This window comes from Chromobacterium sp. ATCC 53434, assembly GCF_002848345.1.
In the GTDB taxonomy this organism is placed as follows: domain Bacteria; phylum Pseudomonadota; class Gammaproteobacteria; order Burkholderiales; family Chromobacteriaceae; genus Chromobacterium.
Genome location: NZ_CP025429.1, coordinates 4,240,608 through 4,295,419 on the forward strand (window position 1 = coordinate 4,240,608; position 54,812 = coordinate 4,295,419).

Consider the following 54,812-nt stretch of genomic DNA (forward strand, 5'->3'; position numbering starts at 1 on the left):
CCGAATTAGATACGACGTTTTTTGGGCGGACGGCAACCGTTGTGCGGTACCGGCGTCACGTCGGAGATGCTGGTGATCTTGAAACCCAGCGAGTTGAGTGCGCGAACAGCGGATTCACGACCCGGGCCCGGGCCTTTAATACGAACTTCGAGGTTCTTCACACCGTATTCTTGGGCAACTTTACCAGCGTGCTCTGCGGCTACTTGAGCGGCAAAGGGTGTACTCTTGCGCGAGCCCTTAAAACCAGCGCCGCCAGAGGTAGCCCAAGACAGTGCATTGCCTTGACGGTCGGTGATAGTGATGATGGTGTTGTTGAACGAAGCGTGCACGTGCACGATGCCTTCGCTAACAGACTTGCGCACTTTTTTACGTACACGGACAGCTGTGTTTGCTTTAGCCATTATCTGTGTTCCTTAGTTTACTTCTTGCCGGCGATCGCCTTGCGCGGACCCTTACGGGTACGAGCATTGGTGCGAGTGCGCTGACCGCGGCACGGCAGGCCACGACGATGGCGGAAGCCGCGGTAGCAGCCCATGTCCATCAAACGCTTGATGCTCATGGTGATTTCACGACGCAGGTCACCTTCAACGGTGAACTTGGCGACTTGATCACGCAGAGTCTCCATTTCAGCTTCAGTCAGATCCTTCACCTTGGTGGAAGGATTCACGCCAGCTGCAGCACAAATCTGCTGAGCGCGAGTCTGACCGACGCCGAAAATTGCCTGCAGGCCGATAACGGCATGCGCATGATTGGGGATATTTACCCCTGCAATACGGGCCATACTCTTTCCTTAAGCCTTAAGACCTTGAAAAGTTTGCGATTGTATCACGCAAATCCTGGTCTAACAAATGTTAGCCTTGTTTTTGCTTGTGACGCGGTTCCGTGCAAATGACACGCAACACGCCTTTGCGACGAATAAGTTTGCAATTACGGCAAATCTTCTTTACAGAAGGCTGTACTCGCATGGTTTAGATCCTTTCAAATCCAAAAAGAGCAAATGCGTTACTTCGCTCGGAACACAATGCGGCTCCGGAACAGATCGCATGGGGTCAACTCCACGCTCACCTTGTCGCCGGGCGGGATGCGGATGCCGTGCATCCGCATCATCCCGGAGATATGCCCCAGTACCACACGTCCACTTTCAGGCCGGGCCCGGGGAACTCGCGCGAGTCGAATTCACCAGGATCCCGTCCCGCACCTGGATAGTGTCTTCCTAGCCATATAACCCAGTGTCAACTCGTGTGTCAGCGGGTAAGGGCGTTGCCTTTGAAGTTGGCCTTCTTCAGCAAGCTCTCGTACTGATGCGACAACACGTAGGACTGCACCTGAGCCATGAAGTCCATGGTCACCACCACGATGATCAGCAGCGATGTACCACCAAAGTAGAACGGCACATTCCACTTCAGGATCAGGAACTCCGGCAGCAGGCAGACCAGCGTGATGTAGATCGCACCGATCAGCGTCAGCCGCAGAATGATTTTCTCGATGTAACGAGAAGTCTGCTCGCCAGGACGGATGCCCGGGATGAACGCCCCGCTCTTCTTCAGGTTGTCAGCCGTTTCCTTCGGGTTGAAAACCAACGCCGTGTAGAAATAGCAGAAGAAGATGATCGCCGCCGCGTACAGCAGCACATAGATCGGCTGGCCCGGGTGCAGCTTGTCAGCCACACCCTTCAACCACGACATGTGCTCGCCCTGGCCGAACCAACCGAGAACGGTGGCCGGGAACAGGATGATGCTGGAGGCGAAGATCGGAGGAATCACCCCCGCCATGTTGAGCTTGAGCGGCAAATGCGTGCTCTGGCCCTGCATGACGCGATTGCCTACCTGACGCTTGGCGTAGTTCACCAGGACCTTGCGTTGGCCACGCTCTGCGTAGACCACCACGAAAGTCACCAGGATCACCCCGACGAACAACAGGATGGCAAACAAGATGGGCAAGGAGCCCTGACTGGTCAGCGTCAAGGTCTTACCGATCGCAGCCGGAACACCCGCGGCGATACCCGCGCAGATGATCAGCGAAATACCGTTGCCGATACCACGCTCGGTGATCTGTTCGCCCAACCACATCAGGAACATGGTTCCAGTGACCAGAGACACCACGGTTGTCAGGTAAAACTCCCACTGAGCAGTCATCACCAGGTTAGGCTGCTTGTACAACATCACCGCAATGCCGAAACTTTGAAAAGTCGCGAGCCCCACGGTGGCATAACGCGTGTACTGGGTTATCTTGCGACGTCCCGCATCGCCTTCCTTCTTCAGCTGCTTCAGGCTGGGCAGAACCTCGGCCGCAAGCTGCAGAATGATGGAAGCCGAGATGTACGGCATGATGCCCAGGGCAAATACCGTAAACCTCGAGAGGGCGCCGCCCGAGAACATGTTGAACATGTCGAGCAGGCCCGTCTGCGATGTGTGGAACAACTTCGCTAGTTCGGCAGGGTTGATACCCGGGACCGGAATATGGGCGCCGATACGATAAACGATCAGCGCGCCGATCAGGAACCAGATTCTACGCTTCAGATCACCAAACTTATTGGCATTGGCCACTAGAGAAGTATTCGCCACAAATTTATGCCTTATTCAATGCTGCCGCCGGCAGCCTCGATGGCAGCGCGGGCGCCAGCGGTAACGCTGATACCACGCAGTTTCACTGCGCGCTCAACCTTACCGGACAGGACTACCTTGGCAACTTGTGCCTGAGCAGCCACCAGACCGGCTTGCTTGAGAGCCAGCAGATCGATTTCATCGACCGGCAGCAGGTTCAGTTCGGACAGGCGAACTTCGCAAACGAAGCGAGCCGTCAGAGACTTGAAGCCACGCTTCGGCAGGCGACGTTGCAGCGGCATTTGACCGCCTTCGAAGCCTACCTTGTGGAAACCACCAGCGCGGCTCTTCTGACCCTTGTGGCCGCGGCCGCAAGTCTTGCCCAGGCCGGAACCGATGCCACGGCCGACACGGCGCTTGGCATGCTTGGCGCCGACGCCCGGTTGTACGGTGTTCAGCAGCATCTCTTAGCCCTCGAATTTGAGCAGGTAGCTGATCTTGTTGATCATGCCACGGTTTTCAGGGGTATCGAGCACTTCAACGGTCTGGCGGATCTTGCGCAGACCCAGACCACGGGCGCAGGCCTTGTGAGACTCCAGGCGACCGATCAGGCTCTTTACCAGAGTGACCTTGACAGTCTTGGCGTTACTCATGACCCACCCCCAGGATGTCCTCGACGCTCAGGCCACGCTTGGCGGCGATCTGCGACGGGGTGTTGATGTTGCTCAGGCCATTCAGGGTCGCACGCACCACGTTGTACGGGTTCGTAGAGCCATGAATCTTGGCCGAAACATTGTGAACACCCATTGCATCAAAGATCGCGCGCATCGGGCCGCCGGCCTTCACGCCGGTACCTTCTTTGGCCGGCTGGATGAAGACGGTGGTCGCGCCGTGCTTACCGACAACGGTATGCTGCAGCGTGCCGCCCTTCAGCGGGATCTTAACCAGGTTGTGACGGGCTTGTTCCATCGCCTTTTGAACAGCGACCGGAACTTCCTTGGAACGGCCCTTACCCATGCCGATACCGCCGTTGCCATCGCCAACCACGGTCAGAGCGGAGAAAGCCATGATACGGCCGCCCTTGACCACTTTGGTGACGCGGTTGACGCTGATCATTTTCTCGACCAGACCGTCGCCGCGATCTTCCATTTCGTGCTTAGCCATTCTTTACTCCGATTAGAATACGAGGCCGTGTTCGCGAGCGGCGTCAGCCAGTGCCTTCATGCGACCGTGGTATTTGAAACCGGAGCGGTCGAAAGCAACTTTCTCGATGCCTGCGGCTTTTGCCTTCTCGGCAATGCGCTTGCCGATCACGGCAGCAGCTGCCACGTTGCCACCATTGGCCATTTCAGCGCGGACGTCGGCTTCCAGCGAAGAAGCGCTGGCCAGTACCTTGTTGCCGGTCTCGTCGATGATCTGAGCGTAAATGTGGCTATTGGTGCGGTACACAGTGAGACGCACCATCTTGAGCTCCGCGATCCGGGCACGGGTTTTACGTGCGCGGCGGAGTCGAGCTTGTTTCTTGTCCATGTCAGTGCCTCAGTTACTTCTTCTTGGTTTCTTTCAGAACCACAACCTCGTCGGCGTAGCGAACACCCTTGCCCTTATAGGGCTCCGGCGAACGGTAAGCGCGAATCTCGGCTGCGACCTGGCCCACGAGCTGCTTGTCAGCGCCCTTGACCAGGATCTCGGTCTGAGTCGGGGTCTCAATCTTGATGCCAGCCGGCATCTTGTGAGCCACCGGGTGCGAGAAACCCAGAGACAGGTTCAGGGTATCGCCTTGAGCCTGGGCACGATAGCCCACGCCTACCAGCTGCAGCTTCTTCTCGAAGCCCTTCGATACGCCGTTCACCATATTGTTCAGCAGCGCGCGCAGGGTGCCGGACATGGCACGTGCGAACTTGCTGTCGTTCTTGGCGGCGAAAGTCAGCTGACCATTGTCCAGCTTCACTTCCACGTCGTTGCACAGAGCGGTGTTCAGGGAGCCCAGGGCGCCTTTCACAGTCACGTCTGCAGCGCCGAACTTCACTTCGACGCCGGCCGGAATGATTACCGGATTCTTAGCTACGCGAGACATTTGACCCCCTTAAGCCACGACGCAGAGCAGCTCGCCACCGATACCGGTGGTGCGTGCCTTGCGGTCAGTCATGATGCCTTGGGAAGTGGACAGAATCGCCACGCCCAGACCGTTCATGACCTTCGGGATTTCGGTGGAGCCCTTGTACACGCGCAGGCCAGGACGGGATACGCGCTCGATGCGCTCGATCACCGGACGGCCAGCGTAGTACTTGAGCTGGATATCGAGAACAGGCTTCTTGGCCTCGCCGGCAACGGCGAAGTCTTCGATGTAGCCTTCCTCTTTCAGCACCTGCGCCAGCGCAACTTTCAGCTTGGAAGACGGCATGGAAACTGCCACCTTGGAAGCGCGTTGGCCATTGCGGATGCGGGTCAACATATCGGAAATAGGATCGTGCATGCTCATTTATGTGTCTCCTATTACCAGCTGGCCTTCACAACACCCGGAATCTCACCCTTCATGGCGATCTCACGCAGCTTGTTGCGACCCAAACCGAATTTGCTGAATACACCACGCGGACGACCGGTGATGGCGCAGCGGTTACGCTGACGCACCGGGGAGCAGTTACGCGGCAGTTGCTGCAGTTGCAGACGGGCGGCGAAACGCTCTTCTTCCGAGAGGTTCTGGTTTTTGATGGTGGCGAACAGCGCTTCACGCTTGGCGGCGTACTTTTCAGCCAGCTTGACGCGCTTTTCTTCACGGTTAATCAGTGCAAGTCGTGCCATGTGCTTAACCCTTGAACGGGAACTTGAACGCGGCCAGCAGTGCGCGGGCCTCTTCGTCAGTCTTCGCCGTAGTGGTGACAGTGATGTTCATACCACGCAGAGCATCGATCTTGTCGTACTCGATTTCCGGGAAGATGATCTGTTCTTTGACGCCCATGTTGTAGTTGCCGCGGCCATCGAAGGACTTGGCGGACACACCACGGAAATCGCGAACGCGCGGCAGCGCGATGGTCACCAGGCGGTCCAGGAACTCGTACATGCGTTCGCGACGCAGAGTTACCTTGCAACCTACCGGGTAGTTGTCGCGGATCTTGAAGCCTGCGATGGACTTGCGAGCGGTGGTGACAACCGGCTTCTGGCCGGCGATCTTTTCCAGGTCGCCCACGGCAAATTCCATTACCTTTTTATCGGCAACGGCTTCGCCCACACCCATGTTCACGGTGATCTTCTCGATACGCGGAACTTGCATGATCGACTTGTAGCCGAACTGTTTCATCAGTTCCGGCACTACGCTGTCTTTGTAGAAATCGTAGAGACGTGCCATGTTTGCTCCTTAGGCGCCGATAACTTCGCCGCTGGACTTGAACACGCGTACCTTGCGGCCGTCTTCAAGAACCTTGAAGCCCACGCGGTCAGCCTTTTGGCTTGCCGGATTGAAAATCGCGACGTTCGATGCGTCCACAGGCATGGTTTTTTCAACGATGCCGCCGGCCACGCCACGTACCGGATTCGGTTTCTGGTGCTTCTTGGCGACGTTAACGCCTTCAACGACCAGCTTCTCATCCAGAACACGCAGGACAGTGCCGCGCTTACCCTTGTCTTTACCGGTGATTACTACGACTTCATCACCTTTGCGAATCTTGCGCATGTGACCTCCTTACAGAACTTCAGGAGCCAGCGAAACGATCTTCATGAAGCGTTCGGTACGCAGTTCACGCGTAACGGGCCCGAAGATACGAGTGCCGATCGGCTCAAGCTTGTTGTTGAGCAGAACGGCAGCGTTGCTGTCAAACTTGATCAAAGAGCCATCCGGACGGCGCACGCCTTTGGCAGTGCGTACCACGACCGCATTGTAGACGTCGCCTTTTTTGACGCGACCACGCGGAGCGGCATCCTTGATGCTCACCTTGATGATGTCACCTACGCTAGCATAGCGACGCTTGGAGCCACCCAGCACTTTGATGCACATAACGTGACGCGCACCAGTGTTGTCAGCGACCTCAAGCATGGTCTGCATTTGGATCATTTGATGATTACCTTTCTAATCCAACTTTATCCGTCACTTTCACCTGCCGGTTTCTCGCATAAGAGCAAGACCAAACAGACGAAACGCCACAGACGACCTGTGGCGTGTCAAACGGCCAGTTTTGGACCCCGTAAGGGCGGAACTCCTGCATGGAAGATGCAGGAGATGGCCATTATACAGAGGACCGAAGTCCTCTGCAAGCTTTACACCTGGCGAGATTTCTCAACCAGGCCAGTTACCACCCACGACTTGGTCTTCGAGAGCGGGCGGGACTCGCTGATGATCACCAGATCGCCTGCCTTGAACTCGTTGTTTTCGTCGTGCGCGTGGAACTTCTTCGAGCGACGGATAATCTTGCCGTAGATCGGGTGCTTCACTTTGCGCTCGACCAGAACGGTTACAGTCTTATCCATCTTGTCGCTGACCACAACGCCGGTCAGCGTACGTACTACCTTGGTTTCGCTCATCTTAAACTGCCTTTTCTTTCAGAACGGTGCGCACACGAGCGATATCGCGACGCACTTTCTTCAGTTCAGAGGTCTTGGCGAGTTGCTGAGTAGCGTGCTGCATGCGCAGCGCAAACTGGGCCTTCAGCAGGCTCAGCAGTTCCACCTTCAGCTCATCAACAGTTTTGGCTTTCAGTTCGGACGCTTTCATTACTGACCTACCTGTTTGGTTACGAACACAGTGGCGATCGGCAACTTAGCTGCGGCCAGACGGAAAGCTTCGCGAGCGAGTTCCTCGGATACGCCATCCATTTCATACAGCATCTTGCCAGGCTGAATTTCAGCCACGTAGTACTCCGGAGAGCCCTTGCCCCCGCCCATACGGACTTCGGCAGGCTTGGAGGTGATCGGCTTGTCCGGGAAGATACGGATCCAGATGCGACCGCCACGCTTGATGTGACGGGTCATCGCGCGACGCGCAGCTTCGATCTGGCGCGCCGTCAGGCGACCGCGACCCATAGCCTTCAGACCGAAATCGCCAAAGCTCACCTTGTTGCCACGAGTGGCGATACCGGTGTTACGGCCTTTGTGCTGTTTGCGGTACTTGAGTCTAGTTGGCTGCAGCATTGCGGGCACCCTTTCTCATTTTCTTCTCCGGAGCAGCCGGAGTCGCCAGAACCTGACCCGGCTTCAGCTCACCCTTGTACACCCACACCTTGATGCCGATGATACCGTAGGTGGTCTTGGCCTCAGAGGTGGCGTAGTCCACGTCGGCGCGCAGGGTATGCAGCGGCACGCGGCCTTCGCGGTACCATTCGCTACGAGCGATGTCGATACCGTTCAGACGGCCGGACGACATGATCTTGATGCCTTCGGCACCCAGACGCATGGCGTTCTGCATCGCGCGCTTCATGGCGCGACGGAACATCACGCGCTTCTCCAGCTGGGAAGCGATGCCGTCGGCGATGATTTGCGCGTCCAGTTCCGGCTTGCGAACTTCTTCGATGTTCACGTGAACCGGCACACCCAGACGCTTCTGCAGTTCCTGCTTCAGGATCTCGATGTCTTCGCCCTTCTTGCCAATCACGACACCCGGACGGGCGCTGTGAATGGTGATGCGGGCGGACTTGGCCGGACGCTCGATGGTTACGCGGCCAACCGAAGCATGACCCAGGCGCTTCTTCAGGAATTCGCGAACTTCGATATCCTGCTTCAGCATCTCCGGGAAGTTCTGCGAAGACGCGAACCACTTGGAAGACCAGTTTTTGGTGACGGCAAGACGGAATCCCGTCGGATGAATCTTCTGACCCATTTCTTACCCCTTAATTGCCAACGGTCAAGGAAATGTGGCAGGTCTGCTTTTCGATGCGGTTGCCACGACCCTTAGCACGGGCAGTGAAACGCTTCAGACTAGCGCCCTTGTCAACGAAGATGCTGGTGACACGCAGGGTGTCGATGTCAGCGCCTTCGTTGTGCTCGGCGTTAGCAATTGCAGATTCCAGCACTTTCTTGATGATTACCGCGCCCTTCTTCGGGGAGAAGGCCAGGATATTCAGCGCCTGGGCCACGGATTGACCACGGACCAGATCGGCTACCAGACGGCACTTTTGGGCCGACAGGCGAACACTTTTCAGATTTGCAGATACTCTCATCGCTTCACCTTACTTCTTCTTCGCCTTCTTGTCGGCAGCATGGCCTTTGAAGGTGCGAGTCAGCGAGAATTCACCCAGTTTGTGACCGACCATGTTTTCAGAAACATAGACGGGAACGTGGGTGCGACCGTTGTGTACAGCGATGGTCAGACCAATGAAGTCCGGCAGGATGGTCGAACGACGCGACCAGGTCTTGATCGGACGCTTGTCGCTGGTTGCCCGTACCGCATCGACCTTCTTCAGGAGATGCAGGTCGACGAACGGGCCTTTTTTCTGCGAACGTGCCATTGTCAATTACCCTTTGTTGGAATAGCGACGGCGTACGATCATGTTGTCGGTACGCTTGTTGCGACGGGTACGGAAGCCCTTGGCCGGGGTGCCCCACGGGCTAACCGGTACGCGACCTTCGCCAGTACGGCCTTCACCACCACCGTGCGGGTGATCGATCGGGTTCATCGCCGTACCGCGAACGGTCGGACGAATACCGCGCCAACGACTTGCGCCAGCCTTGCCCAGCTTGCGCAGGGAGTGCTCTTCGTTACCCACTTCACCAACGGTCGCACGGCAATCGACGTGCACCAGGCGGATCTCGCCGGAGCGCAGACGCAGTTGAGCGTATACGCCTTCACGAGCCAGCAGCATTGCAGAAGCGCCAGCGGAACGGACCATCTGAGCGCCCTTGCCGGGTTGCATTTCCACGCAGTGGATAGTGGTACCCACCGGGATGTTGCGGATCGGCAGAGCGTTACCGGCCTTGATCGGAGCTTCGGAACCGGACAGCAGCACGGCGCCAACCTTCACGCCACGCGGGGCGATGATGTAGCGACGTTCGCCATCGGCATAGCACAACAGGGCGATATGGGCGGTGCGGTTCGGATCGTATTCGATGCGTTCCACTTTCGCCGGGATGCCATCCTTGTTGCGACGGAAGTCGATCAGACGGTAGTGCTTCTTGTGACCACCACCGCGATGACGCGTGGTGATGTGGCCATTGTTGTTACGGCCGCCGGTCGAGTTTTTCTTCTCAACCAGAGCAGCATGCGGAGCGCCTTTGTGCAGATCAGGGCTTACCACCTTGACTACGGCACGACGACCCGCGGAAGTCGGTTTTACCTTAACGATAGGCATGCTCTATCTCCTCACTCCGCCGCGGCCGGGGTAGCGGTCAGGTCGATTTCTTGACCCTCGACCAAGCTAACGTAGGCCTTCTTCCAGTCACTGCGACGACCGATGCTACGGCCGAAACGCTTAACCTTGCCCTTGACGTTCACAGTGGACACGCCATCAACTTTGACGTTGAACAGCAGTTCCACAGCCGCCTTGATTTCCGGCTTGGTCGCATCTTTCGCAACGCGGAACGCCATTTGCTGGTTCTTCTCAGCAATCATGGTGCTCTTTTCGGAAACAATAGGAGCAAGGATTACTTGCAACAGACGTTCTTGATTCATGCCCACTGCTCCTCCAGTTGCTTCACGGCGTCGCGGGTGATCACGGTCTTCTTGAAACGCAGCAGGCTGTACGGGTCAGCTTGTTGAGCTTCGATAACCAGCACGTTCGGCAGGTTACGCGAAGAGAGATAGAGGTTCTCGCTCAGCTCACCAGTGATGAACAGAGCTTGTTCCAGACCCATCGGCTGAACAGCGCCAACGAATTCCTTGGTCTTCGGGCTGTTGATCGACAGCTCGTCAACCACGATCAGACGCTCGTCACGCACCAGTTGGGACAAGATGGCGGCCATGCCGGCGCGGAACATCTTGCGGTTAACCTTCTGGCTGAAGTTCTCGTCCGGCTTGTTCGGGAAGGCACGGCCACCACCACGACGGTTCGGGGTGGAAGTCATACCGGCACGAGCGTTACCAGTGCCCTTCTGACGGAACGGCTTCTTGGTCGAGTGCTTCACTTCGGCACGAGTCAGCTGGGCGCGGTTGCCGCTACGAGCGTTCGCCAGGAACGCGGTAACAACCTGGTGCACCAGAGCTTCGTTGTAGTCGCGGCCGAACAGGGAGTCGGACACTTGCAGGCTACCAACAGCCTTGCCTTGGGTATTGATTACATTCAATTCCATCACGCACCCGCTTTCACGCTAGGACGCACGACTACGTCGCCGTTCTTGGCGCCCGGGACTGCGCCCTTGACCAGAATCAGCTGACGCTCGGCGTCGATACGAACGATCTCGAGGCACTGAACAGTGCTCTTGACGTTACCGTACTGACCAGCCATGCGCTTACCCGGGAAAACGCGACCCGGATCCTGCGCCTGACCGATGGAACCCGGCGTATTGTGCGAACGCGAGTTACCATGCGAAGCACGGTTGGAAGAGAAGTTGTGACGCTTGATCACACCGGAGAAGCCCTTACCCTTGGAGGTACCGGTGATATCCACCAGCTGACCAACGGAGAAGGTTTCAACAGCGACGGCATCGCCCAGCTTGAAGTTGGCAACAGCTTCGGCCGACAGAGCGAACTCTACCAGAACCTCACCTGCTTCAACGCCAGCCTTGGCGAAATGGCCAGCTGCAGCCTTGTTGACACGATTGGCCTTTTTGGAGCCAAAAGTCACCTGAACGGCATTGTAGCCGTCGGTTTCTGCAGTTTTGATTTGCGTGACGCGGTTAGCGGACATGTCCAGCACAGTTACCGGGATGGTTGCGCCATCTTCGGCAAAAATGCGGGTCATGCCGACTTTGCGACCGACAAGACCTAAACTCATGTTTATTTCCTTTTTCAGGCGCCGATTGCGATTGACCGGCATAAAAAACACGACATAAAAAACAAAAGCGAACTCGCCAAAATGGTGAGTCCGCTAATGTATCACAGAAAATTCAAGCATCGCAAGCACTTAGCTCGCGACACTCATCTTCTCAGCGATTATTGCAGCTTGATTTCCACATCCACACCGGCCGGCAGGTCGAGCTTCATCAGAGCGTCAACAGTCTTGTCGGTCGGGTCTACGATGTCCATCAGACGCAGGTGAGTGCGGATTTCCAGCTGGTCGCGGGAAGTCTTGTTCACGTGCGGGGAGCGCAGAACGTTGAAACGCTCGATTTTGGTCGGCAGCGGAACCGGGCCTTTTACAACGGCGCCGGTACGCTTGGCGGTTTCAACGATTTCCTGAGCGGAACGATCGATCAGGTTGTAATCGAACGCCTTCAGGCGGATGCGGATCTTTTGGCTAGACATGAGAAATCTCCGCTTCCGTTACTTGATGATCTTGGCAACGACGCCGGCGCCGACGGTACGGCCGCCTTCGCGGATAGCGAAGCGCAGACCATCTTCCATCGCGATCGGAGCGATCAGGGCAACGGTGATTTCAACGTTGTCGCCCGGCATTACCATTTCCACGCCTTCGGCCAGCGTGATCGCGCCGGTCACGTCGGTCGTACGGAAGTAGAACTGCGGACGGTAGTTCGCGAAGAACGGGGTGTGACGGCCACCTTCGTCTTTGGACAGAACGTACACGGAAGCGGAGAAGTCGGTGTGCGGGGTGATGCTGCCCGGCTTGGACAGAACCTGGCCACGCTCCACGTCTTCACGCTTGGTGCCGCGCAGCAGCACGCCAACGTTGTCGCCGGCTTGACCTTGGTCCAGCAGCTTGCGGAACATTTCCACGCCGGTGCAGGTGGTCTTCACGGTAGCCTTCAGGCCCACGATTTCCAGCTCTTCGCCGACCTTGACGATGCCGCGCTCAACGCGACCGGTCACCACGGTGCCGCGGCCGGAGATCGAGAACACGTCCTCGATCGGCAGCAGGAACGGCTTGTCGATGGCGCGTTCCGGCGTCGGGATGTAGCTATCCAGAGCGTCGGCCAGACGGAAGATCGACGGCTCGCCCATTTCCGACTGGTCGCCTTCCAGCGCCAGACGAGCGGAGCCGGTCACGATCGGGGTGTCGTCGCCCGGGAAGTCGTAGGAAGACAGCAGATCGCGCACTTCCATTTCAACCAGTTCCAGCAGCTCGGCGTCGTCAACCAGGTCAGCCTTGTTCAGGTAGACGATGATGTACGGAACGCCAACCTGACGGGACAGCAGGATGTGTTCGCGGGTTTGCGGCATCGGACCGTCAGCGGCCGAGCACACCAGAATCGCGCCGTCCATCTGAGCCGCGCCGGTGATCATGTTCTTCACATAGTCGGCGTGACCCGGGCAGTCTACGTGAGCGTAGTGGCGGGCTTCGGTTTCGTATTCAACGTGCGCGGTATTGATGGTGATACCGCGAGCCTTTTCTTCCGGCGCGCTGTCGATCTGGGAGTAGTCCTTGGCTTCGCCACCGAACTTCTTCGACAGAATGGTGGTGATAGCGGCGGTCAGGGTGGTCTTACCGTGGTCCACGTGACCGATGGTGCCTACGTTTACGTGCGGCTTGGTCCGCTCAAACTTTTCTTTTGCCATTTTGCAAAAATCCTTAATTAAAGAACATTAGATCGGGGCTGGCCGGACAGCCTGAAGAGGCCGGCCAGCCCAGCGCGCATTACTTCTTCGCGGCCATTACGGCTTCGGCGACGTGCTTCGGAGCCTCGGAGTAGTGCTTGAACTCCATCGAGTAGGTCGCACGACCCTGAGTAGCCGAACGCAGGTCGGTCGAGTAGCCGAACATCTCGGCCAGCGGTACTTCGGCCTTGATCTTCTTGCCACCCAGACCGTCGTCATCCATACCTTGGACCATGCCGCGGCGACGGTTCAGGTCGCCCATCACATCGCCCATGTACTCTTCCGGCGTTTCCACTTCCACGGCCATCATCGGCTCGAGGATGCACGGACCGGCGCGACGCATGGCTTCCTTGAATGCCAGCGAGCCTGCCAGTTCGAACGCGATCTGCGAGGAGTCGACGTCATGGTAGGAACCGAAAGTCAGACGCACGGTCACGTCCACCACCGGGAAGCCGGCCAGAATGCCGTTGCCCAGGGTGTTCTGGATACCCTTGTCCACCGACGGGATGAATTCGCGCGGAATCACGCCACCCTTGATCTCGTCGAAGAACTTGTAGCCATTGCCTTCGCCGGACGGCTCCAGCGTGATCACGGCGTGACCGTACTGACCCTTACCACCAGACTGTTTGACGTGCTTGCCTTCCACGTCGGTAACGATCTTGGTGATGGTTTCGCGGTAGGCCACTTGCGGCGCGCCGACGTTGGCTTCAACGCCGAATTCGCGCTTCATGCGGTCAACCAGGATTTCCAGGTGCAGTTCGCCCATGCCGGAAATGATGGTCTGGCCGGATTCTTCGTCGGTACGCACGCGGAACGACGGATCTTCCTTGGCCAGGCGGTTCAGGGCAACGCCCATCTTCTCCTGGTCGGCCTTGGTCTTCGGCTCGACGGCAACGTGGATCACCGGATCCGGGAACTCCATGCGCTCCAGGATGATTTCCGCGTCAACGGCGCACAGGGTCTCACCAGTGGTGACTTCCTTCAGGCCGATGGCAGCGGCGATGTCGCCGGCGCGCACTTCGTCGATTTCCTTACGGTCGTTGGCGTGCATCTGCACGATACGGCCGATACGTTCCTTCTTGCCCTTGACCGAGTTCAGCACGGTGTCGCCGGACTTCACCACGCCGGAGTAGACGCGGAAGAAGGTCAGCTGGCCGACGTACGGGTCGTTCATCAGCTTGAACGCCAGAGCCGAGAACGGCTCGTCGTCGGAAGCGTGACGCTCGGCTTCAACGCCGTCGGTTTCGCCCTTGATCGCCGGCACTTCGGTCGGCGACGGCAGCAGTTCGATCACGGCGTCCAGCATGCGCTGAACACCCTTGTTCTTGAACGCGGAACCGCACAGCATCGGCTGAATTTCGCAACGCAGCGTGCGCTCGCGCAGGCCGGCGATGATTTCTTCCTCGGACAGCGCTTCGCCGCCCAGGTACTTGTCCATCATCTCGTCGCTGACTTCGGCAGCCGCTTCGACCATCTTCTCGCGCCATTCTTCGGCCACGGAAACCAGGTCGGCCGGGATGTCGCCATATTCGAACTTCATGCCTTGAGAGGCTTCGTCCCAAATGATGGCCTTCATCTTCAGCAGATCGACAACGCCGGTGAAACCGTCTTCGGCGCCGATCGGCACCACGATGGGCACCGGATTGCCGCGCAGGCGGGTCTTCACCTGTTCCACGGCGCGGAAGAAGTTGGCGCCTTGACGGTCCATCTTGTTCACGAACGCGATACGCGGAACCTTGTACTTGTTAGCCTGACGCCATACGGTTTCAGACTGCGGCTGCACGCCGCCCACGGCGCAGTACACCATCACGGCGCCGTCCAGCACACGCATGGAACGCTCTACCTCGATGGTAAAGTCCACGTGTCCCGGGGTGTCGATGATGTTGAAGCGATGCTCCGGGAACTGCATGGCCATACCTTTCCAGAAGGTAGTGGTCGCAGCGGAGGTGATCGTGATGCCACGCTCCTGTTCCTGCTCCATCCAGTCCATGGTGGCGGCGCCATCATGCACTTCACCGATTTTGTGGTTCACACCGGTGTAAAACAGAATACGCTCGGTAGTGGTGGTCTTACCAGCGTCAATGTGAGCAGAGATACCGATGTTACGGTAACGCTCAATGGGGGTTTTCCTTGCCACGGCTTACACCTTAATGAATGGTAAAGCTTAGAAACGGAAGTGCGAGAAGGCCTTGTTGGCTTCTGCCATGCGGTGCACTTCGTCACGCTTCTTCATCGCGCCGCCACGGCCTTCGGCCGCGTCGATCAGCTCACCAGCCAGGCGCAGGTCCATGGACTTTTCGCCGCGCTTGCGCGCAGCGTCACGCAGCCAACGCATGGCCAGAGCCATACGACGGGACGGACGGACTTCAACAGGAACTTGATAGTTTGCACCACCTACGCGGCGGCTTTTCACTTCCACCACCGGCTTGGCGTTGGACAGTGCGGTATTGAACACTTCGATAGCGTTCTTACCGGTTTTCTTCTCGATCTGAGCCAGGGCACCGTAGATGATGCGCTCGGCGACAGACTTCTTGCCGTCGATCATGACAACGTTCATGAACTTGGACAGATCTTGGGAACCGAACTTCGGATCCGGCAGGATTTCACGCTTGGGGACTTCTCTGCGACGTGGCATGTCACTTCCTTAAAATATTCAGTTGAGCTCTATTCGCTCATGACTACCCAATGGAGCAGTCACTTACTAGACGACCCTGAGTGTTATCAGGCCGCCTTCAAAACATCCCAATTACTTGGGACGCTTGGCGCCGTACTTGGAGCGGGACTGCTTACGGTCTTTAACGCCTGCGGTATCCAGGGAACCGCGCACGGTGTGGTAACGCACACCCGGCAAGTCCTTCACACGACCGCCGCGAATCAGCACGACCGAGTGTTCCTGCAGGTTGTGGCCTTCACCGCCGATGTACGAAATGACTTCGAAACCGTTGGTCAGACGAACCTTGCACACTTTACGCAGAGCCGAGTTCGGCTTCTTCGGAGTGGTGGTGTAAACACGGGTGCACACGCCACGCTTCTGCGGGCAGGCTTCCAGCGCAGGCACCTTGCTCTTCGCCGTGATGGCGACGCGGCCCTTGCGAACGAGTTGGTTAATGGTTGGCATTTACTATCAGTTCCTAGTTGAAGCTTCCCGGAAGCAACACGCCTCCAGAAAGGACGGAGGATTATATTTTAGTCAACGGTCGAGCGTCAAATAAAAAACGCCGCCCCGCCAACGTTAACCGTTGATGGAGCAGCGTTTTTTCAACAGATGGCCGTCAGGCCTCCGTTATTCGTCGCTTTCCAGCGCAGCCGGAGCCGGATCGAACAGCTGCGATTCGGCAGCGTCCAGGCCCAGGTGCTGGCGACGGCGGGTGCGATGGTAGGCGAGACCGGTGCCGGCCGGGATCAGACGGCCGACGATCACGTTCTCCTTCAGACCGCGCAGATCGTCGCGCTTGCCCATGATGGCCGCTTCGGTCAGCACGCGCGTGGTTTCCTGGAAGGAAGCCGCGGAGATGAACGAGTCGGTCGACAAGGACGCCTTGGTGATGCCCAGCAGCACGTTTTCGTACTGCGCCGGCTCCTTGTTCTCGGCCATCATCTTGTCGTTCATTTCCAGCACGTCGGCGCGTTCCACCTGCTCGCCCTGGATGAACTCGGTATCGCCGCTGTCGGAGATCACGACGCGACGCAGCATCTGGCGAATGATCACCTCGATGTGCTTGTCGTTGATCTTCACGCCTTGCAGACGATAGACCTCCTGCACCTCCTGGACGATGTAGCGGGCCAGCGCCTCGATGCCCTGCAGGCGCAGGATGTCGTGCGGATCGACCGGACCGTCGACGATGGATTCGCCGCGGTTCACCACCTGACCGTCGTGGACCAGCACGTGCTTGTCCTTCGGAATCAGGTTTTCGTAACCGCTGCCTTCCAGGTCGGTGATGATCAGACGCTGCTTGCCCTTGGTGTCCTTGCCGAACGACACGGTACCGGTCACCTCGGCCAGCATGCCGGCATCCTTCGGCGAACGGGCTTCGAACAGCTCGGCCACGCGCGGCAGACCACCGGTAATGTCGCGGGTCTTCGACGATTCCTGCGGGATGCGGGCCAGCACTTCGCCCTTGCCCACGTCCTGACCGTCGCGCACCGTGATGATGGCGCCGACCTGGAAGGTGATCGATACCGACGCGTCGGAACCGGCCAGCTTCACTTCGTTGCCGTTGTCGTCGAGCAGCTTCACCAACGGACGCAGCATCTTCGACTGCGAACCGGCGCGGCGTTTCGGGTCGATGACCACCAGCGTCGACAGACCGGTCACTTCGTCGGTCTGCTTCGCTACGGTGTTGCCCTCTTCCACGTTCTCGAACTTCACGCGGCCGGCGTACTCGGTGATGATCGGACGGGTGTGCGGGTCCCAGGTGGCCAGTACCGCGCCAGCCTTGATCTGCAGACCGTCGGTCACCATCAGGGTCGCGCCGTACGGCACCTTGTGACGCTCGCGCTCACGGCCCATGTCGTCGTGGATCACCACTTCGCCGGAGCGGGTGATGACGATCAGCTCGCCCTTGGTGTTGGCGACGTAACGCATCTGACTGGAGAAGCGCACGGTGCCGTTGGACTTGCCTTCCACCTGGCTGGCCGCAGCGTTTCGCGACGCCGCGCCACCGATGTGGAAGGTACGCATCGTCAGCTGGGTGCCCGGTTCGCCGATGGACTGGGCGGCGATCACGCCGATCGCCTCGCCGGCGTTGACGCGCTTGCCGCGCGCCAGGTCGCGACCATAGCACTTCGCGCACAGGCCGTAGCGGGTGTCGCAGGTGATCGCGGTGCGTACCTTGACCTCGTCGATGCCGAGGCTGTCGATCGAGTCGACCATATGCTCGTCCAGCAGCGTGCCGGCTTCGATCACGGTCTCGCCGGTCGACGGATCGACGACGTCGATCGCGGTGACGCGGCCCAGAATGCGGTCGCGCAGCGCCTCGATCACGTCGCCGCCCTGCAGCACGGCCTTCATGGTGAAGCCGTTGCTGGTGCCGCAATCGTCCTCGACCACCACCAGATCCTGGGTCACATCGACCAGACGACGGGTCAGGTAACCGGAGTTCGCGGTCTTCAAGGCCGTATCCGCCAGACCCTTACGGGCACCGTGGGTCGAGATGAAGTACTGCAGTACGGTCAGGCCTTCGCGGAAGTTGGCGGTAATCGGCGTTTCGATAATCGAACCGTCCGGCTTCGCCATCAGACCCCGCATGCCGGCCAGCTGCTTGATCTGGGCTGCGGAACCCCGCGCGCCCGAGTCGGCCATCATGTAAATGGAGTTGAAGGATTCCTGATCGACTTCCTTGCCTTCGCGGTCCAGCACCTTCTGCTTGGACAGCTCGTCCATCATCGCCTTGGCGATCTTGTCGCCGGTGCGGCCCCAGATGTCCACTACCTTGTTGTAGCGTTCGCCCTGGGTCACCAGACCTTGACGGTACTGCTCTTCGATCTCTTTGACTTCCTTGTTGGCTTCGCCAAGCAATTCGGTCTTTTTCTTCGGAATCTGCATGTCGTCCACGCAGATCGAGATGCCGCCGCGGGTCGAGTAGGCGAAACCGGTGTACATCAGCTGGTCGGCGAAGATCACCGTGTCGCGGATGCCGCAACGACGGAACGAAACGTTGATCAGTTTCGAGATCTCTTTTTTCTTCAGCGCCTTGTTGATGTGCTCGAACGGCAGGCCCTTCGGCAGGATGTCCGACAGGATCGCGCGACCGACGGTGGTGTCGTAACGCTTGGTCACCGGCTGGAACTCGCCCTGCTCGTCCTTTTCCCATTCCTTCAGGCGGACGGTGATGCGGGTGGCCAGCTCGACCTGACGGGTCTCGTAGGCGCGATGCACTTCCTTGGTGTCGGCGAACACCATGCCTTCGCCCTTGCCGTTCACCTTGTCTCGGGTCATGTAGTACAGACCCAGCACGATATCCTGCGACGGCACGATGATAGGCTCGCCGTTGGCCGGCGACAGCACGTTGTTGGTGGCCAGCATCAGCGTGCGGGCTTCCATCTGCGCTTCCAGGCTCAGCGGCACGTGAACGGCCATCTGGTCACCGTCGAAGTCGGCGTTGAACGCCGCGCAGACCAGCGGGTGCAGCTGGATGGCCTTGCCTTCGATCAGCACCGGCTCAAACGCCTGGATGCCCAGGCGGTGCAGCGTCGGCGCGCGGTTCAGCAGCACCGGATGCTCGCGGATCACGTCTTCCAGGATGTCCCAGACTTCCGGCACTTCCTGCTCGACCAGCTTCTTGGCCGCCTTGATGGTGGACGCCAGGCCCATCACTTCCAGCTTGTGGAAGATGAAGGGCTTGAACAGTTCCAGCGCCATCTTCTTCGGCAGGCCGCACTGATGCAGACGCAGGGTCGGGCCCACGGTGATCACCGAACGGCCGGAGTAGTCGACGCGCTTGCCCAGCAAGTTCTGACGGAAACGACCGCCCTTGCCCTTGATCATGTCGGCCAGCGACTTCAGCGGGCGCTTGTTGGCGCCGGTCATCGCCTTGCCTCGACGGCCGTTGTCCAGCAGCGAGTCAACCGATTCCTGCAACATGCGCTTCTCGTTGCGCACGATGATGTCCGGCGCGCGCAGCTCCAGCAGACGCTTCAGACGGTTGTTACGGTTGATGACGCGGCGGTACAGGTCGTTCAGGTCGGAGGTCGCGAAGCGGCCGCCGTCCAGCGGCACCAGCGGACGCAGTTCCGGCGGCAGCACCGGCAGCACGTCCAGGATCATCCATTCCGGCTTCATGCCGGAACGCTGGAACGCTTCAAGCACCTTCAGGCGCTTGGCGATCTTCTTGATCTTGGTGTCGGAATTGGTCGATTCCAGCTCGCGGCGCAGGCCTTCGATCTCGGCGTCCAGGTCCAGCTTCTTCAGCAGTTCCTTGACGGCCTCGGCGCCCATCATCGCCACGAACTCTTCACCGTACTGGTCTTCCTTGTCCAGGAAGTCCTCTTCGGTCAAGAGCTGGCGGTACTGCATCGGGGTCATGCCCGGATCGGTCACGACGAACGCTTCGAAGTACAGCACGCGCTCGATGTCGCGCAGCGTCATGTCCAGCACCATGCCCAGACGCGACGGCAGCGACTTCAGGAACCAGATGTGCGCGGTCGGGCTGGCCAGCTCGATGTGGCCCATGCGCTCGCGGCGCACCTTGGACAGCGTCACTTCGACGCCGCACTTCTCGCAGATCACGCCGCGATGCTTCAGGCGCTTGTACTTGCCGCACAAGCACTCGTAGTCCTTCACCGGCCCGAAGATGCGGGCGCAGAACAGGCCGTCGCGTTCCGGCTTGAAGGTACGATAGTTGATCGTTTCCGGCTTCTTCACTTCGCCATAAGACCAGGAACGGATCTTGTCAGGCGAGGCGATGCCGATCTTGATCGCATCAAACTCTTCTTCTTGCGTAACTTGCTTAAAGAGATCGAGCAAAGCTTTCATTGCGTCTCCAGTTCAGGGGACAGGCGCGGCGGCTTTCCGCCGCGCCCTATTACCCAATCAAAAACGTTCCAGGTCCATGTCGAGGCCCAGCGAGCGGATTTCCTTCACCAATACGTTGAAGGATTCCGGCATGCCGGCGTCGATCTTGTGCTCGCCCTTGACGATGTTCTCGTAGACCTTGGTACGGCCCGTCACATCGTCCGACTTCACGGTCAGCATTTCCTGCAGCGTGTAGGCGGCACCGTAGGCTTCCAGCGCCCACACTTCCATCTCACCGAAACGCTGGCCGCCGAACTGGGCCTTACCGCCCAGCGGCTGCTGCGTCACCAGCGAGTACGGACCGGTGGAACGGGCGTGCATCTTGTCGTCGACCAAGTGATGCAGCTTCAGGTAGTGCATCACGCCGACGGTGACCTTGCGATCGAAGGCTTCGCCGGAGCGGCCGTCGAACAGGACCATCTGGGTCTTGGACTCGTTGAAGCCCATCTTGTCGGTCAGCTCGTCGCCATCCGGGTAGGCCAGATCCAGCATGTGCTTGATCTCGGCTTCCTTGGCGCCGTCGAACACCGGCGTGGCGAAGGTCATGCCCTTGCTCAGGTTCTGCGCCAGTTGCAGCACATCGTCGTCGGACAGCGCGGCGATTTCCTCCGGCTTGCCGGCTTCGTTGTAGATGCGCTCCAGATAGGCGCGGATCTCAGCGGTGGACTGCTCGCGGATCATGCGGTTGACGCGCTCGCCGATACCCTTGGCGGCCCAGCCCAGGTGCACTTCCAGGATCTGACCGATGTTCATACGCGACGGTACGCCCAGCGGGTTCAGCACGATGTCGACCGGACGGCCATCGCCCATGTACGGCATGTCTTCGATCGGCAGGATGCGGGAAACCACGCCCTTGTTACCGTGACGGCCGGCCATCTTGTCGCCCGCCTGCAGGCGGCGTTTGACGGCCAGGTAGACCTTGACCATCTTCTGCACGCCCGGCGGCAGCTCGTCGCCCTGGGTCAGCTTGCGCTTCTTGTCTTCGAACTTCAGGTCGAACTCTTCGCGCTTCTGCGCCAGGCTTTCCTTGATCAGTTCCAGCTGCTTGGCGATGTCTTCGTCGCTCATCCGGATGTCGAACCAGTCATGCTTGGTCGGCAGGCCGGTCAGGTATTCCTGATCGATCACGGTGCCCTTGGCCAGACGCTTCGGACCGCCGTTGGCGGCCTTGCCGACGATCAGACGCTCGATACGGCTGAAGGCGTCGTTGTCGAAAATACGCAGCTGGTCATTCAGGTCCAGACGGTAGCGCTTCAGCTCGGAGTCGATGATGGACTGCGCGCGCTTGTCGCGCTCGATGCCTTCGCGGGTGAACACCTGCACGTCGATGACGGTGCCGACGGTGCCGGTCGGCACGCGCAGCGAGGTGTCCTTCACGTCGGAAGCCTTCTCGCCGAAGATCGCGCGCAGCAGCTTCTCTTCCGGCGTCAGCTGGGTTTCGCCCTTAGGCGTCACCTTGCCCACCAGCACGTCCCCCGCTTCAACCTCGGCGCCGATATATACGATGCCGGATTCATCCAGACGGCCGGCCATGCGCTCGGACAGGTTCGGGATGTCGCGGGTGATTTCTTCCGGTCCCAGCTTGGTGTCGCGGGCAACCACGGACAGTTCTTCGATGTGGATCGAGGTGTAGCGGTCTTCGGCGACCAGCTTCTCCGAGATCAGGATCGAGTCCTCGTAGTTGTAACCGTTCCACGGCATGAAGGCGATGGTCATGTTCTGACCCAGCGCCAGCTCGCCCAGGTCGGTGGAGGCGCCGTCGGCCACCACGTCGCCGCGCGCGATGTGGTCGCCCACTTTCACGATCGGACGCTGGTTGATGTTGGTGTTCTGGTTGGAGCGGGTGAACTTGGTCAGGTTGTAGATGTCCACGCCCACTTCGCCGGCGGTCGCTTCTTCATCGTTGACGCGAACCACCACGCGACCGGCGTCGACGTAATCCACCACGCCGCCGCGACGGGCGACCACGGTGGTGCCGGAGTCGACCGCCACCGAGCGCTCGATGCCGGTGCCGACGAAGGCTTTTTCCGGACGCAGGCAAGGCACTGCCTGACGTTGCATGTTGGCGCCCATCAACGCGCGGTTCGCGTCGTCGTGCTCCAGGAACGGAATCAGCGAGGCCGCGACGGACACGACCTGGCCGGTGGCCACGTCCATGTACTGCACGCGGTCCGGCGTCGCCAGAATGGTTTCACCCTTCTCGCGGCAGGTCACCAGCTCGTCGATCAGCGTGCCGTCGTCGCTCAGCTCGGCGTTGGCCTGGGCGATGACGTAACGACCTTCCTCGATCGCGGACAGGTAATCGATCTCGTTGGTGACCTTGCTGTCCACCACCTTGCGGTACGGGGTTTCCAGGAAACCGAACTCGTTGGTGCGCGCGAACACGGACAGCGAGTTGATCAGACCGATGTTCGGGCCTTCAGGCGTTTCGATCGGGCACACGCGGCCGTAGTGGGTCGGGTGCACGTCGCGCACTTCGAAGCCTGCGCGTTCGCGGGTCAGACCGCCCGGGCCAAGAGCCGATACGCGGCGCTTGTGGGTGATTTCCGACAGCGGGTTGGTCTGGTCCATGAACTGGGACAGCTGCGAGGAACCGAAGAATTCCTTGATCGCGGCCGACACCGGCTTGGCATTGATCAGATCGTGCGGCATCAGGTTGTCGGACTCGGCCTGGTTCAGGCGTTCCTTGACCGCGCGCTCGACGCGCACCAGACCGGCGCGGAACTGGTTCTCAGCCAGTTCGCCGACCGAGCGCACGCGACGGTTGCCCAGGTGATCGATATCGTCCACTTCGCCGCGGCCATTGCGCAGCTCGGTCAGGATGGCGATCACCGACACGATGTCTTCGGTCGACAGCGTGCCGTCCATCACGTCGCGACGCGGCGCGAACTTGTCGCCGATCAGCGACTTGAACCATTCCGGGGTCTTGTCGTCGAACTTGTACTGATAAGTGCGGGAGCTGAACTTCATTCGGCCCACGCGCGACAGATCGTAAGTCTCTTCGCTGAAGAACAGGCGCTGGAACAGCGCTTCCACCGCGTCTTCGGTCGGCGGTTCGCCCGGACGCATCATGCGGTAGATCGCGACGCGAGCCTGGGTCTGATCCAGGCTGTCGTCGGTGCGCAGCGTCTGCGAGATGTAGGCGCCCTGATCCAGATCGTTGGTGAACAGCACTTCGACCTGATCGATCTCGGCCAGCGCCAGCTTGGCCAGCACTTCCTCGGTCACTTCGTCGTTGGCGCGCGAGATCACTTCACCGGTGTTCTGGTTGACCACATTGTGCGCCAGCATCTTGCCCAGCAGCGCGTCGGCCGGCACTTCGATGCGATCCAGCTCTGCGGTCTGGATGTCGCGGATGTGCTTGGCGGTGATGCGCTTGTCCTTGGCGACGATCAGCTTGCCGTCGGCAGCCACGATGTCGAACTTGGCGACTTCACCCTTCAGACGATCCGGCACGACGCGCATGAACACGCCGCCCTTGGTCAGGTAGAAGGTGTCGAAGCTGTAGAACTCGGACAGGATCTCTTCGTTGCTGTAGCCCAGGGCCTTCAGCAGGATGGTCACCGGCATCTTGCGACGACGGTCGATACGGAAGTACAGCAGGTCCTTCGGATCGAATTCGAAGTCCAGCCAGGAGCCGCGGTACGGAATCACGCGAGCGGAGAACAGCAGCTTGCCGGACGAGTGCGTCTTGCCGCGGTCGTGCTCGAAGAACACGCCCGGGGAACGGTGCAGCTGCGAGACGATGACGCGCTCGGTACCATTGATGATGAAGGAGCCGTTGGTGGTCATCAGCGGAATTTCGCCCATGTACACCTCGTTCTCGCGCACTTCCTTCACAACCGGCTTGGACGACTCCTTGTCGAAGATCGTCAGACGGATGCGCGCGCGCAGCGGCGCGGCAAAGGTGATGCCGCGCAGTTGACACTCCTGCACGTCGAACGGAGGCTCACCCAGAATGTAATGGGCAAAGTCGAGCCGAGCATAGCCGTTATGGCTGATGATCGGGAAGATCGACTTGAACGCAGCCTGAAGACCCACATCCTTGCGCTCGTCCAGCGGCTTACCCAGCTGGAGAAATTCGGTGTAGGAATCAATCTGGGTCGCCAACAGGAATGGGACGTCGAGAACACTGGCACGTTTCGCAAAGCTCTTACGAATACGTTTCTTCTCAGTAAACGAATAACTCATAGAGTCTCCATCGAGGTGGGTGGCGCAAGAAACCAAAAGTCAGCAGCCACGCCTAGTATATTGCTGGCTTTTACCTTCTTCGTTTCTGCCAACTACAAGCGCAATAAGGCTGGCGGATTTCTCCGCCAGCCTCACCTTCTTTTTTCAAAGAAGATTATTTGACTTCAGCCTTAGCACCAGCTTCGATCAGTTGCTTGACGATGTCGTCGGCTTCAGCCTTGGACACGCCTTCCTTCACATTCTTCGGAGCGCCGTCGACCAGGTCCTTAGCTTCCTTCAGACCCAGGCCGGTGATGCCGCGAACAACCTTGATCACGCCAACCTTCTGCTCGCCAGCGGCGGTCAGAACGACGTCGAACTCGGTCTTCTCTTCAACAGCAGCAGCAGCGCCGGCCGGGCCAGCAACAGCAACAGCAGCGGCGGAAACGCCGAACTTCTCTTCGAACGCCTTAACCAGGTCGTTCAGTTCCATCACGGTCAGACCAGCAACGGCCTCGAGGATGTCTTCTTTGGTGATTGCCATGTGAAAATCTCCTGAATTCTATAAGAATCAAATAAGTTAAGCGGCTTCGGCTTGCTTCTTGTCGGACAGGGCGGCCAGCGCGCGGGCGAAGCCAGCGACCGGAGCCTGCATAACGTAGAGAAGCTTGGACAGCAGTTCTTCGCGGCTCGGGATGGACGCCAGCTCAGCAACCTGAGCAGCGGACAGCACCTTGCCTTCGTAGGAACCTGCCTTCACGACGATCTTGTCGTCAGCCTTGGCAAATTGATGCAGCACCTTGGCAGCAGCAACCGGGTCGGCGGAAATCGCGTACACCAACGGGCCGACCATCTGGTCAGCCAGTTCAGCGAACGGAGTGCCTTCCACGGCACGACGCACCAGCGTGTTCTTCAGAACGCGCAGGTAAACGCCGCTCTCGCGCGCCTGAGCGCGGAGCTTGGTCATGCTGCTTACCTCGATGCCCCGATATTCAGCGATAACGAGGGTCTGAGCGCCTGCCAGTTCGGCAGAAACTGCTTCGACGACCGCCTTTTTATCTTCGATATTGAGACTCAAGGTCTACCTCCTAGACTGAAATGAAATGGAAAAATTTCCATCTCGCTTTGCAGCGGCGACCTGTATCAGGAGACATCATAAAGAACTGGTGCTCATGGGCGGAATTGAACCGCCGACCTCTCCCTTACCAAGGGAGTGCTCTACCCCTGAGCTACATGAGCGATGTACTTAAGAAGCCTGTTTCGGGTACACCATCTGCGTAGGATGCTCATCCGCCTTGCGGCGAGTTCGCGATTAAGCCTTGCGGCACCTACGGTCTTTGACAATCCGGCAGGCGAACCTGCCGGCCCAAAGCCTTTGACAAGGCGGCTTTCACCGCCCGGTCATGCTCCGGCAACGCTTAGGCGTTGACGGTAGCGGTATCTACGCGAGCGCCGACGCCCATGGTGCTGGAGACGGCGATCTTCTTCAGATACACGCCCTTGGAAGCTGCCGGCTTGGCTTTCACCAGGGCATCAACCAGAGCGGAAAGGTTTTCACGCAGCGCGGCGGCTTCGAAGGAAGCGCGGCCGATGGTGGCGTGAATGATACCGGCCTTGTCGGTACGGTATTGAACCTGACCGGCCTTGGCGTTCTTCACTGCCTCGGCGACGTTCGGGGTAACCGTGCCAACCTTCGGGTTCGGCATCAGGCCACGCGGGCCCAGGATCTGACCCAGCTGACCGACAACGCGCATCGCATCCGGGGAAGCGATCACAACGTCGAAGTCCAGATTACCGGCCTTCACTTGCTCGGCCAGGTCTTCGAAACCGACGATTTCAGCACCGGCAGCCTTGGCGGCTTCGGCGTTGGCGCCTTGAGCGAACACGGCGACGCGCACGGACTTGCCGGTACCGCGCGGCAGAACCACGGAACCACGGACAACTTGGTCGGATTTACGCGGATCCACGCCCAGATTCACGGCGATGTCGATCGACTCGTCGAACTTAGCGGTGGCGGCAGCCTTGACCAGAGCAATGGCTTCGTCGACGGCGTACAGCTTGTTGCGGTCAACGGTGGCCTTCAGAGTTTGCAGACGCTTGGAGATCTTAGCCATGTTACACGCCCTCCACTTCCAGGCCCATCGAACGGGCGGAACCGGCGATGATGCGAACAGCGGCGTCCAGATCGGCAGCGGTCAGATCCGCTTGCTTGGTCTTGGCGATTTCTTCCAGCTGAGCGCGGGTCACTTTACCAACTTTGTCCACGTGCGCCTTGGCGGAGCCGGACTTGATGCCAGCGGCCTTCTTCAGCAGGAACGTAGCCGGCGGGGTCTTCATCGTGAAGGTGAAGGACTTGTCCGCGTAGGCGGTGATCACAACCGGAATCGGCATGCCCGGCTCCATGCCCTGAGTCTGGGCATTGAAGGCCTTGCAGAATTCCATGATGTTCAGACCGCGCTGACCCAGTGCCGGACCGATCGGAGGCGACGGGTTGGCTTTGCCAGCGGGCACTTGCAGCTTGATATAGCCGACAATTTTCTTTGCCACGATTAAAACTCCTAAAATGGGTATAGCGCGAACAGCCGTTCGCTTCCCGGACGAAAGCGCAGAATGTTACACGCTTTCCACAAAGTTGCCAAGCGTAATCTTACAGCTTTTCCACCTGGCTGAATTCCAGCTCAACCGGCGTGTCGCGACCGAAGATCTGTACCGACACGCGCAGCTTGTTGCGCTCGTAGTTGACTTCGTCGACGCTGCCGTTGAAATCGTTGAACGGGCCATCGATGACGCGGACTCTTTCGCCCACCTCGAACAACACCTTCGGCTTCGGCTTTTCCACGCCCTCTTGCATCTGCTGCATGATGGCCTCGACTTCCTTCTTGGAAATCGGCGCCGGACGGTTGGCGGTGCCGCCAACAAAGCCGGTCACCTTGGGCGTGCTTTTCACCAGGTGCCAGGTGTCGTCGGTCATCTCCATCTCCACCAGCACATAGCCGGGGAAGAATTTGCGCTCGGTGATCGACTTGCGGCCGTTCTTGACGTCCACAACCTCTTCCACCGGCACCAGAATCTGACCAAATTGATCTGCGATGTCGGAACGCTCGATACGTTCACGCAGCGCTTTTTGCACGCTCTTCTCAAAACCGGAGTAAGCGTGTACCACATACCAGCGCATTGCCATTATCTACCTCGACCGAGAATCACATCGTAAAACAGCCAGGACAGGCTGGAATCCACCAGCCACATGAAGAGCGCCAGCACCGTGACGAATACGAACACCATCAGCGTCACCTGCGTCGCCTCCTTGCGTGTCGGCCAAACCACCTTGCGAGCCTCGACGATGGACTCGTTGGCGTAAACCACCAGCCCCTTGCCCGGCGCGGAGGTCCACACCACGCCAGCAGCCAGCGCGATGGAGACCACGAAGGCCAGCGCGCGCAACAGGCCCTGCCCATCGGGGATCAGGTAGAAACCGACGATGCCGGCAACCACCACAAGACCAGCCAACACCAACTTGATCTTATCTTGCATTTCCATGTCGAATCTTCTCTCGCATATATGCGACAAAAGACCAACCGGCGCAGAGCGCCGGCTGGTCTTAATTGGCAGGCCAGGAGGGTCTCGAACCCCCAACCCTCGGTTTTGGAGACCGATACTCTACCAATTGAGCTACTGGCCTTTAAACCTTACTTGATAATCTTGGCAACCACGCCGGCGCCGACGGTACGGCCGCCTTCGCGGATAGCGAAGCGCAGACCATCTTCCATCGCGATCGGAGCGATCAGGGCAACGGTGATTTCAACGTTGTCGCCCGGCATTACCATTTCCACGCCTTCGGCCAGCGTGATCGCGCCGGTCACGTCGGTCGTACGGAAGTAGAACTGCGGACGGTAGTTCGCAAAGAACGGGGTGTGACGGCCACCTTCGTCTTTGGACAGAACGTACACGGAAGCGGAGAAGTCGGTGTGCGGGGTGATGCTGCCCGGCTTGGACAGAACCTGGCCACGCTCCACGTCTTCACGCTTGGTGCCGCGCAGCAGCACGCCAACGTTGTCGCCGGCTTGACCTTGGTCCAGCAGCTTGCGGAACATTTCCACGCCGGTGCAGGTGGTCTTCACGGTAGCCTTCAGGCCCACGATTTCCAGCTCTTCGCCGACCTTGACGATGCCGCGCTCAACGCGACCGGTCACCACGGTGCCGCGGCCGGAGATCGAGAACACGTCCTCGATCGGCAGCAGGAACGGCTTGTCGATGGCGCGTTCCGGCGTCGGGATGTAGCTATCCAGAGCGTCGGCCAGACGGAAGATCGACGGTTCGCCCATTTCCGACTGGTCGCCTTCCAGCGCCAAACGAGCGGAGCCGGTCACGATCGGGGTGTCGTCGCCCGGGAAGTCGTAGGAAGACAGCAGATCGCGCACTTCCATTTCAACCAGTTCCAGCAGCTCGGCGTCGTCAACCAGGTCAGCCTTGTTCAGGTAGACGATGATGTACGGAACGCCAACCTGACGGGACAGCAGGATGTGTTCGCGGGTTTGCGGCATCGGACCGTCAGCGGCCGAGCACACCAGAATCGCGCCGTCCATCTGAGCCGCGCCGGTGATCATGTTCTTCACATAGTCGGCGTGACCCGGGCAGTCTACGTGAGCGTAGTGGCGGGCTTCGGTTTCGTATTCAACGTGCGCGGTATTGATGGTGATACCGCGAGCCTTTTCTTCCGGCGCGCTGTCGATCTGGGAGTAGTCCTTGGCTTCGCCACCGAACTTCTTCGACAGAATGGTGGTGATAGCAGCGGTCAGAGTGGTTTTACCATGGTCCACGTGACCGATGGTGCCGACGTTTACGTGCGGTTTGGTCCGCTCGAACTTTTCCTTAGCCATGGCAAATTTCCTGAATACGAAACAAGCAAATAAATAGTGGTGGTGCCCATGGGCAGAATTGAACTGCCGACCTCTCCCTTACCAAGGGAGTGCTCTACCCCTGAGCTACATGGGCCCTTAAACAGGCTACATCAAACGCTTGGAGCGGGTGAAGGGAATCGAACCCTCGTCATAAGCTTGGAAGGCTTCTGCTCTACCATTGAGCTACACCCGCCTGGCTTCAACAACGAGAAGCTGACTTCACAGCCAAGCGCTTCATCTAAATTCTGGTGGAGGGAGAAGGATTCGAACCTTCGAAGGCAGAGCCGTCAGATTTACAGTCTGATCCCTTTGACCGCTCGGGAATCCCTCCTGAAAGAGACCCGAATATTATAGACAGCCTCCCCCTCCGTCAACACCTTTCGCGAAAAAAATAGAACTTTTTCGCTCCGAAATAAAAAACGCTCCGCAAGCGGCGGAGCGTTTCCTTTTCGATCAGGGACTTGCGGATATCAGCCCTGTCCGGAAATCTTCAGATACTTCTGATGCAGCTCGTCCTGGGTCTCCTGATGGGAGGGGTCCAGCGGGATGCAATCGACCGGACAGACCTGCTGGCACTGCGGCTCATCATAGTGGCCGACGCATTGGGTGCACAGATTCGGGTCGATCTGATAGATCTCTTCGCCCTGCGAGATCGCGTTGTTCGGGCACTCCGGTTCACAGACGTCGCAATTGATGCATTCGTCGGTAATCATCAAAGACATAGTAAATTCCTCAAGTATTCCACAACATGAATTCTGTCACCCGCGATTCCGGCTCGCAAGTTCGCATTGCTTATATCTATATGAGTCGCGCGGACCCGGCGCTATGCCGGCTGACGCCGCAGCAGGCCGTACTGCACGGTGCCGGCCCTGTCTCGCCGCTGCTCGACCAGGCCCTCGGGCAGCGCATCGGGCCAGCGCCGCGCCTCGACATAGGCGACGCCGTCGTCGCTGAGGCGCTCCGCCAGCAATGGCAGCGCCTGTTCCAGCAGATCGGAGTCGTAAGGGGGATCGACGAAGATCACATCGAAGCGCTCGCGGCTGTTCTTCAGATACAGCAGCGCGTCGCCGGCCTGCACTTCCAGCGTCGCGGCCTGCAGCAGCTGGCGATTGGCCTGCAACGACTCATAGGCCTTGCGGGACTTCTCCACCATCACCACCCGCCGCGCCGAACGCGACGCCGCCTCGAAACCCAGCGCGCCGCTGCCGGCGAACAGATCGAGACAGCTCTTGCCATACAAATCCTGGCCCAGCCAGTTGAACAGCGTTTCGCGGACGCGGTCCGGCGTCGGGCGCAGGCCTTCGGCGTCGGGGAACGGCAGCAGGCGGCGCCGGTAGTCGCCGCCGATGATTCTGACCTTGTTACGTGACTGACTCATGACTCTCGTCTCTTCAAACAAGCGCAAGAGTTTAACCTGATCAGGACTTTAGCGCCTCAATCGCGCGCGCCAGGCGAAGAATCTGTCGCATGCGGGACGAAATTCCGCATCGATACCTTATATATGTTTCTACTCGAGCCAGTCGGTTCGATGGCCGGAACGCCAGCCGATTCTGTACTTGGCGGCGTTTGAGGATACAATTTAGCCATTTACCGCTTTTCTGGCCCATTGACGCATGTTTAGCTTCTTCAAGAAAAAGACCCCGCCGGCGGCGACGCCGCAAATAGAAACCCCGGCGCCGGCCGTGCCGGAGCCGATTCCCGCAGCGCCCGAAGCGATCCAGCCCGCCGCGGAACCGCGACACGAGGACATCGCGGCGACAGTCTCCGAAGCGCCCGCCCCATCCGCACCGCCCGCCGCCGCGCCGGCGGCCCTCGTCGCAGCGCCGGCGGCACCGGCCGAACCGGCGTCGCTGAAGAAAATGAGCTGGACCGACAGGCTGAAGGCCGGCCTGTCCAAGACCCGCGACAGACTCGGCAAGCAGCTGGCCGGCCTGTTCGGCGGCGGCAAGATAGACGAGGAGCTGTACGAGGAACTGGAGACGGTGCTGCTGACCGCCGATATCGGCATCGACGCTACCGCCCACCTGCTGCAGGACGTGCGCGAGCGCGTGTCGCTGAAAGGCCTGAAGGACTCGTCCGAACTGAAGGGCGCGCTGAAGGATTCGCTGCAAGAGCTGATCGGGCCGCTGCAGTCGCCGCTGAACGTGGAAGGCAAGAAACCGTTCGTGATCATGATGACCGGCGTCAACGGCGCCGGCAAGACCACGTCGATAGGCAAGCTGGCCAAGTACTACCAGAGCCAGGGCAAGAGCGTGCTCTTGGCCGCCGGCGACACTTTCCGCGCCGCCGCCCGCGAGCAGCTGATCGCCTGGGGCGAGCGCAACAACGTCACCGTGATCGCGCAGCAGGGCGGCGACTCCGCCGCCGTCTGCTATGACGCGATCCAGGCCGCCGTCGCCCGCGGCATCGACATCGTGCTGGCCGACACCGCCGGCCGGCTGCCGACCCAGCTACACCTGATGGAGGAAATCAAGAAGGTGAAGCGGGTGATCCAGAAGGCGCTGCCGGACGCGCCGCACGAGGTGGTGCTGGTGCTGGACGCCAATATCGGCCAGAACACCGTCAGCCAGGTCAAGGCCTTCGACGACGCGCTGGGTCTGACCGGCCTGATCCTGACCAAGCTGGACGGCACCGCCAAGGGCGGCGTCATCGCCGCCATCGCCAAGCAGCGGCCGATTCCGCTGCGCTTCATCGGCGTAGGCGAAAGCATAGACGACCTGAGGCCGTTCGACAGCCGCGACTACATCGACGCGCTGTTCGAATAAGCGCCTCGGCGGCCGCCGGGAGCGGCCGCCCTTCTCAGCCCAAACAGCGGGAAATCACCACATGATACAGTTCGACCAGGTCACCAAGCGCTATCCCGGCGGCAACGAAGCCCTGAAGAACCTGTCCTTCACGATAGAAACCGGCGAAATGGTCTTCCTCGCCGGCCACTCCGGCGCCGGCAAGTCGACGCTGCTGAAACTGATCGCCGGCATCGAGCGCGCCACCAGCGGCGCGGTGCTGGTCAATGGCCAGAATCTGTCCAAGCTGCGCGCCAGCCAGGTGCCCTACGTGCGCCAGCATCTGGGCATGGTGTTCCAGGACCACAAGATCCTGTTCGACCGCAGCGTGTTCGACAATGTGATGCTGCCGCTGGACATCATAGGCTTCGACCGCCGCGACGCCGCCAAGCGGGTGCGCGCCGCGCTGGACAAGGTTGGCCTGCTCGGCAAGGAAAAGAGCATGCCGATACGGCTGTCCGGCGGCGAACAGCAACGGCTGTGCATCGCCCGCGCCGTCGTGCACCGCCCCAGCATCCTGCTGGCCGACGAACCGTCGGCCAATCTGGACCGCGCCTACGCGCTGGACATCATGGAATTGTTCAAGTCCTTCCATCAGGTCGGCGTCACCGTGCTGATTTCCGCGCACGACGAAACGCTGATGGAAGATTACGGTCGCCGCATCATCCGCCTGAGGGAAGGACAGTTCGCCGCATGAAACACTTTCTCTATCTGAACTGGCAAAGCGCCAAGCAGGCGCTGATCAAGATTCTGCGCCAACCGTTCGGCAGCCTGCTGACGCTGCTGATGCTGGCGCTGGCGCTGGCCCTGCCGCTGTCGCTGTACCTGACGGTCAGCAGCGTGCAGGACTGGGTGGGCCGCCTGACCGCCACCCCGCAGATCACGCTGTTCATGGAACTGACGTCCGAACAGGCCGACATCGCCGCCGTGCAGAGCACCTTGGCGCACCATCCCAAGGTCAAGGGCTTCACCTTCGTCGGCAAGAACAAGGCCCTGCAGGACCTGGAGACGCGCAACGGACTGTCCGGCCTGTCCGACGGCCTGGACGGCAACCCGCTGCCGGACGCCTTCGTGGTGAATCCGAAGTCGCTGGAACCGCGCGAGCTGGAAATGCTGCAGAAGGAGCTGTCCGGCCTGCCGATGGTGGAGATGGCGCAGTTCGACGCCCATTGGGCCAAGCGCCTGTACGGCATGGTGGAGATGGGCAGGAAGCTGACCTGGTTCCTGGCGGCCGCGCTGGGCCTGGCGCTGGTGCTGGTCACCCACAACGCGATCCGGATGCAGATCCTGGCCCGCCAGGACGAGATCGCCGTGTCCAAGCTGATCGGCGCCACCGACAGCTTCATCCGCCGCCCCTTCCTGTACCACGCGATGTGGCAGGGGGTGTTCGCCGCGCTGCTGGCCTGGGGCCTGTCCTGCTGGCTGGCCGCGTCGGCCAATCCGGCGATACGCGAGTTCGCGATACTGTACGGCGAACGGGTGGAACTGCGCGTGCTCGATCCGCAGGAGCTGGCGGCGCTGATCGCCATCGCCGCGGTGCTGGCGATACTGGGCGCGCGGCTGGCCGCCGACCATCATCTTCGCAAGGCTGAGCCGCAATAAATATGCCGGGTGAAAGGTTTCCACTATCGCGTCGATTGCCAAATATCATTGACCGGGGAACCTTTCCTTGCTAGCACTCTCCATACTCGAGTGCTAACATAGCACTACCCAAGGAGGTAGCCATCGCAATGAACACAACATTTGCTCTTCCGGTCCCGTCCACCAGCGGCAGCCTGGAGCAGTACATCCAGGCGGTGAACAGCGTTCCGATGCTGTCGCCGGAGCAGGAAACCGAGCTCGCCACCCGTTTCCAGGAAGAAAACGATCTGGAAGCGGCGCGGCAGATGGTGCTGTCGCATCTGCGCGTGGTGGTATCGGTTTCGCGCGGCTACGCCGGCTACGGCCTGCAGCAGGCGGATCTGATCCAGGAAGGCAATATCGGCCTGATGAAGGCGGTCAAGCGCTTCGAACCGGGCCGCGGCGTGCGCCTGTTCTCGTTCGCCATCCACTGGATCAAGGCCGAAATCCACGAATTCATCCTGCGCAACTGGCGCCTGGTGCGCATCGCCACCACCAAGCCGCAGCGCAAGCTGTTCTTCAATCTGCGCAGCATGAAGAGCAGTTTCTCGGCGCTGTCCGAACAGGAAGCCAAGTCCATCGCCGAAGACCTGGGCGTCAAGCCCGAGGAAGTGCGCGAGATGGAAATCCGCATGAACGGCCAGGACCTGTCGCTGCTCGCCGACAGCGACGACGAAGACAGCTACGCGCCGATAGACTGGCTGGCCGACAGCCACAGCGAGCCGACCCGCGCGCTGGAGCGCCGCGCCTTCGATCGTTTGCAGTCGGAAGGCCTGGAATACGCCTTGTCGGCGCTGGACGCCCGCAGCCGCCGCATCGTCGAGGCCCGCTGGCTGGCCGACGACAGCGGCTCGACGCTGCACGAGCTGGCCGCGGAATTCGGCGTGTCGGCCGAACGCATCCGCCAGATCGAGGCCAAGGCGCTGTCCAAGATGAAGACCGCGCTCAGCGAGGGCGTGGTGCTGGACAACTGATCCCGCCGCCCGCAAACAAAAAGCCGCTCGAGATTCGAGCGGCTTTTTTCATTTCCCCGCCGGCGGCGGGGAGCCTTGCCTCACTCCTGCAGCGTGCGGAACTTGGCCGGCAGCCTGTCGTAGGCTTCGCGGCTGATCCTGCGCAGCGGCTCCCAGGCCGGGTCCTGATCGCCCAGCGTCTCCAGGAATTGGCCGGCATAGGTCGGGAACGAGGCCAGCGTGGTGCGCAGCGTCTGTTCGGCCTTCGCTTGCTGGCCGGCCAGGATTTCCATCTGCGCGCGCTTCAGCATCACGTCCGGATACGGACGGAAGGCGGTCAGCTTGTCCTCCAGCGCCAGCTTCTGCCGCAGATTGTCGCGGTTGATCGGCAGATAGTCGTCCAGCGTGTACAGCGCGTGGTAGGCGAACAAGGGCTTGGTGTCGACGATCGCTATCAGGCGCTCGGTGCGCTTGGCGTCCTTCTGCGCGTTGCCGGTCGGCGTGTACAGATTGACCAGCTCCCAGAACATCGGCGTGGTGCTGATCGACAGCCAGCCCACCCATGCCAGCGCCGCCAGCAGCGGCAGCCGCAGCGGCCAGGCCGCGGTCTTTTCGTCGCGCGGCGCCATCGCGGCGAACAAGACCAGCATCGCCAGGAAATAGTAATACCACAGCGGGTATTCCAGCATGCTGTGGGTCAGCGTCACCGCCAGGCAGCCCAGCGCCAGCACGCCTTCCGGCTCGGCGCGGCGGCGGAAGAACGGCAGCAGCACCCAGACGAAGCCGCCCAACACCAGCACGGTGGCGACGCCGCCCATCTCGGCCAGCAGTTGCAGCACCAGATTGTGGGCATTGGTGAACAGGCCGCTGTTGTAGCCGGCGGCGGCGAATTGCGGCAGCTGCTGCAAACGCACGCTCTCGGCGGCGTACTGCGACCAGCCCACCCCCCACAGCGGGTGCGCCTGGAAGGTCATCCAGGCCTTGTGCATCTCGGTGAAGCGGCGCGCGCCCATATCGTCGCCGTTGGCGGCCAGCCGCGCGACGCCGGAGGCGTTCTCCACATCGGCGTGGGTCAGCAGCGACACCAGGTGGTTGACCAGCGGCAGCGCGAACTGGGCGGCCAGAACGACCGCGCAGACCGCCGACATCGCCGCCAGCAGCCGGCGCGAGGTCTCGTTGCGGTTGCGCCACCACCACAAGGCGGCCAGCGCCGCCATCGCCAACAGGTAGAGCAGCGTGGTGCGCGAACCGGCCCAGGCCAGCATCAGCGCCATCCACAAGGTCAGTGCCGTCAGCCAGCCTCGGCCCAGCCGGCCCACCGCGAACAGGTAGACGCCGGAGATCACCGACCACATCAGATAGTGGGCGTACTGATTGCGCTGGCCGATGTGGCCGAAGATGTTGGTGGTCGGATGCGAGCCGTCGTAGAACAGGCCCAGCACCGGCGCCAGGCCGGTCAGCTGGGCGGCGCCTATCAGCGACTGCACCAGGCCGCCGACAATGATGGCGCGCGCCAGCCACACCGCGAACTCGCGCTCGCCGAAGGCGCTGCGCAGCGAGGCGGTCATCGAGGCCAGCAGCGCCAGCGCCAGCCAGCCCAGCGCGGTGGCGTAGCTCATGCCGGGGAACATCAGGCTGACGAATTGCGGCTGCAGGCCCCAGATGGCCGCCAGCAGCAGGCACCACCAGCCGGCGCGCGGCATCGCGTCGAACAGGCGGCCGGTGGGCAGCAGCAGCGCGCCGGCTGCCAGCAGCAGCCAGATCACGTTGATCTCGCCGAACCACTGCGGCAGCGGCACGAAGTGTACGCGCGAGGCGAACGGCACGATGGCGATCAGGCACACGGCCAGCAATGCCAGGCGTTCGGAAATTTTCTGAAAAGTCATGGCGGATCAGATGTTGGAACGGCAAAGCCGGCAGCATACCGCATGCGCCGGCCGGACAAAACCCGTCAAGTGTTTCCAACGCTTACAAACGTTCAAAACAGCGGTTTTCTGGTGACCGGCGCGGCCACCGCCTCCACCGCCGCCAACCGCGCGCCGTCGGTATAGGCGCCGTGCCGCAGATAGATCGTCTTGACCCGCGCCGCCAGCTCCGCCAGCGGCCTCACCTCGGGCTCGTTCCAGGCCCGCAGGCTGGCCTCCAGCTTCATCACCTCGTCCGGGTAGTTGGCGATCGCCTGCTCCAGCGTGCGCCTGGCCGCTTCCTGCTGGCCAGCCAGCGCCTGGCACACGCTCAGCCGCTGCAGCACCGCGATATACGGCTGGTTCTCCGCCAGACTCTGGTAGAACGGCAGCACCACATCCAGGTGCCGGCGGCTGGGCAGCAGGTAATTGCCCATCACCATCGCGCCGGCGTCCGCCCACAACGGATTGAGTTCCACCTTGGCGATGTAGTCGACGCGGCGGATATTCTCGGCCGCCGACTGGCTGGGACCGCTGTAGACCACCAGTTTCCAGAAGATGAAGGCCCCGCTGACGATGTGCAGCGCCATCAGCGCGCCGGCGCCGCCGCAGGCCAGCCGCAGCACGGCGGTGCGGGTCGGCAGCCGCCAGGTCGGCGCCGGCCCCAGCGTGCACACCGTCACCAGCATCGCCAGGAAGGGCAGATACCACAATGGGAACTCGAACATGCTGTGGATCAGGATCATCATCGCGATCGCCAGCAGCAGCAGGTTTTCCGGGCTCTGCCGCCCGCGGCCGAAGAAGGGCAGCAAACAGACCAGCAGCCCCGCCACCGCGAGCAGCGCGCCGCTGAGGCCGGTCTCGGCCAATAGCTGGAAGATCAGATTGTGGCTCTGGGTGAACAACACCCCTTCCGGATACTTCGGCAGGCCGCCGTAGGCCTCCAGCCATACCGACTGCGCCGGGTAGCGCGCCAGGCCGACGCCGAACCACGGATGCTCGCCGAACACCATCCAGGCCTTGGTCCACTCGATGCGGCGCCGCGCGCCGAAGCCGGCGTCCAGCATCCGCTCAGAACCGCTCTGCGCGTGTATCGGCAGGCCCAGCCGGTTCAGCGCCCAGACGATCTCTTCATTGAACAGCTGCACCAGCGCCAGCACGATCATCGCCGCGATCAGCGCCCGCAGCATCCGCAGCAGCGTCTCGTCCCCGCCGCCGCGCCGCTGCCAGAACCAGGCCAGCAGGCACAGGCCCAGGCCATAGGCCAGCGGCAGCCGCGCGCCGGACCAGGTGAGGAACAACAGCTGGAACAGCACCAGCGCCGCGCAGAAGCCGGCGCGCAGCCGGCCGCGGCCGTACAGATAGCACGAGGCCACCACGCTCCAGCTCAAATACTGCGCGTATTGATTGCGCTGGCCGACATTGCCCATCACCTCGGTCGGCGCCAGCGCGTTGAACATCACCAGCCCCTCGCAGCGGCGCGCCAGGTCCAGCAGCTGTATGCCGCCCAACACGATCTGCAGGCAGCTGCCCAGGATCAGGCAGGACGCCAGTATCTCGCAGACGCGTGTCAGATCCGGCCGGACGCGGTTGGCCAGAAACATGGCCAGCAGCAGCATCACCGCCAGACTGGCGATGCCGAGAATGGCCGGCTGGTAATTCCGCAGCAGCAAGCCATTGCTCAGCGACAGCAGCATCAGCAGCGCGGCCAGCGCCGGCGCCGAGGCGGACAGCCGCACCGCGCCGCCGCCGCGGATCGCGAACAGACCGCCTACGCCGACCGCCAGCACCACGAAGGCATTGGTCCACCAGTCCTGCAGCGGCGTGAAGCGCAGGCAATTGAGAAAGGGAAAGACGAAACAGCAGCAAAAAAAGACGTATAGCGGGAAATCATTTAGGCCGGCCTTGCCGGCCGGCTGGGTTTGACTGTCCATCTGCGCCATCCGCGATCGAATGGGGTGATTATACCCATGCGCCCGTCAAGCGGCGCGCGCCGGGGCCTACTGCCTGCAGGCGGTCGGCACCCAGTTGGCCTGCAACTGCGAGCCGGCGGCGATCGCCGTGGTGCCGGAACCGGTATAGGTGCAGGACCACGTCATCGTGCCGGACCCCGGCGTCGGCACCAGGTCCAGCAATCCGCCGCTGGATACCGTGCTGTTGTAGGTGATCTGGATCACGCCGCTGGCCAGCACCGCCACCTGGCTGACGGCGTTGCCGGTGATAGACGCCGCGCTGGCCAGGCCGTAGGAGGTGTTGTACGGCGAAGTCCCGGTGCTGGCGTAGGCGTTCTTGCTCGAGTAGTACTCGCCGATGGCGGTCTTGGCGGCGTCGGCCAGCGCCAGGCCCTCGGTGACCCGCGCCCGCCTGACGTAGTCCTGATAGACCGGAATCGCCAGCGCGGCCAATATGCCGACGATGGCGACGACTATCATCAGTTCGATCAGGGTAAAGCCTCGTTGCTCGATTCTGCTCTGCATGTGCGCGCTCCCGTCGTAGTCTCCGGATGACGGCGGCCGGCGCCGGAAAAGCGAGAGGCACCGCAGTGCCTCTCGTCGCGCCGGCCGTCAATCCATGCTTACTGACGGCAGCTGGTCGGCACCCAGTTGGCCAGCAGCTGCGAACCGGCGGCGATCGCGGTGGCGCCGGAGCCGGTATAGGTGCAGGCCCAGGTCACCGAGCCGGAAGTGATGGCGGGCACCAGGTCGAGCAAGGCCCCGCTGGACACCGTGCTGTTGTAGGTGATCTGGATCACGCCGCTGGCCAGCACCGCCACCTGACTGACCGAGTTGCCGGTGATCGACGCCGCGCCGGCCAGGCCGTAGGAGGTGTTGTACGGCGAGGTGCCGGTGGTGGAGAAGGCGTTGTTGGACGAGTAGTACTCGGTGACGGCGGTTTTGGCCGCGTCGGCCAGCGCCAGACCTTCCGTCACCCGCGCCCGCTTGGTGTAGTCCTGATAGGCCGGAATGGCGATGGCGGCCAGAATGCCGACGATGGCCACCACGATCATCAGCTCGATCAGGGTGAAGCCCTGCTGAATCTGTCTTGTCTTCATGTTGAACTCCCGGGTTGCCAAGCTTTAGCCAAATTCGGATCGGACCGCCGGCCGATGCCGGAACGCCTCTCCGCCTCTTCCCTTACATGCGCGCAAGCCGGGCCGGAGGGCCCGCGATTGTTGTGGTTGGATACAGAGCAGGAAACATGCCAGCCGGCTGCAAGCGGCTTTGCCGCGGCGATGACGACGACTAACCTGCCGCCGATCGGCACAAGTTGACGTTTTTCGTCACATCGAAGCGGCGGCGCCGGCTGTGCTAGCATCGACCATCCCCATTTCAGGAGCCCACCGCATGAGCAACCAAGCCTGGCTGGAGCGCAGCTTCGCCGCCGTCTGGCATCCTTGCACCCAGATGAAACGCCACGAGCGGCTGCCCATCGTTCCGATCGCCTCCGCCGACGGCGTCTGGCTCAGCGACTTCGACGGCAAGCGCTATCTGGACGGCGTCAGCTCATGGTGGGTCAATCTGTTCGGCCACGGCCATCCGCGCATCAAGGCGGCGATACGCCAGCAGCTGGACAGCCTCGAGCACGTGATGCTGGCCGGCTTCACGCACCGGCCGGTGGTGGAGCTGTCCGAGCGGCTGGCCGCGCTGTCCGGCCTCGGCCACGCCTTCTACGGCTCGGACGGCGCCAGCGCCACCGAGATCGCGCTGAAGATGAGTTTCCACTACTGGAAGAACGTCGGCCGACCGCAAAAAACCCGCTTCGTCAGTCTGGAGAACAGTTATCACGGCGAAACCGTGGGCGCGCTGGCGGTCACCGACGTGCCGCTGTTCTCGTCGACCTACGCCGAGCTGTTGAAGCCGGCGCTGCGGACGCCGTCGCCGGACGCACGCCAGGCCGCCGACGGCGAGACCGCCGCCGACGTCGCGCTGCGCGCCGCCCGCTCGCTGGAAAACCTGCTGGCCAAGCGCGGCGACGAAATCGCCGCCGTCATCGTCGAACCGCTGGTGCAGGGCGCGGCCGGCATGGCGATGTACGACCCGGTCTATCTGAGCGAGCTGCGGCGGCTGTGCGACCAATACCAGGTGCACTTGATCGCCGACGAGATCGCCGTCGGCTTCGGCCGCAGCGGCAGCTTCTTCGCCTGCCAGCAGGCCGGGATCACACCGGACTTCCTGTGCCTGTCCAAGGGCATCACCGGCGGCTTCCTGCCGCTGTCCTGCGTGCTGACCCGCGACGAGATCTACCAGGCCTTCTATCACGACGAGGTCGCGCGCGGCTTTCTGCACTCGCACAGCTATACCGGCAACGCGCTGGCCTGCGCGGCCGCGCTGGCGGTGCTGGACATCTTCGAGGACGAGCGGGTGCTGGAGCGCAACCGCGCCAAGGCCGCGGAATTCACCGCCAGGATGGCGCCGCTGGCCTCGCGGCCGGAAATCCGCCATTTCCGCCATTGCGGCATGATCTGGGCATTCGACGTCGACACTTCGCGGTCGGACTTTGCATTGGCTTTTTTTTCGGCCATGCTGAAACGCGGATGCCTGTTGCGACCGATAGGAAAAACGGTCTACTTCATGCCGCCGTATACGCTGAACAACGAAGAGATGGACTGGCTGGTGGAGGCCAGCTGCGCCGCGCTGGACGAAGTGCTGTCCGGCGCCGGGGATATCGGACACGATCCCGCCGCGCTGCCCTGAAACGGCCGCGACCGCCCGCCCCCGACGGAGCCTTGTCCAGATGCTGTCACTCGCCTTGCCGAAAAAGGATATGGACCCGCAACTCGTCGATACCCAACCCGCCAGCGTGGCCGCCTGGCTGGAACGCCTGCCCTACGCCGACCTTCCGGAATGCGGCAGGCTGCTCGGCCAGGGGCTGTACCACCTCGGCCGCACTCCGCTCGACCCGATGCAGCGCTACAAGCTGCTGAAGCTCTATCTGAAGGCGCTGGACCGCTACTATCCTCTGCTGGAGGGCGAAACCCAGCACAGCGACATCCTGTCCTCGCCGAAAACCCGGCTGCTGGCGATGCTGGGCGTCAAGCTGTTCGCCAATCTGTTCGTCGCCTTCAAGCAGACGCTGAACGAGAAGCTCGCCCGCAACGCGCTGCTCGATCGCGACCAACCCAAGATAGAGCTGCTGCTGTACACGATGCTGGCGGCGCGCCAATACCTGAACATCAGCCAGCAATACTACTGCCCGCTGCCCGACGGCTTCTGGCTCGACTGCCACCAGCTGCACGCGCTGGCCCTGAGCCGGGGCTGGCAGGACAAGGCGCTGGCCGGCGACGACGCGCTGGCCGTGATCTACCGCCAGATCCTGCTGCTGGGCCTGACCGCCGCCAACCGCCTGTCCAACGCCGAGCTGCAACTGACGCGTCGGCTGGTCTACGAACTGGCCGGCCAGATCTCGCTGCGGCCGGTGGCCGGCTTGCCCGACGGCCTTCACGGCTACCTGCTCGATCCGCAGGAGGACAGTCCGCCGCGCTATCTGCGCATCACCCCCGGCTCGCTGGATGCCGATTGCAGCCTGCTGGATCTGTCCGCCGCGCTGGACTCGCTGCGCCGCAGCCTGGAACAGCTGCAGAAAACGGCCGGCAGCGTCCCTTCGACGCAGGCCAACGACGAGGCGCAGCTATTGGCCGGCCTGGTGGAGGAATGGCAAAAGCCGCGCCGCCGCAGGCACAATCGCGAAAACGCCCGCGCGATGGCGGAGGTGAGCGCCGGCGTGGCGCCGATCTGGTACCGAGTCAACGAAGGCAGCTGGCAGCTGCCCGGCGCCGAAGCCGAGGAAAACATTCCGCTGCGCCCGCCGCCGCCGTCCTGTCTGTTGCTGATCGTCAACCACAGCGAATCCGGCTACCTGCTGCGCGGCCTGCCGCGCGACCAGTCGCTGCGCGCCGGCGAGATCCTGCTGGTCAATCCGCCCGACCGGCCGGAGGACGCCCAGTTGTGCGCGGTGCGCTGGGTGCTGATGCAGCCGACCGGCAAGGAAGTGGAGTGCGGCGTCGAGATTCTCGGCGTCCAGCCGCAGCCGGTGCTGGCGATGCCCAGCATCACCCACAGCGGCGACAGCTTCCAGCGCGGCCTGTGGCTGCCGGCCCAATACGGAAAACCGGACTTGTTGCTGCTTCCCGGCAGGCCGTTCAGCCAGTTGCGCGAGTTCCGCCTGCTCGACCCCGGCGGCGAGCGACTGGTGCGCGTATCCAAGCTGCATCAGCAATCGCCGCATTTTCAGCTGATGGAGTACCGGCTCAGCGAGGATTTCTGAGCCAGGCGGGACCGCGGCGTTTTCGGGTAAACTGACCTCTCTATAATCATTTGCTTTCATAGCGAGGTCCGTTGATGCAATCGGTGATTCACGCTTCCGACCGTATCGTGGTCAAAGTCGGTTCCAGTCTGGTTACCAACGACGGCAAGGGCCTGGATCTGGCCGCGCTGGCGCGTTGGGCCGCCGAAATCGCGGAATTGAAGCGGCTGGGCAAGCAGGTGGTGCTGGTTTCCAGCGGCGCCATCGCCGAAGGCTGCCAGCGCCTGGGCTGGGCCGTGCGGCCAAAGGGCGTGCACGAATTGCAGGCCGCCGCCGCCGTCGGCCAGATGGGCTTGTGCCAGGCCTACGAAACCGCGTTCCGCGCCTATGGCCTGCAGACCGCCCAGGTCCTGCTGACCCACGAGGACCTGGCCGACCGCACCCGCTACCTGAACGCCCGCACCACGCTGACCGGCCTGCTCAACCTCAATGTCGTGCCCATCATCAACGAGAACGACACCGTGGTCACCAGCGAGATCCGCTTCGGCGACAACGACACGCTGGGCGCGCTGGTCACCAACCTGATCGAGGCCGACGCGCTGGTGATCCTGACCGACCAGCAAGGCCTCTTCAGCGCCGACCCGCGCCGATACCCGGACGCCGAATTCATCCGCCAGGCCGAGGCCGGCGATCCGCGGCTGGAGGAGATGGCCGGCGGCGCCGGCTCCAGCGTCGGCACCGGCGGCATGATCACCAAGATACTGGCCGCCAAGCGCGCCGCCCGCAGCGGCGCCGCCACCGTCATCGCCTGCGGCCGCGAGGCGAACGTGTTGTCGCGGCTGGCCGACGGCGAGGCGATAGGCACCCAGCTGACCGCCGCCACCAACCGCATGGCCGCCCGCAAGCAGTGGCTGGCCGATCATCTGAAGCTGTCCGGCCGCCTGCTGCTGGACGACGGCGCCGCGCTGGCGATACGCGAGCGCGGCACCAGCCTGCTGCCGGTCGGCGTCAGCGCCGTCGAGGGCGACTTCCTGCGCGGCGAGGCGGTGGCCTGCATCGACGGCGCCGGCCTCGAAGTGGCCCGCGGCCTGATCAACTACAGCTCGGACGAGGCGCGGCAGATCCTGCGCAAGAGCTCGCGCGAGATCGAGGCCGCGCTCGGCTACATCGTCGAGCCGGAGCTGATACACCGCGACAATATGGTGGCGCTGTAGCCGCGCCGGCTGCGGCGAACGCCCGACCCGCCCCTGCCCCGCAGGGGTTTGCTTTTTGCATCATCGAAAACGAGAAGGACTTTCCGTCATGAACAAGATCGCCCTGGCCGCCTTGCTGGCCGCGGCCTGCGGTCCGGCCGCGGCCAAAGACGTGCTGCACCTGTACAACTGGAACAACGCGTTGTCGCCGGACACCGCCAAGCGCTTCGAACAGTCCTGCCGCTGCCAGCTGGTGCAGGACTACTACGGCGACAACGAGGAAATGCTGGCCAAGCTGGCCGCCGGCGCCAAGGGCTACGACATGGTGTTCCCGACCGCCTTCGCGGTGAACACGCTGCTGAAGCAGGGCAAGCTGCAACCGCTGGACAAGGGCCGGCTGCCGAACTGGAAGAATCTGAACCCCGACTACCTGGCGCTCAACCAGCCGTTCGATCCGGGCAACCGCTACGCCGCGCCGACCGTGGTGTCGCTGACGCTGATAGGCTACAACGCCACCCAGCTGAAGAAGGCCGGCGTCGACGGCAAGGCCGGCAGCTGGGCGCTGATCTTCGATCCGGCGGTGCTCGCCAAGATCAAGGGCAAGGTGACGGTGCTGGACAGCCAGCGCGAACTGATGGCCGCCGCGCTGATGTATCTGGGCCGCGACGCCAACTCGACCCAGCCGGCCGACTGGAAGGCGGCGGCCGACGCGATCCGCCAGGCCAGGCCGTACTGGGCGGCGTTCAACAACCAGAGCTACATCAAGGAACTGACCGTCGGCAATATCTGGGTGGCGCTGGGCTATTCCAACGACCTCTACCAGGCGCAGCAGGACGCGAAGAACGCCAGGCGGCCGTTCGAGCTGGCCTACCGGCCGCAAAAGGAGGGCAATGTGCTGGCCATAGACAATATGACGATCTTGAAGGACGCGCCGCGCCCGGATCTGGCGCACAAGTTCATAGACTTCATGCTGGACGGCAAGAACGCCGCCGAGATATCGAACCAGATCGGCGCGACCAATCCGGTCAAGGCGGCCGAGGCCTTCTTCAAGCCGCAGATCAAGGCCAATCCGGTGATCATGCTGGACCCGGCCGGCGGCAAATACGTCGCGCTGAAGGATCTGGACATCCAGTCGCGCCGCGAGCTGAACCGTCTGTGGTCGCAGGTGAAGATAGGACGCTGAGCGTCCGCGCCATCCAAAACGCCGGCCTCGGGCCGGCGTTTTCATTCGTCGACGACGGTCACCCGCGGCCAGCGCTCGCGGTAGCGCTTCTGCGCCACCCGCTGCCGGTAGACGTCGGCGCTGGCCCTGGCCGGATTGCGCCGGATCGTCATGCCGAACAAATCGTCCAGGCCATGGGGCGCGATCACCCACAAGCTGTCGTCGGCGTTCAGCGCGACGCCGACCGAGGTCGCGTACTCCGGCCATGTCGCCACCGCCGCCTCCAGCGACGGCAGCGGCTCGACCGCGTAGCCGAAGTGGCCGGCGAACCACAGATGCACGGCCGCCTGGTTCGTCACCTCCCAGGGCAGGTCCGGCGCCTCGGACGCCAGTCGGCGCTGCAGCGCCGCCTCGCGATCCGGCGACAGGTCCTCGGCGTCGAAGTACACCAGATCGATGTCGGACAAGGCCGACGGCGTGGACACGAAGCCATGCAAGACATCCCACACCAGGCTGCGCACCGCGCCAGCGCCTATGCACCAGTCGGCCAAGCCCAGCCCCCGGGCGGCGCGCAGGGCCCGCATCAGCCACGGCGCGTCGCGGACCAGCGCCTCCAGCCGCCCGGCGTCGGACAGCGACGGCCTAGTCGGCATCGTGGCGGCGCTGCGCCGCCTCCTCGCGGCGGAACTCCACCGCGCGCATGATCGCGTAGGTCAGCATCGCGCACAGGAAGAACAGCAGCACCACCCAGGCGATGGACATCAGCGTGCTGATGAAGGCCTGGAACAGCTCCAGCATCCAGCGCTCGCCGCTCAGCGGCAGCTGGGTGCTGCCCTTGCCCGGCGCCGGCGGCAGATACTGCTGCAGCGACCACTGGCGCACGCCGCCGGAAATGCCGCTGACGACGATGGCGAAAAACACGTATTTGCGCCAGGCCTCGGCCAGATCCTGTCCCAGCGTGCGGCCGAGTATCTTGGCGACGGCCGGGTCGAAAAAGCGGGCCGCGGCGACGGCGGTGGCGATCACCAGGATCAGGATGGTGGTGAACAACACATAGAACATGATGGCTTGCTCGATCGGGAAATACTGTCATTGTACGCGCACTGCATGCGCGCCACCGGGCCGGCCTTTGCGCGCGGACAAGCAAAGCCGGTTCATCGACTCGGCAAACTAGGCGTCCTTCACCGGCAGGCCGAAATGCAGATAGGCCTGCGAGGTGGCGATGCGGCCGCGCGGCGTGCGCTGCAGATAGCCCTGCTGGATCAGGAACGGTTCGATCACATCCTCGATGGTGTCGGTCGATTCGCCTATCGCCGCGGCGACGTTGTCCAGGCCCACCGGTCCGCCGGAAAATTTCTCCAGAATGGCGGCAAGCAGCTTGCGGTCCATCACGTCGAGGCCGGCCGGATCGACGTCCAGCATCGCCAGCGCGGCGTCGGCCACCGCGGCCGTCACCACGCCGTCGGCCTTCACCTCGGCGTAGTCGCGCACCCGGCGCAACAGCCGGTTGGCGATGCGCGGCGTGCCGCGCGAGCGCCTGGCCACCTCGAAGGCGCCGTCGTCGGACAGCTGCACATTGAGCAGGCCGGCCGAACGGCTGACAATGCGGGTCAGCTCGTCGGCGGTATAGAACTCCAGCCGGGCGACGATGCCGAAGCGGTCGCGCAGCGGATTGGTCAGCATGCCGGCGCGCGTCGTCGCGCCGACCAGCGTGAACGGCGGCAGGTCCAGCTTGACCGAACGCGCCGCCGGCCCCTCGCCTATCATGATGTCGATCTGGTAGTCCTCCAGCGCCGGGTAGAGGATTTCCTCGACCACCGGGGACAGCCGGTGAATCTCGTCGATGAACAGCACGTCGTGCGGTTCCAGATTGGTCAACAGCGCCGCCAGGTCGCCGGCGCGTTCCAGCACCGGACCCGAGGTCTGCCGCAGATTGACGCCCATCTCGCGCGCGACGATGTGGGCCAGCGTGGTCTTGCCCAGGCCCGGCGGGCCGAACAGCAGCACGTGGTCCAGCGCCTCGCCGCGCCGCTTCGCCGCCTCGATGAAGATCTCCAGCTGCTCGCGCGCCTTCTTCTGGCCGACGTACTCGTCCAGCTGCTTCGGACGCAGCGCGCGCTCCAGCGCCTCTTCCTGATCGGACGCGCGTTGCGGGGTGACGACGCGGCGCTCCGGCGCGGCGCCGAACAGCTTGTCGGTTTCTATCATCGGGGGCTCTTCGGGATCAATCTTGCTGCCGACATTCTAACACCGCGCTATACTCGCCGCTGGCCGCGCTGTGCGGCCAACGTCTTCGGGGCGGGGTGCAATTCCCCACCGGCGGTATGGCGCGCGATGCGCCGAGCCCGCGAGCGCCCCCGCTTCACCGCGGGGGGTCAGCAGATCTGGTGAAACGCCAGAGCCGACGGTAACAGTCCGGATGAAAGAAGACGACGCCAGTCATCCGTCCGCGCCCGCGGCCGGACGACTGTGTCGTATCCGCGCGTTTATCGCGCCGGATAGCCGTGCGCTATCCGCTTCACGCCCACGGGACGTGTTTCTCAATCCATTATTTTGAGGACCGTTTCCATGAACGCCCACACCGATATCCTTTCCCTGCGCGTCCACGCCGCGCTCGACGCCTTGCGGCAAGGCCTGCCGGTCATCGTCGCCGACGACGCCGATCGCGAGAACGAGGCCGACCTGATCCTGGCCGCCGACGCCCTCACCGTGCCCGAAATGGCGCGGATGATACGCGACGGCAGCGGCATCGTCTGCCTGTGCCTGACGCCGCAGCACGCGGCGCGCCTCGAACTGCCGCCGATGGCCGAGAACAACGGCAGCCGCTACGGCACCGCCTTCACCGTCGCCATCGAGGCGGCCCAAGGCGTCACCACCGGCGTGTCCGCCGCCGACCGCGTCACGACGATACGCGCGGCGATCGCGCTGGACGCCAGGCCGACCGACCTGGTGCGCCCCGGCCATGTCTATCCCATCGTCGCCCGCGCCGGCGGCGTGCGCGAACGCCGCGGCCACACCGAGGCCTCGGTCGAGCTGGCGCGGCTGGCCGGCTTCAGCCCGGCCGGCGTGCTGTGCGAGCTGATGAACCCGGACGGCACGATGATGCGCGGCGCCGAACTGGACGCCTATGCCGAACGCCACGATCTGCCTCAGCTGACGGTGGCGGAGCTGGCCGAATGGCTGCAATACCGACAAGTCTGACGGAGGCGACCATGTTCAGTGGAATCACCGAGGGCGTGGCCCGCATCGCGGCCATCGCCGACGGCGACGGCGTGCGCCGCATCGCCATAGACTTCCCGCCCGGCTTCTGCGCCGGCCTGAAACAGGGCGCCAGCGTCGCCATCGACGGCGCCTGCCTGACGGCGGCCGCGCCGCCGCGGGGCGACCGCGCCGAGTTCGATCTGATCCTGCCGACGCTGATCACCAGCACGCTGGCCGGCCGCCAGGTCGGCGACGCGGTCAACGCCGAACGGGCGCTGGCCGACGGCGCCGAGATCGGCGGCCACGCCTTGTCCGGCCACGTCGACTATCAAGCGACCGTCGCGCAGCGGAAGGAATACGGCGACAATCTGTGCCTGCGGCTGTCGGTGCCGGCCGGCGCGCTGCGCTACCTGTTCGCCAAGGGCTATGCGGCGCTCGACGGCGTCAGCCTGACCATCGCCGACATCGACAAGCGCGACGGCTGGTTCGAAGTCTGGCTGATTCCGGAGACGCGGCGCGCCACCACGCTGGGCGACAAGGCGCCCGGCGACCGCCTCAATCTGGAGATAGAACGGCAGACCCAGGTGCTGGTCGACTCGACGCGCGAGGCGCTGGAAGAGAAGCTCGGCGCCCTGCTGCGGCTGTTGACGCCCGGCGTCTCCCTCCCCTCCGGCCAAGCCGGCGCGCTGCCGCCGCGCTGATCCCGCCCGCCCGCCGCCGCAGAACTAAGCGGCGGCCGGCTTGTCTGCACTGCATCGCCACGCACCGCTCGCCGCCGTCCGCATGCTCCGCTTCCTGTCGTTTCGCAGCCTGCTGCTCGCAGGCTTTCTCGGCGTCGCCCTGATTCCGTCGGCCGCGCTGCTGCAACTGCGCCGCGAGCTCGGCGCCGCCGCAGACGCCGCCCAACAATACCAGCGCCAGGCGCAGCGCTGGCAGGATGGCGCCCGGCTGTCGCAGGAGCTGGCCTTGCAATTCGAGCGCGCCAGCCGCCAGGCGCTGATCCTGCGGGATAAACGGCTGCGCGAGACCGCCGCCGAATCGTCGCGCGCGATCCGCCGCGCGCAGGACGCGCTGCTGCCGGACGCTCCGGCCGGCGTCGCCGACACCGTCGCCGCCGTGCTCGACCACGTCGGGCGGCTGCAGCGACTGCCGCCGCCGCAACGGCTGCAACGCGACCAGCTGTTCCGCCAGCTACATCGGCAGCTGCAATGGCAACAACAGTTGCTGGATCAGGCGCGGCAGCAGCAGCAGTCGCGCTGGCGCGGCGACATCGAGCGGATGCGCGGCCAGGCCAACCAGCTGGCCTGGCTGGCGCTGGCCGCCGCCCTGCTGCTGGCGCTGGCGATGACGCTGCTGATCCACTGGCCGCTGCGCGGGCTGCAGCGCCGGATCGCCAGCCTCGCCGGCGGCGCCCGGCAGCTGGACTGGCGCCAGGCCGGACCGGCCGACCTGCAGCGGCTGAGCCGCGAGCTGGCGCAACTGGACTGCCGGCTGGTGGAGCTGGAGCAGCAGAAGACGCGCTTTTTCCGTCAGGTGTCCCATGAATTGAAAACGCCGCTGGCGGCGATACACGAGGCCACCTCGCTGCTGAACGAAGGCGTGGCCGGCGAGCTGAACGCCCAGCAGCGCCACATCGTCGGCATTCTGCGCAACAACGCCGCCACGCTGCGCCAGCGGGTGCAGGCGCTGCTGCGGCAGGATGCCGGCCAGTGGCTGTCCACCGCGCTTTCGCCGCGCCGGTTCTCGCTGCACCGGCTATTGCAGCGACGGCTGATCAGCTGCCAGCCGCTGTGGCAGGCCAAGCGGCTGCGGCTGGAGCTGGACGGCTCCGATGGCCAGGTGGTCGGCGATCCGTCCAAGGTGGAAACGATAATCGACAATCTGCTGCTGAACGCCATCCGCCACAGCCCGCCCGACGCCCGCTTGATACTGCGCCACGGACGCGCCGACGGCCGCGTCTGGCTGGAAGTGGCCGACTTCGGTCCCGGCGTGCCCGACGAGATCCGCGACAAGATTTTCGAGCCGTTCTGGAGCGGCCCGGCGCCGGCCGGGGAAACGCCGGGCAGCGGCCTCGGCCTGACGATGGCGCGCGGCTATGCCCAATTGATGAGCGGCGAACTGCAACTGCGGGACAGCGCCGAAAGCGCCTGTTTCCGCCTCAGCTGGCCGGAACCGGAGCACACCCGATGACCCCACTCGCGCGGCGCCTGCCGCCCGTTCTGCTGGCGCTGCTTTGCGCCGCCTGCGCCTTGCGGCCGCCCGCGCCGACGACGCCGGTGCTGATCTGCCCCGGCAGCGACGCCGTGCTGCTGTCCATCGACCTGCCGGACGACGCCGTCCGGCAGCGCTGGCAGCGCTACCAGGCCTGCGACGGCTACCGCCTGCTGAAGCTGCTGCGCGCCGCCGGCCGCGATCCGCTCCGGCAGCAGGCTGAGCTGGAGCGCCTGCAGGCCGACGACGCCGCCGCGCCGGCCAACGCCGCGCTGGCCCGCTTGTTGCTGCGTCAGATCCAGACGCAAAACCACCTGCAGGAACAAAACGACAGGCTGCAACAACAAGGGCGCGAGCAACAGAAGCGCGCCGACGAGTTGGCCGCCAAGCTGGAAGCCTTGCGCCGGCTGGAGCTGGATTTGCAGCGCCCGGCCGGCCCGACTGAAGGAAACCGTAAATGAATGCCCGCATCATCCTGGTCGACGACGATCCCGACCTGCTGTGCCTGGTAAAGATGCGGCTGCAGGCCGCCGGCTACGAAGTGGAGGCGCTGTCCAGCGCCGAGACCGCGCTCGGCGCCTTGTCGGCGCGGCGCGCCGACCTGCTGCTGACCGACTGGCGCCTGCCCGGCATGGACGGCATGCAGCTGTTCGCCATTGTCCGCGAGCGCTATCCGACGCTGCCGGTGATCCTGCTGACCGCCCACGGCACCGTGCCCGACGCGGTGGAAGCGCTCAGCAGCGGCGTGTTCTGCTATCTGGAAAAACCGTTCGACGGCCCCTTGCTGCTGGACAAGGTGCGGCAGGGGCTGGCGCTGGCGGCCGGCGCCGGCCCAGGCGCGGCAGACGGCGGCGACTGGCGCGACGGCATCATCAGCCGCAGCCCGGCGATGGAAGAGCTGCTGAGCGAGGCGCGCATGGTCGCCGCCACCGATGCCAGCGTGCTGCTCTTGGGCGAGAGCGGCAGCGGCAAGGAAGTGCTGGCGCGCGCGATCCACCGCGCCAGCCCGCGCGCGGACCGGCCCTTCGTCGCCGTCAATTGCGGCGCGATTCCGGAAAACCTGCTGGAAAGCGAGTTGTTCGGCCATGAAAAGGGCGCCTTCACCGGCGCGGCGGCGCGACGCAGCGGCTTGATCCAGCAGGCCGACGGCGGCACCCTGTTCCTCGACGAGATCGGCGACATGCCGCTGCCGCTGCAGGTGAAGCTGCTGCGCGTGCTGCAGGACCGCGAAGTGCGGCCGGTCGGCGCCAACCGCCCGGTCGCGGTCGACATCCGCCTGCTGTCGGCCACTCACCGCGATCTGCCCGCCCGCATCGCCGACGGCCAGTTTCGCGAGGACCTGTACTACCGGCTGAACGTGGTGATGCTGCGGCTGCCGTCGCTGGCCGAGCGTCGCGAGGACATTCCGCTGCTGGCGCAGCATTTCCTGAAACAGGTGGCGCGGCGCTATGGCAGGACGGTCGGCGGTTTCGCGCCCGAGGCCGTATCGTTTCTCGCCGCCGCCAGCTGGCCCGGCAACATCCGTCAGCTGGCCAATGTGGTCGAACAGTGCTGCGTGCTGGCCACCGGCCCGCTGCTGAGCCTGGCCCAGGTCGAGAAGGCCGTGGCCGGCGAGTCCCGCGCCATCCCGACGCTGGCGGCGGCGCGGCGCCAGTTCGAGCACGACTACCTGTCCAGCCTGCTGCGGCTGACCGGCGGCAATGTCAGCGACGCGGCCAGGCTGGCCGACCGCAACCGCACCGAGTTCTATCGCCTGCTGCAGAAGCACGAACTGAGCGCGGCCGCCTTCAAGGACGATTGACGCTGTCGCCATTTGGCGACAGCGCCGCGGCCTTACCCCGCCTGAATCCGCGACGCTTCACCGCCTTTTCTGTCGCCAATCGGCGACGAATACCAGCGGCTACCTGAGGCGAAAGTCGAAGAATCATTGATTTCATTGAGAAAAATCGGCTGGCACGGCGCTTGCTAAATGAACGGGGACTTTCGTCACCATCAACAAGGAGACTCATACCATGCGTAAAGCCCTGATCATCGCCAGCCTGATTCCCGTCCTGAGCGCCGGAGCGGCCTTCGCCGCCGGCAACGACGCCAGCGGCCCCAGCCAGCAGAGCGTCGCGCCGCGCGCCGCCGCTCATATGGCCGCCAGCGCCAACGACGCCGAGCTGACCCGCCAGGTAAACGAAACGGTCGGCAAACTCGGCGCGCAGCTGGGCGCCAAGATCGGCGCTCAAGTCGTCAACGGCGACGTGGTATTGAGCGGAACCGCCCCCAGCCAGGACGCGATCAGCCGCATCGCCGAAGAAGCGGCGCGCGTGCCTGGCGTAAAGAGTGTGCGCAGCCAGGTCAATCTGCTGCCGGCCGGTTAAGTCCGCCGCAACCGGATCGACCTGCTATCCACTGGCCCGCCATACGGCGGGCCTTTTTTCATCGCCGCGCGGCGGCTAGCGCCACAGCGCCGTGGCGGTCTCCGACGGACTCATGTAGCGGCCGATCAGCCGCCGCATCGTGCCGTCGCGGTTCATGCCGTCGACCATTTCGCGCCACTGTCCGATGTCCTGCTCGGGAAACGTCCGCTTGGTGAACACGATGCCGCGCGGGCTGGGCGCCGACTGCTTGTCCCAATCGACCACCCTGACCCTGTCCTCCAGGCCAAGCTCCCTGAGCTTGGCGCGATAGACCATCGGCGTGGAAAACATGCCGACGGCGCGATTCTGCTCCAGCATGCGGAACAGCACATCCTCCTCCGCCACCTCGACCACCCGCCCCTGCACGGCCAGCCGCGCGACCAGCGGATCGTAGTAGGAACTGGTGTGGTAGCTGCGGACGATGGTCCAGCGCCACTGCGGCCCGGCGTCGAGAAAATCCTCCATCGAGGCGATGGCAGCCGGCAGCGACGACGACAGCAGCACATATTGCTTCAGCTGGATGTAGTTGAGAAACCAGTAGACGTTCTCGCGCTCCGGGCTCGCGATCGCCGACAAGGTGATGTCCAGCCGTCCGGCCTCCAGCTCCTTCCAGATTCTGGCGCGCGGCATCACCACGTATTCGAAGCGGCAGCCGCTGCGGCGGCGCAGCTCCTCGGCGACATCCCAGTCCAGGCCGCTGTGGTCGCGGTAGAACTGGCCGATCGGGTAGAAGGCGAGCCGGATCGCATGCTGCGGGCACCTGACGGCCGCCGACCATGCCGGCAGCACGACCAGACCCAGGGCCCACGCCCACCACGCACTCCGCATCGAACCTCCCGCGACCCGAGCCGCGCGGCGTCAGGCCTTCATCAAACTCTTCAATGCCAGCCGCACGCCTTCGCTGACCGTCACGTCCGCCGGCAGGCCCTTGGTGGCCGCGGCGGCCTCTTTGTCGTTGTAGCCCAAAGCCAGCAGCGCATTGACGATATCGCTCTTCTCGTCCGGCGTCGCGGCGAACGGCAGGCCGCCGGGCACCGTCAGATTGCCGCCGGTGGCCAGCTTGCCTCGCAACTCCAGCGCCAGCCGCTCCGCGGTCTTCTTGCCTATGCCCGGCACCGACGACAGGCGCTTGATGTCCTCGCTGGCCACCGCCACCGCCAGCTCGTCGGCCGTCATGCCGGACAACAAGGCCAGCGCGATCTTGGCGCCGATGCCGCTGACCTTGATCAATTGGCGGAAAGTCTGCCGCTCCTCCTTGCTGGCGAAGCCGAACAGCAGGTGAGCGTCCTCGCGCACCACCAGGTGGGTGAACAGGGTGCACGGCTGGCCCAGCGCCGGCAATTGGTAGAAGGTGGTCATCGGCACATCCACTTCATAGCCGACGCCGTTCACGTCCACCACCACTTGCGGCGGCAATTTTTCGATCAGTTTTCCGGAAAG

The 54,812-nt window shown here is 62.6% G+C and carries 63 protein-coding genes, 5 tRNA genes, 1 pseudogene and 1 riboswitch (1 of these 70 only partly in view); of the genes and pseudogenes, 14 read left to right on the forward strand and 55 right to left on the reverse strand.

The genetic code is table 11. The features are described from left to right. Positions 1-5: 5 nt before the first annotated feature. From rpsK to rsmD, 46 genes and pseudogenes are all read right to left on the reverse strand, one after another. Positions 6-401, reverse strand: a complete 396-nt coding sequence (rpsK, locus tag CXB49_RS18735) for a 30S ribosomal protein S11 (RefSeq protein ID WP_011137709.1) — start codon at positions 399-401, stop codon at positions 6-8. A 17-nt stretch (positions 402-418) separates the two neighbouring features. After that, on the reverse strand, positions 419-781 hold the full coding sequence (gene rpsM / locus CXB49_RS18740; protein ID WP_021478370.1) for a 30S ribosomal protein S13: 363 nt from the start codon (positions 779-781) through the stop codon (positions 419-421). A 70-nt stretch (positions 782-851) separates the two neighbouring features. After that, positions 852-965 (reverse strand): 50S ribosomal protein L36, encoded by a 114-nt coding sequence (gene rpmJ, locus CXB49_RS18745; protein WP_101709784.1) that lies wholly within the window; start codon positions 963-965, stop codon positions 852-854. A 37-nt stretch (positions 966-1,002) separates the two neighbouring features. Next, positions 1,003-1,186: pseudogene (gene infA / locus CXB49_RS23980) on the reverse strand (translation initiation factor IF-1). A gap of 58 nt (positions 1,187-1,244) precedes the next feature. Next, on the reverse strand, positions 1,245-2,564 hold the full coding sequence (gene secY, locus CXB49_RS18755) for a preprotein translocase subunit SecY (RefSeq protein WP_101709786.1): 1,320 nt from the start codon (positions 2,562-2,564) through the stop codon (positions 1,245-1,247). Positions 2,565-2,575: 11 nt separating this feature from the next. Then, positions 2,576-3,007, reverse strand: coding sequence for a 50S ribosomal protein L15 (gene rplO, locus CXB49_RS18760; RefSeq protein ID WP_011137714.1), 432 nt, complete (start codon positions 3,005-3,007; stop codon positions 2,576-2,578). Between the two features lie 3 nt (positions 3,008-3,010). Further along, positions 3,011-3,196 carry a 50S ribosomal protein L30 gene (rpmD, locus tag CXB49_RS18765; RefSeq protein ID WP_043627110.1) on the reverse strand — a complete coding sequence of 62 codons (186 nt, stop codon included), beginning with the start codon at positions 3,194-3,196 and terminating at the stop codon, positions 3,011-3,013. Further along, a complete protein-coding gene (gene rpsE, locus CXB49_RS18770; protein WP_101709787.1) occupies positions 3,189-3,707 on the reverse strand; it encodes a 30S ribosomal protein S5 in 519 nt (172 codons plus the stop codon). Before rpsE ends, rpmD begins: the two co-directional genes overlap by 8 nt. A 12-nt stretch (positions 3,708-3,719) precedes the next feature. Further along, positions 3,720-4,073, reverse strand: coding sequence for a 50S ribosomal protein L18 (gene rplR, locus CXB49_RS18775; RefSeq protein ID WP_101709788.1), 354 nt, complete (start codon positions 4,071-4,073; stop codon positions 3,720-3,722). Between the two features lie 13 nt (positions 4,074-4,086). Beyond that, positions 4,087-4,620, reverse strand: a complete 534-nt coding sequence (gene rplF / locus CXB49_RS18780; protein ID WP_101709789.1) for a 50S ribosomal protein L6 — start codon at positions 4,618-4,620, stop codon at positions 4,087-4,089. A 9-nt stretch (positions 4,621-4,629) separates the two neighbouring features. Beyond that, the gene (rpsH, locus tag CXB49_RS18785) at positions 4,630-5,025 is read right to left on the reverse strand and encodes a 30S ribosomal protein S8 (protein ID WP_101709790.1); all 396 of its coding nucleotides are present in this window, start codon (positions 5,023-5,025) and stop codon (positions 4,630-4,632) included. A 14-nt stretch (positions 5,026-5,039) separates the two neighbouring features. Further along, entirely contained in the window at positions 5,040-5,345 is a 306-nt protein-coding gene (gene rpsN, locus CXB49_RS18790; protein ID WP_101709791.1) for a 30S ribosomal protein S14, read from the reverse strand. A gap of 4 nt (positions 5,346-5,349) precedes the next feature. After that, the gene (gene rplE / locus CXB49_RS18795) at positions 5,350-5,889 is read right to left on the reverse strand and encodes a 50S ribosomal protein L5 (RefSeq protein WP_088736468.1); all 540 of its coding nucleotides are present in this window, start codon (positions 5,887-5,889) and stop codon (positions 5,350-5,352) included. 9 nt (positions 5,890-5,898) lie between these two features. After that, a complete protein-coding gene (gene rplX, locus CXB49_RS18800; protein ID WP_043579388.1) occupies positions 5,899-6,213 on the reverse strand; it encodes a 50S ribosomal protein L24 in 315 nt (104 codons plus the stop codon). Positions 6,214-6,222: 9 nt separating this feature from the next. Further along, complete coding sequence (gene rplN, locus CXB49_RS18805) at positions 6,223-6,591, reverse strand: 50S ribosomal protein L14 (protein ID WP_043579386.1); 369 nt, start codon at positions 6,589-6,591, stop codon at positions 6,223-6,225. A gap of 203 nt (positions 6,592-6,794) precedes the next feature. Beyond that, complete coding sequence (gene rpsQ, locus CXB49_RS18810) at positions 6,795-7,058, reverse strand: 30S ribosomal protein S17 (RefSeq protein ID WP_021478361.1); 264 nt, start codon at positions 7,056-7,058, stop codon at positions 6,795-6,797. 1 nt (position 7,059) lies between these two features. Beyond that, positions 7,060-7,248 carry a 50S ribosomal protein L29 gene (gene rpmC / locus CXB49_RS18815; RefSeq protein WP_021478360.1) on the reverse strand — a complete coding sequence of 63 codons (189 nt, stop codon included), beginning with the start codon at positions 7,246-7,248 and terminating at the stop codon, positions 7,060-7,062. After that, complete coding sequence (gene rplP, locus CXB49_RS18820) at positions 7,248-7,664, reverse strand: 50S ribosomal protein L16 (protein ID WP_043579384.1); 417 nt, start codon at positions 7,662-7,664, stop codon at positions 7,248-7,250. The genes rpmC and rplP overlap by 1 nt, the downstream gene beginning before the upstream one ends. Beyond that, positions 7,648-8,349 carry a 30S ribosomal protein S3 gene (gene rpsC, locus CXB49_RS18825; protein ID WP_101709792.1) on the reverse strand — a complete coding sequence of 234 codons (702 nt, stop codon included), beginning with the start codon at positions 8,347-8,349 and terminating at the stop codon, positions 7,648-7,650. The genes rplP and rpsC overlap by 17 nt, the downstream gene beginning before the upstream one ends. Before the next feature lie 10 nt (positions 8,350-8,359). Further along, positions 8,360-8,689, reverse strand: coding sequence for a 50S ribosomal protein L22 (rplV, locus tag CXB49_RS18830; RefSeq protein WP_021478358.1), 330 nt, complete (start codon positions 8,687-8,689; stop codon positions 8,360-8,362). A 9-nt stretch (positions 8,690-8,698) separates the two neighbouring features. Beyond that, entirely contained in the window at positions 8,699-8,977 is a 279-nt protein-coding gene (rpsS, locus tag CXB49_RS18835; protein WP_011137729.1) for a 30S ribosomal protein S19, read from the reverse strand. Positions 8,978-8,983: 6 nt separating this feature from the next. After that, on the reverse strand, positions 8,984-9,817 hold the full coding sequence (rplB, locus tag CXB49_RS18840; protein WP_101709793.1) for a 50S ribosomal protein L2: 834 nt from the start codon (positions 9,815-9,817) through the stop codon (positions 8,984-8,986). An 11-nt stretch (positions 9,818-9,828) separates the two neighbouring features. Further along, entirely contained in the window at positions 9,829-10,137 is a 309-nt protein-coding gene (rplW, locus tag CXB49_RS18845; RefSeq protein ID WP_101709794.1) for a 50S ribosomal protein L23, read from the reverse strand. Continuing rightward, a complete protein-coding gene (gene rplD / locus CXB49_RS18850) occupies positions 10,134-10,754 on the reverse strand; it encodes a 50S ribosomal protein L4 (protein WP_101709795.1) in 621 nt (206 codons plus the stop codon). The genes rplW and rplD overlap by 4 nt, the downstream gene beginning before the upstream one ends. Further along, a complete protein-coding gene (gene rplC, locus CXB49_RS18855; protein ID WP_101709796.1) occupies positions 10,754-11,398 on the reverse strand; it encodes a 50S ribosomal protein L3 in 645 nt (214 codons plus the stop codon). Before rplC ends, rplD begins: the two co-directional genes overlap by 1 nt. Positions 11,399-11,556: 158 nt before the next feature. Next, positions 11,557-11,868 carry a 30S ribosomal protein S10 gene (rpsJ, locus tag CXB49_RS18860; protein WP_011137734.1) on the reverse strand — a complete coding sequence of 104 codons (312 nt, stop codon included), beginning with the start codon at positions 11,866-11,868 and terminating at the stop codon, positions 11,557-11,559. Positions 11,869-11,886: 18 nt separating this feature from the next. Further along, positions 11,887-13,077, reverse strand: coding sequence for an elongation factor Tu (gene tuf / locus CXB49_RS18865; protein ID WP_101709797.1), 1,191 nt, complete (start codon positions 13,075-13,077; stop codon positions 11,887-11,889). A 79-nt stretch (positions 13,078-13,156) separates the two neighbouring features. Continuing rightward, entirely contained in the window at positions 13,157-15,253 is a 2,097-nt protein-coding gene (gene fusA, locus CXB49_RS18870) for an elongation factor G (RefSeq protein ID WP_101709798.1), read from the reverse strand. Positions 15,254-15,280: 27 nt separating this feature from the next. Then, entirely contained in the window at positions 15,281-15,751 is a 471-nt protein-coding gene (gene rpsG, locus CXB49_RS18875; protein WP_101709799.1) for a 30S ribosomal protein S7, read from the reverse strand. A gap of 111 nt (positions 15,752-15,862) precedes the next feature. Further along, positions 15,863-16,234 carry a 30S ribosomal protein S12 gene (gene rpsL, locus CXB49_RS18880; RefSeq protein ID WP_101709800.1) on the reverse strand — a complete coding sequence of 124 codons (372 nt, stop codon included), beginning with the start codon at positions 16,232-16,234 and terminating at the stop codon, positions 15,863-15,865. Between the two features lie 165 nt (positions 16,235-16,399). Next, positions 16,400-20,590, reverse strand: coding sequence for a DNA-directed RNA polymerase subunit beta' (gene rpoC, locus CXB49_RS18885; protein WP_101709801.1), 4,191 nt, complete (start codon positions 20,588-20,590; stop codon positions 16,400-16,402). A gap of 57 nt (positions 20,591-20,647) precedes the next feature. After that, complete coding sequence (rpoB, locus tag CXB49_RS18890) at positions 20,648-24,820, reverse strand: DNA-directed RNA polymerase subunit beta (protein WP_101709802.1); 4,173 nt, start codon at positions 24,818-24,820, stop codon at positions 20,648-20,650. A gap of 154 nt (positions 24,821-24,974) precedes the next feature. Next, positions 24,975-25,343 carry a 50S ribosomal protein L7/L12 gene (gene rplL, locus CXB49_RS18895; protein ID WP_101709803.1) on the reverse strand — a complete coding sequence of 123 codons (369 nt, stop codon included), beginning with the start codon at positions 25,341-25,343 and terminating at the stop codon, positions 24,975-24,977. A gap of 36 nt (positions 25,344-25,379) precedes the next feature. After that, on the reverse strand, positions 25,380-25,877 hold the full coding sequence (gene rplJ, locus CXB49_RS18900) for a 50S ribosomal protein L10 (RefSeq protein ID WP_101709804.1): 498 nt from the start codon (positions 25,875-25,877) through the stop codon (positions 25,380-25,382). 86 nt (positions 25,878-25,963) lie between these two features. Further along, positions 25,964-26,038, reverse strand: a tRNA-Thr gene (locus CXB49_RS18905). A 179-nt stretch (positions 26,039-26,217) separates the two neighbouring features. Further along, on the reverse strand, positions 26,218-26,913 hold the full coding sequence (gene rplA / locus CXB49_RS18910) for a 50S ribosomal protein L1 (protein WP_101709805.1): 696 nt from the start codon (positions 26,911-26,913) through the stop codon (positions 26,218-26,220). Position 26,914: 1 nt separating this feature from the next. Continuing rightward, positions 26,915-27,346, reverse strand: a complete 432-nt coding sequence (rplK, locus tag CXB49_RS18915; protein WP_101709806.1) for a 50S ribosomal protein L11 — start codon at positions 27,344-27,346, stop codon at positions 26,915-26,917. A 100-nt stretch (positions 27,347-27,446) separates the two neighbouring features. Beyond that, positions 27,447-27,980, reverse strand: a complete 534-nt coding sequence (gene nusG, locus CXB49_RS18920; protein ID WP_101709807.1) for a transcription termination/antitermination protein NusG — start codon at positions 27,978-27,980, stop codon at positions 27,447-27,449. After that, on the reverse strand, positions 27,980-28,336 hold the full coding sequence (gene secE / locus CXB49_RS18925; RefSeq protein ID WP_101709808.1) for a preprotein translocase subunit SecE: 357 nt from the start codon (positions 28,334-28,336) through the stop codon (positions 27,980-27,982). Before secE ends, nusG begins: the two co-directional genes overlap by 1 nt. Before the next feature lie 66 nt (positions 28,337-28,402). Further along, positions 28,403-28,478: transfer RNA gene (locus CXB49_RS18930), tRNA-Trp, on the reverse strand. Positions 28,479-28,485: 7 nt separating this feature from the next. After that, entirely contained in the window at positions 28,486-29,676 is a 1,191-nt protein-coding gene (tuf, locus tag CXB49_RS18935; RefSeq protein WP_101709797.1) for an elongation factor Tu, read from the reverse strand. Between the two features lie 40 nt (positions 29,677-29,716). Continuing rightward, a tRNA-Thr gene (locus CXB49_RS18940) sits at positions 29,717-29,791 on the reverse strand. Positions 29,792-29,816: 25 nt separating this feature from the next. Beyond that, positions 29,817-29,890, reverse strand: a tRNA-Gly gene (locus tag CXB49_RS18945). Between the two features lie 53 nt (positions 29,891-29,943). Then, positions 29,944-30,028: transfer RNA gene (locus CXB49_RS18950), tRNA-Tyr, on the reverse strand. Positions 30,029-30,167: 139 nt separating this feature from the next. Beyond that, complete coding sequence (locus CXB49_RS18955; protein ID WP_101709809.1) at positions 30,168-30,419, reverse strand: YfhL family 4Fe-4S dicluster ferredoxin; 252 nt, start codon at positions 30,417-30,419, stop codon at positions 30,168-30,170. A 101-nt stretch (positions 30,420-30,520) separates the two neighbouring features. Next, on the reverse strand, positions 30,521-31,075 hold the full coding sequence (rsmD, locus tag CXB49_RS18960) for a 16S rRNA (guanine(966)-N(2))-methyltransferase RsmD (RefSeq protein WP_101709810.1): 555 nt from the start codon (positions 31,073-31,075) through the stop codon (positions 30,521-30,523). Between the two features lie 235 nt (positions 31,076-31,310). Between rsmD and ftsY the strand changes: the two genes are divergently transcribed. The 4 genes from ftsY to rpoH all read left to right on the forward strand — a co-directional run bounded on the left by ftsY (position 31,311) and on the right by rpoH (position 35,074). Further along, positions 31,311-32,462: a signal recognition particle-docking protein FtsY gene (gene ftsY, locus CXB49_RS18965; protein ID WP_101709811.1), complete on the forward strand. Its 1,152-nt coding sequence runs from the start codon at positions 31,311-31,313 to the stop codon at positions 32,460-32,462. 61 nt (positions 32,463-32,523) lie between these two features. Next, entirely contained in the window at positions 32,524-33,177 is a 654-nt protein-coding gene (gene ftsE, locus CXB49_RS18970) for a cell division ATP-binding protein FtsE (RefSeq protein WP_101709812.1), read from the forward strand. After that, positions 33,174-34,082, forward strand: a complete 909-nt coding sequence (gene ftsX / locus CXB49_RS18975; RefSeq protein ID WP_101709813.1) for a permease-like cell division protein FtsX — start codon at positions 33,174-33,176, stop codon at positions 34,080-34,082. The genes ftsE and ftsX overlap by 4 nt, the downstream gene beginning before the upstream one ends. A 128-nt stretch (positions 34,083-34,210) precedes the next feature. Then, complete coding sequence (rpoH, locus tag CXB49_RS18980) at positions 34,211-35,074, forward strand: RNA polymerase sigma factor RpoH (protein ID WP_101709814.1); 864 nt, start codon at positions 34,211-34,213, stop codon at positions 35,072-35,074. Between the two features lie 80 nt (positions 35,075-35,154). Here rpoH and CXB49_RS18985 read toward each other — a convergent pair whose 3' ends face one another. The 4 genes from CXB49_RS18985 to CXB49_RS19000 form a co-directional block, all read right to left on the reverse strand. Continuing rightward, positions 35,155-36,939, reverse strand: coding sequence for a PglL family O-oligosaccharyltransferase (locus tag CXB49_RS18985; protein ID WP_101709815.1), 1,785 nt, complete (start codon positions 36,937-36,939; stop codon positions 35,155-35,157). Positions 36,940-37,031: 92 nt separating this feature from the next. Further along, positions 37,032-38,891: a PglL family O-oligosaccharyltransferase gene (locus CXB49_RS18990; protein WP_158300950.1), complete on the reverse strand. Its 1,860-nt coding sequence runs from the start codon at positions 38,889-38,891 to the stop codon at positions 37,032-37,034. A 66-nt stretch (positions 38,892-38,957) separates the two neighbouring features. Next, positions 38,958-39,434: a pilin gene (locus CXB49_RS18995; RefSeq protein WP_101709817.1), complete on the reverse strand. Its 477-nt coding sequence runs from the start codon at positions 39,432-39,434 to the stop codon at positions 38,958-38,960. Positions 39,435-39,532: 98 nt separating this feature from the next. Beyond that, entirely contained in the window at positions 39,533-40,009 is a 477-nt protein-coding gene (locus CXB49_RS19000; protein WP_101709818.1) for a pilin, read from the reverse strand. Positions 40,010-40,301: 292 nt separating this feature from the next. On the opposite strand from CXB49_RS19000, the gene CXB49_RS19005 reads away from it, so the two are divergent. The 4 genes from CXB49_RS19005 to CXB49_RS19020 all read left to right on the forward strand — a co-directional run bounded on the left by CXB49_RS19005 (position 40,302) and on the right by CXB49_RS19020 (position 45,576). After that, positions 40,302-41,651, forward strand: coding sequence for an adenosylmethionine--8-amino-7-oxononanoate transaminase (locus tag CXB49_RS19005; RefSeq protein ID WP_101709819.1), 1,350 nt, complete (start codon positions 40,302-40,304; stop codon positions 41,649-41,651). A gap of 70 nt (positions 41,652-41,721) precedes the next feature. Further along, positions 41,722-43,221: a hypothetical protein gene (locus CXB49_RS19010; RefSeq protein WP_101709820.1), complete on the forward strand. Its 1,500-nt coding sequence runs from the start codon at positions 41,722-41,724 to the stop codon at positions 43,219-43,221. 74 nt (positions 43,222-43,295) lie between these two features. After that, complete coding sequence (proB, locus tag CXB49_RS19015) at positions 43,296-44,414, forward strand: glutamate 5-kinase (RefSeq protein ID WP_101709821.1); 1,119 nt, start codon at positions 43,296-43,298, stop codon at positions 44,412-44,414. Positions 44,415-44,502: 88 nt separating this feature from the next. Continuing rightward, complete coding sequence (locus CXB49_RS19020; RefSeq protein WP_101709822.1) at positions 44,503-45,576, forward strand: spermidine/putrescine ABC transporter substrate-binding protein; 1,074 nt, start codon at positions 44,503-44,505, stop codon at positions 45,574-45,576. 41 nt (positions 45,577-45,617) lie between these two features. Here CXB49_RS19020 and CXB49_RS19025 read toward each other — a convergent pair whose 3' ends face one another. From CXB49_RS19025 to ruvB, 3 genes are all read right to left on the reverse strand, one after another. Continuing rightward, positions 45,618-46,208 carry a nucleotidyltransferase family protein gene (locus tag CXB49_RS19025; RefSeq protein WP_101709823.1) on the reverse strand — a complete coding sequence of 197 codons (591 nt, stop codon included), beginning with the start codon at positions 46,206-46,208 and terminating at the stop codon, positions 45,618-45,620. Next, a complete protein-coding gene (locus CXB49_RS19030) occupies positions 46,198-46,617 on the reverse strand; it encodes a hypothetical protein (RefSeq protein ID WP_101709824.1) in 420 nt (139 codons plus the stop codon). The genes CXB49_RS19025 and CXB49_RS19030 overlap by 11 nt, the downstream gene beginning before the upstream one ends. Positions 46,618-46,725: 108 nt before the next feature. Then, positions 46,726-47,763 carry a Holliday junction branch migration DNA helicase RuvB gene (gene ruvB / locus CXB49_RS19035; RefSeq protein WP_101709825.1) on the reverse strand — a complete coding sequence of 346 codons (1,038 nt, stop codon included), beginning with the start codon at positions 47,761-47,763 and terminating at the stop codon, positions 46,726-46,728. 77 nt (positions 47,764-47,840) lie between these two features. Then, positions 47,841-47,990: riboswitch (FMN riboswitch) on the forward strand. Between the two features lie 133 nt (positions 47,991-48,123). On the opposite strand from ruvB, the gene ribB reads away from it, so the two are divergent. The 6 genes from ribB (at position 48,124) to CXB49_RS19065 (ending at position 53,333) form a co-directional block, all read left to right on the forward strand. Further along, positions 48,124-48,756: a 3,4-dihydroxy-2-butanone-4-phosphate synthase gene (gene ribB / locus CXB49_RS19040; protein WP_101709826.1), complete on the forward strand. Its 633-nt coding sequence runs from the start codon at positions 48,124-48,126 to the stop codon at positions 48,754-48,756. Between the two features lie 11 nt (positions 48,757-48,767). Next, positions 48,768-49,457: a riboflavin synthase subunit alpha gene (locus CXB49_RS19045; protein ID WP_101709827.1), complete on the forward strand. Its 690-nt coding sequence runs from the start codon at positions 48,768-48,770 to the stop codon at positions 49,455-49,457. A 40-nt stretch (positions 49,458-49,497) separates the two neighbouring features. Next, on the forward strand, positions 49,498-50,946 hold the full coding sequence (locus tag CXB49_RS19050) for a HAMP domain-containing sensor histidine kinase (RefSeq protein WP_158300951.1): 1,449 nt from the start codon (positions 49,498-49,500) through the stop codon (positions 50,944-50,946). Next, positions 50,943-51,428 carry a hypothetical protein gene (locus CXB49_RS19055; protein ID WP_101709829.1) on the forward strand — a complete coding sequence of 162 codons (486 nt, stop codon included), beginning with the start codon at positions 50,943-50,945 and terminating at the stop codon, positions 51,426-51,428. Before CXB49_RS19050 ends, CXB49_RS19055 begins: the two co-directional genes overlap by 4 nt. After that, complete coding sequence (locus tag CXB49_RS19060) at positions 51,425-52,768, forward strand: sigma 54-interacting transcriptional regulator (protein ID WP_101709830.1); 1,344 nt, start codon at positions 51,425-51,427, stop codon at positions 52,766-52,768. The genes CXB49_RS19055 and CXB49_RS19060 overlap by 4 nt, the downstream gene beginning before the upstream one ends. A gap of 211 nt (positions 52,769-52,979) precedes the next feature. Further along, on the forward strand, positions 52,980-53,333 hold the full coding sequence (locus CXB49_RS19065) for a BON domain-containing protein (RefSeq protein ID WP_101709831.1): 354 nt from the start codon (positions 52,980-52,982) through the stop codon (positions 53,331-53,333). Positions 53,334-53,408: 75 nt separating this feature from the next. Here the strand turns inward: CXB49_RS19065 and CXB49_RS19070 are convergent, their stop codons facing one another. Both CXB49_RS19070 and ruvA read right to left on the reverse strand, forming a co-directional pair. Then, the gene (locus tag CXB49_RS19070) at positions 53,409-54,200 is read right to left on the reverse strand and encodes an ABC transporter substrate-binding protein (protein ID WP_101709832.1); all 792 of its coding nucleotides are present in this window, start codon (positions 54,198-54,200) and stop codon (positions 53,409-53,411) included. A gap of 30 nt (positions 54,201-54,230) precedes the next feature. After that, positions 54,231-54,812 carry the 3' portion of a Holliday junction branch migration protein RuvA gene (gene ruvA / locus CXB49_RS19075; RefSeq protein ID WP_101709833.1) on the reverse strand. 12 nt of this gene lie beyond the right edge of the window, so 582 of the gene's 594 nt are visible here — the last part of the coding sequence; the start codon falls outside the window, past its right edge; it ends in the stop codon at positions 54,231-54,233.

Coding starts and splice junctions, on each gene's coding strand:
- rpsK (WP_011137709.1), bottom strand. CDS start 401: ATGGCTAAAGCAAACACAGCTGTCCGTGTACGTAAAAAAGTGCGCAAG.
- rpsM (WP_021478370.1), bottom strand. CDS start 781: ATGGCCCGTATTGCAGGGGTAAATATCCCCAATCATGCGCATGCCGTT.
- rpmJ (WP_101709784.1), bottom strand. CDS start 965: ATGCGAGTACAGCCTTCTGTAAAGAAGATTTGCCGTAATTGCAAACTT.
- rplO (WP_011137714.1), bottom strand. CDS start 3,007: ATGCTGCTGAACACCGTACAACCGGGCGTCGGCGCCAAGCATGCCAAG.
- rpmD (WP_043627110.1), bottom strand. CDS start 3,196: ATGAGTAACGCCAAGACTGTCAAGGTCACTCTGGTAAAGAGCCTGATC.
- rpsE (WP_101709787.1), bottom strand. CDS start 3,707: ATGGCTAAGCACGAAATGGAAGATCGCGGCGACGGTCTGGTCGAGAAA.
- rplR (WP_101709788.1), bottom strand. CDS start 4,073: ATGGACAAGAAACAAGCTCGACTCCGCCGCGCACGTAAAACCCGTGCC.
- rplF (WP_101709789.1), bottom strand. CDS start 4,620: ATGTCTCGCGTAGCTAAGAATCCGGTAATCATTCCGGCCGGCGTCGAA.
- rpsH (WP_101709790.1), bottom strand. CDS start 5,025: ATGAGCATGCACGATCCTATTTCCGATATGTTGACCCGCATCCGCAAT.
- rpsN (WP_101709791.1), bottom strand. CDS start 5,345: ATGGCACGACTTGCACTGATTAACCGTGAAGAAAAGCGCGTCAAGCTG.
- rplE (WP_088736468.1), bottom strand. CDS start 5,889: ATGGCACGTCTCTACGATTTCTACAAAGACAGCGTAGTGCCGGAACTG.
- rplX (WP_043579388.1), bottom strand. CDS start 6,213: ATGCGCAAGATTCGCAAAGGTGATGAAGTCGTAGTAATCACCGGTAAA.
- rplN (WP_043579386.1), bottom strand. CDS start 6,591: ATGATCCAAATGCAGACCATGCTTGAGGTCGCTGACAACACTGGTGCG.
- rpsQ (WP_021478361.1), bottom strand. CDS start 7,058: ATGAGCGAAACCAAGGTAGTACGTACGCTGACCGGCGTTGTGGTCAGC.
- rpmC (WP_021478360.1), bottom strand. CDS start 7,248: ATGAAAGCGTCCGAACTGAAAGCCAAAACTGTTGATGAGCTGAAGGTG.
- rplP (WP_043579384.1), bottom strand. CDS start 7,664: ATGCTGCAGCCAACTAGACTCAAGTACCGCAAACAGCACAAAGGCCGT.
- rpsC (WP_101709792.1), bottom strand. CDS start 8,349: ATGGGTCAGAAGATTCATCCGACGGGATTCCGTCTTGCCGTCACCAAA.
- rplV (WP_021478358.1), bottom strand. CDS start 8,689: ATGAGAGTATCTGCAAATCTGAAAAGTGTTCGCCTGTCGGCCCAAAAG.
- rpsS (WP_011137729.1), bottom strand. CDS start 8,977: ATGGCACGTTCGCAGAAAAAAGGCCCGTTCGTCGACCTGCATCTCCTG.
- rplB (WP_101709793.1), bottom strand. CDS start 9,817: ATGCCTATCGTTAAGGTAAAACCGACTTCCGCGGGTCGTCGTGCCGTA.
- rplW (WP_101709794.1), bottom strand. CDS start 10,137: ATGAATCAAGAACGTCTGTTGCAAGTAATCCTTGCTCCTATTGTTTCC.
- rplD (WP_101709795.1), bottom strand. CDS start 10,754: ATGGAATTGAATGTAATCAATACCCAAGGCAAGGCTGTTGGTAGCCTG.
- rplC (WP_101709796.1), bottom strand. CDS start 11,398: ATGAGTTTAGGTCTTGTCGGTCGCAAAGTCGGCATGACCCGCATTTTT.
- rpsJ (WP_011137734.1), bottom strand. CDS start 11,868: ATGTCTAGCCAAAAGATCCGCATCCGCCTGAAGGCGTTCGATTACAAC.
- tuf (WP_101709797.1), bottom strand. CDS start 13,077: ATGGCAAAAGAAAAGTTTGAGCGGACCAAGCCGCACGTAAACGTAGGC.
- rpsG (WP_101709799.1), bottom strand. CDS start 15,751: ATGCCACGTCGCAGAGAAGTCCCCAAGCGTGAAATCCTGCCGGATCCG.
- rpsL (WP_101709800.1), bottom strand. CDS start 16,234: ATGCCAACCATTAACCAACTCGTTCGCAAGGGCCGCGTCGCCATCACG.
- rpoC (WP_101709801.1), bottom strand. CDS start 20,590: ATGAAAGCTTTGCTCGATCTCTTTAAGCAAGTTACGCAAGAAGAAGAG.
- rpoB (WP_101709802.1), bottom strand. CDS start 24,820: ATGAGTTATTCGTTTACTGAGAAGAAACGTATTCGTAAGAGCTTTGCG.
- rplL (WP_101709803.1), bottom strand. CDS start 25,343: ATGGCAATCACCAAAGAAGACATCCTCGAGGCCGTTGCTGGTCTGACC.
- rplA (WP_101709805.1), bottom strand. CDS start 26,913: ATGGCTAAGATCTCCAAGCGTCTGCAAACTCTGAAGGCCACCGTTGAC.
- nusG (WP_101709807.1), bottom strand. CDS start 27,980: ATGGCAATGCGCTGGTATGTGGTACACGCTTACTCCGGTTTTGAGAAG.
- secE (WP_101709808.1), bottom strand. CDS start 28,336: ATGGAAATGCAAGATAAGATCAAGTTGGTGTTGGCTGGTCTTGTGGTG.
- tuf (WP_101709797.1), bottom strand. CDS start 29,676: ATGGCTAAGGAAAAGTTCGAGCGGACCAAACCGCACGTAAACGTCGGC.
- CXB49_RS18955 (WP_101709809.1), bottom strand. CDS start 30,419: ATGTCTTTGATGATTACCGACGAATGCATCAATTGCGACGTCTGTGAA.
- rsmD (WP_101709810.1), bottom strand. CDS start 31,075: ATGAGTCAGTCACGTAACAAGGTCAGAATCATCGGCGGCGACTACCGG.
- ftsY (WP_101709811.1), top strand. CDS start 31,311: ATGTTTAGCTTCTTCAAGAAAAAGACCCCGCCGGCGGCGACGCCGCAA.
- ftsE (WP_101709812.1), top strand. CDS start 32,524: ATGATACAGTTCGACCAGGTCACCAAGCGCTATCCCGGCGGCAACGAA.
- ftsX (WP_101709813.1), top strand. CDS start 33,174: ATGAAACACTTTCTCTATCTGAACTGGCAAAGCGCCAAGCAGGCGCTG.
- rpoH (WP_101709814.1), top strand. CDS start 34,211: ATGAACACAACATTTGCTCTTCCGGTCCCGTCCACCAGCGGCAGCCTG.
- CXB49_RS18985 (WP_101709815.1), bottom strand. CDS start 36,939: ATGACTTTTCAGAAAATTTCCGAACGCCTGGCATTGCTGGCCGTGTGC.
- CXB49_RS18990 (WP_158300950.1), bottom strand. CDS start 38,891: ATGGACAGTCAAACCCAGCCGGCCGGCAAGGCCGGCCTAAATGATTTC.
- CXB49_RS18995 (WP_101709817.1), bottom strand. CDS start 39,434: ATGCAGAGCAGAATCGAGCAACGAGGCTTTACCCTGATCGAACTGATG.
- CXB49_RS19000 (WP_101709818.1), bottom strand. CDS start 40,009: ATGAAGACAAGACAGATTCAGCAGGGCTTCACCCTGATCGAGCTGATG.
- CXB49_RS19005 (WP_101709819.1), top strand. CDS start 40,302: ATGAGCAACCAAGCCTGGCTGGAGCGCAGCTTCGCCGCCGTCTGGCAT.
- CXB49_RS19010 (WP_101709820.1), top strand. CDS start 41,722: ATGGACCCGCAACTCGTCGATACCCAACCCGCCAGCGTGGCCGCCTGG.
- proB (WP_101709821.1), top strand. CDS start 43,296: ATGCAATCGGTGATTCACGCTTCCGACCGTATCGTGGTCAAAGTCGGT.
- CXB49_RS19020 (WP_101709822.1), top strand. CDS start 44,503: ATGAACAAGATCGCCCTGGCCGCCTTGCTGGCCGCGGCCTGCGGTCCG.
- CXB49_RS19025 (WP_101709823.1), bottom strand. CDS start 46,208: ATGCCGACTAGGCCGTCGCTGTCCGACGCCGGGCGGCTGGAGGCGCTG.
- CXB49_RS19030 (WP_101709824.1), bottom strand. CDS start 46,617: ATGTTCTATGTGTTGTTCACCACCATCCTGATCCTGGTGATCGCCACC.
- ruvB (WP_101709825.1), bottom strand. CDS start 47,763: ATGATAGAAACCGACAAGCTGTTCGGCGCCGCGCCGGAGCGCCGCGTC.
- ribB (WP_101709826.1), top strand. CDS start 48,124: ATGAACGCCCACACCGATATCCTTTCCCTGCGCGTCCACGCCGCGCTC.
- CXB49_RS19045 (WP_101709827.1), top strand. CDS start 48,768: ATGTTCAGTGGAATCACCGAGGGCGTGGCCCGCATCGCGGCCATCGCC.
- CXB49_RS19055 (WP_101709829.1), top strand. CDS start 50,943: ATGACCCCACTCGCGCGGCGCCTGCCGCCCGTTCTGCTGGCGCTGCTT.
- CXB49_RS19060 (WP_101709830.1), top strand. CDS start 51,425: ATGAATGCCCGCATCATCCTGGTCGACGACGATCCCGACCTGCTGTGC.
- CXB49_RS19065 (WP_101709831.1), top strand. CDS start 52,980: ATGCGTAAAGCCCTGATCATCGCCAGCCTGATTCCCGTCCTGAGCGCC.
- CXB49_RS19070 (WP_101709832.1), bottom strand. CDS start 54,200: ATGCGGAGTGCGTGGTGGGCGTGGGCCCTGGGTCTGGTCGTGCTGCCG.